Source organism: Streptomyces sp. NPDC003011, from assembly GCF_053591515.1.
This window is the reverse complement of the sequence record NZ_JBSFTY010000024.1, coordinates 57,672-100,911: the sequence shown is the minus strand read 5'-3', so window position 1 is coordinate 100,911 and position 43,240 is coordinate 57,672. Positions and strand designations below refer to the sequence as shown.

35 protein-coding genes (1 of these 35 running past the window's edge) are annotated in these 43,240 nt (G+C 72.9%); 14 read left to right on the top strand and 21 right to left on the bottom strand.

Going from position 1 to position 43,240, the window contains the following annotated elements; all coding sequences use genetic code 11:
* Positions 1–114 precede the first annotated feature (114 nt).
* Positions 115–735: a TetR/AcrR family transcriptional regulator gene (locus ACWD0J_RS14985; protein WP_451496215.1), complete on the bottom strand. Its 621-nt coding sequence runs from the start codon at positions 733–735 to the stop codon at positions 115–117.
* 104 nt (positions 736–839) lie between these two features.
* Here ACWD0J_RS14985 and ACWD0J_RS14980 point away from each other — a divergent pair, with 104 nt between their 5' ends.
* On the top strand, positions 840–1,034 hold the full coding sequence (locus ACWD0J_RS14980) for a DUF6243 family protein (RefSeq protein WP_451496214.1): 195 nt from the start codon (positions 840–842) through the stop codon (positions 1,032–1,034).
* Here the strand turns inward: ACWD0J_RS14980 and ACWD0J_RS14975 are convergent, their stop codons facing one another.
* The 3 genes from ACWD0J_RS14975 to ACWD0J_RS14965 form a co-directional block, all read right to left on the bottom strand.
* Positions 1,035–2,036 (bottom strand): small ribosomal subunit Rsm22 family protein, encoded by a 1,002-nt coding sequence (locus ACWD0J_RS14975; RefSeq protein ID WP_451496213.1) that lies wholly within the window; start codon positions 2,034–2,036, stop codon positions 1,035–1,037. It lies immediately after the preceding gene.
* 352 nt (positions 2,037–2,388) lie between these two features.
* Entirely contained in the window at positions 2,389–3,603 is a 1,215-nt protein-coding gene (locus ACWD0J_RS14970) for a serine hydrolase domain-containing protein (protein ID WP_451496212.1), read from the bottom strand.
* On the bottom strand, positions 3,516–4,949 hold the full coding sequence (locus ACWD0J_RS14965) for a multidrug effflux MFS transporter (RefSeq protein ID WP_451496211.1): 1,434 nt from the start codon (positions 4,947–4,949) through the stop codon (positions 3,516–3,518). The genes ACWD0J_RS14970 and ACWD0J_RS14965 overlap by 88 nt, the downstream gene beginning before the upstream one ends.
* Positions 4,950–5,036: 87 nt before the next feature.
* Between ACWD0J_RS14965 and ACWD0J_RS14960 the strand changes: the two genes are divergently transcribed.
* A complete protein-coding gene (locus ACWD0J_RS14960) occupies positions 5,037–6,071 on the top strand; it encodes a Gfo/Idh/MocA family protein (RefSeq protein ID WP_451496210.1) in 1,035 nt (344 codons plus the stop codon).
* 199 nt (positions 6,072–6,270) lie between these two features.
* Here ACWD0J_RS14960 and ACWD0J_RS14955 read toward each other — a convergent pair whose 3' ends face one another.
* Complete coding sequence (locus tag ACWD0J_RS14955; RefSeq protein ID WP_451496209.1) at positions 6,271–6,597, bottom strand: nuclear transport factor 2 family protein; 327 nt, start codon at positions 6,595–6,597, stop codon at positions 6,271–6,273.
* Positions 6,598–6,765: 168 nt separating this feature from the next.
* On the opposite strand from ACWD0J_RS14955, the gene ACWD0J_RS14950 reads away from it, so the two are divergent.
* The 4 genes from ACWD0J_RS14950 to ACWD0J_RS14935 all read left to right on the top strand — a co-directional run bounded on the left by ACWD0J_RS14950 (position 6,766) and on the right by ACWD0J_RS14935 (position 10,058).
* Positions 6,766–7,323 (top strand): DoxX family protein, encoded by a 558-nt coding sequence (locus tag ACWD0J_RS14950; RefSeq protein WP_451496208.1) that lies wholly within the window; start codon positions 6,766–6,768, stop codon positions 7,321–7,323.
* 44 nt (positions 7,324–7,367) lie between these two features.
* Positions 7,368–7,772, top strand: coding sequence for a MazG-like family protein (locus ACWD0J_RS14945; RefSeq protein ID WP_451496207.1), 405 nt, complete (start codon positions 7,368–7,370; stop codon positions 7,770–7,772).
* A 238-nt stretch (positions 7,773–8,010) separates the two neighbouring features.
* Positions 8,011–8,454: a hypothetical protein gene (locus ACWD0J_RS14940; protein WP_451496206.1), complete on the top strand. Its 444-nt coding sequence runs from the start codon at positions 8,011–8,013 to the stop codon at positions 8,452–8,454.
* A complete protein-coding gene (locus ACWD0J_RS14935) occupies positions 8,451–10,058 on the top strand; it encodes a multicopper oxidase family protein (RefSeq protein ID WP_451496205.1) in 1,608 nt (535 codons plus the stop codon). Before ACWD0J_RS14940 ends, ACWD0J_RS14935 begins: the two co-directional genes overlap by 4 nt.
* 51 nt (positions 10,059–10,109) lie before the next feature.
* On the opposite strand, the gene ACWD0J_RS14930 is transcribed toward ACWD0J_RS14935, so the two are convergent.
* The gene (locus ACWD0J_RS14930; RefSeq protein ID WP_451496204.1) at positions 10,110–10,925 is read right to left on the bottom strand and encodes an AfsR/SARP family transcriptional regulator; all 816 of its coding nucleotides are present in this window, start codon (positions 10,923–10,925) and stop codon (positions 10,110–10,112) included.
* 269 nt (positions 10,926–11,194) lie between these two features.
* Here ACWD0J_RS14930 and ACWD0J_RS14925 point away from each other — a divergent pair, with 269 nt between their 5' ends.
* Positions 11,195–11,803, top strand: a complete 609-nt coding sequence (locus tag ACWD0J_RS14925) for a response regulator (RefSeq protein ID WP_451496203.1) — start codon at positions 11,195–11,197, stop codon at positions 11,801–11,803.
* Between the two features lie 80 nt (positions 11,804–11,883).
* Here the strand turns inward: ACWD0J_RS14925 and ACWD0J_RS14920 are convergent, their stop codons facing one another.
* From ACWD0J_RS14920 to ACWD0J_RS14905, 4 genes are all read right to left on the bottom strand, one after another.
* Positions 11,884–13,065: a sensor histidine kinase gene (locus ACWD0J_RS14920; protein WP_451496202.1), complete on the bottom strand. Its 1,182-nt coding sequence runs from the start codon at positions 13,063–13,065 to the stop codon at positions 11,884–11,886.
* A gap of 120 nt (positions 13,066–13,185) precedes the next feature.
* Positions 13,186–14,724, bottom strand: a complete 1,539-nt coding sequence (locus ACWD0J_RS14915; RefSeq protein WP_451496201.1) for a SagB/ThcOx family dehydrogenase — start codon at positions 14,722–14,724, stop codon at positions 13,186–13,188.
* 29 nt (positions 14,725–14,753) lie between these two features.
* The gene (locus tag ACWD0J_RS14910) at positions 14,754–17,033 is read right to left on the bottom strand and encodes a TOMM precursor leader peptide-binding protein (RefSeq protein ID WP_451496200.1); all 2,280 of its coding nucleotides are present in this window, start codon (positions 17,031–17,033) and stop codon (positions 14,754–14,756) included.
* Complete coding sequence (locus ACWD0J_RS14905) at positions 17,030–17,218, bottom strand: hypothetical protein (RefSeq protein ID WP_451496199.1); 189 nt, start codon at positions 17,216–17,218, stop codon at positions 17,030–17,032. Before ACWD0J_RS14905 ends, ACWD0J_RS14910 begins: the two co-directional genes overlap by 4 nt.
* Before the next feature lie 225 nt (positions 17,219–17,443).
* On the opposite strand from ACWD0J_RS14905, the gene ACWD0J_RS14900 reads away from it, so the two are divergent.
* The 3 genes from ACWD0J_RS14900 to ACWD0J_RS14890 all read left to right on the top strand — a co-directional run bounded on the left by ACWD0J_RS14900 (position 17,444) and on the right by ACWD0J_RS14890 (position 19,956).
* Positions 17,444–17,803, top strand: coding sequence for an SCP2 sterol-binding domain-containing protein (locus ACWD0J_RS14900; RefSeq protein ID WP_451496198.1), 360 nt, complete (start codon positions 17,444–17,446; stop codon positions 17,801–17,803).
* A gap of 74 nt (positions 17,804–17,877) precedes the next feature.
* Positions 17,878–19,431, top strand: a complete 1,554-nt coding sequence (locus tag ACWD0J_RS14895) for an acyl-CoA carboxylase subunit beta (RefSeq protein WP_451496219.1) — start codon at positions 17,878–17,880, stop codon at positions 19,429–19,431.
* A 99-nt stretch (positions 19,432–19,530) separates the two neighbouring features.
* Positions 19,531–19,956: a DUF3291 domain-containing protein gene (locus ACWD0J_RS14890; RefSeq protein ID WP_451496197.1), complete on the top strand. Its 426-nt coding sequence runs from the start codon at positions 19,531–19,533 to the stop codon at positions 19,954–19,956.
* Positions 19,957–20,053: 97 nt separating this feature from the next.
* Here the strand turns inward: ACWD0J_RS14890 and ACWD0J_RS14885 are convergent, their stop codons facing one another.
* The 9 genes from ACWD0J_RS14885 to ACWD0J_RS14845 form a co-directional block, all read right to left on the bottom strand.
* Positions 20,054–20,608 carry a hypothetical protein gene (locus tag ACWD0J_RS14885; RefSeq protein WP_451496196.1) on the bottom strand — a complete coding sequence of 185 codons (555 nt, stop codon included), beginning with the start codon at positions 20,606–20,608 and terminating at the stop codon, positions 20,054–20,056.
* A 3-nt stretch (positions 20,609–20,611) separates the two neighbouring features.
* Positions 20,612–21,358, bottom strand: a complete 747-nt coding sequence (locus tag ACWD0J_RS14880; protein WP_451496195.1) for an SDR family oxidoreductase — start codon at positions 21,356–21,358, stop codon at positions 20,612–20,614.
* A gap of 23 nt (positions 21,359–21,381) precedes the next feature.
* The gene (locus ACWD0J_RS14875; protein ID WP_451496194.1) at positions 21,382–22,269 is read right to left on the bottom strand and encodes a lysophospholipid acyltransferase family protein; all 888 of its coding nucleotides are present in this window, start codon (positions 22,267–22,269) and stop codon (positions 21,382–21,384) included.
* Positions 22,266–23,300, bottom strand: a complete 1,035-nt coding sequence (locus ACWD0J_RS14870) for a hypothetical protein (RefSeq protein WP_451496193.1) — start codon at positions 23,298–23,300, stop codon at positions 22,266–22,268. The genes ACWD0J_RS14875 and ACWD0J_RS14870 overlap by 4 nt, the downstream gene beginning before the upstream one ends.
* Before the next feature lie 138 nt (positions 23,301–23,438).
* Positions 23,439–24,356, bottom strand: a complete 918-nt coding sequence (locus tag ACWD0J_RS14865; RefSeq protein ID WP_451496192.1) for a hypothetical protein — start codon at positions 24,354–24,356, stop codon at positions 23,439–23,441.
* 8 nt (positions 24,357–24,364) lie between these two features.
* On the bottom strand, positions 24,365–27,259 hold the full coding sequence (locus ACWD0J_RS14860) for a beta-ketoacyl synthase N-terminal-like domain-containing protein (protein WP_451496191.1): 2,895 nt from the start codon (positions 27,257–27,259) through the stop codon (positions 24,365–24,367).
* Complete coding sequence (locus ACWD0J_RS14855; RefSeq protein ID WP_451496190.1) at positions 27,246–28,082, bottom strand: 4'-phosphopantetheinyl transferase family protein; 837 nt, start codon at positions 28,080–28,082, stop codon at positions 27,246–27,248. The genes ACWD0J_RS14860 and ACWD0J_RS14855 overlap by 14 nt, the downstream gene beginning before the upstream one ends.
* Positions 28,054–32,994, bottom strand: a complete 4,941-nt coding sequence (locus ACWD0J_RS14850; RefSeq protein ID WP_451496189.1) for an SDR family NAD(P)-dependent oxidoreductase — start codon at positions 32,992–32,994, stop codon at positions 28,054–28,056. The genes ACWD0J_RS14855 and ACWD0J_RS14850 overlap by 29 nt, the downstream gene beginning before the upstream one ends.
* Positions 32,995–33,008: 14 nt before the next feature.
* Complete coding sequence (locus ACWD0J_RS14845; RefSeq protein WP_451496188.1) at positions 33,009–34,199, bottom strand: aminotransferase class I/II-fold pyridoxal phosphate-dependent enzyme; 1,191 nt, start codon at positions 34,197–34,199, stop codon at positions 33,009–33,011.
* Between the two features lie 245 nt (positions 34,200–34,444).
* Here ACWD0J_RS14845 and ACWD0J_RS14840 point away from each other — a divergent pair, with 245 nt between their 5' ends.
* The 4 genes from ACWD0J_RS14840 to ACWD0J_RS14825 all read left to right on the top strand — a co-directional run bounded on the left by ACWD0J_RS14840 (position 34,445) and on the right by ACWD0J_RS14825 (position 38,333).
* Positions 34,445–35,029 (top strand): RNA polymerase sigma factor, encoded by a 585-nt coding sequence (locus ACWD0J_RS14840; RefSeq protein ID WP_451496187.1) that lies wholly within the window; start codon positions 34,445–34,447, stop codon positions 35,027–35,029.
* 11 nt (positions 35,030–35,040) lie between these two features.
* Entirely contained in the window at positions 35,041–36,495 is a 1,455-nt protein-coding gene (locus ACWD0J_RS14835; protein WP_451496186.1) for a DHA2 family efflux MFS transporter permease subunit, read from the top strand.
* Positions 36,496–36,677: 182 nt separating this feature from the next.
* On the top strand, positions 36,678–36,899 hold the full coding sequence (locus tag ACWD0J_RS14830) for an acyl-CoA carboxylase subunit epsilon (protein ID WP_451496185.1): 222 nt from the start codon (positions 36,678–36,680) through the stop codon (positions 36,897–36,899).
* 81 nt (positions 36,900–36,980) lie between these two features.
* Positions 36,981–38,333, top strand: a complete 1,353-nt coding sequence (locus tag ACWD0J_RS14825; protein WP_451496184.1) for a diacylglycerol/lipid kinase family protein — start codon at positions 36,981–36,983, stop codon at positions 38,331–38,333.
* Between the two features lie 148 nt (positions 38,334–38,481).
* Here ACWD0J_RS14825 and ACWD0J_RS14820 read toward each other — a convergent pair whose 3' ends face one another.
* Together ACWD0J_RS14820 and ACWD0J_RS14815 are read right to left on the bottom strand one after the other, a co-directional pair.
* A complete protein-coding gene (locus tag ACWD0J_RS14820) occupies positions 38,482–40,863 on the bottom strand; it encodes a UvrD-helicase domain-containing protein (RefSeq protein ID WP_451496183.1) in 2,382 nt (793 codons plus the stop codon).
* Positions 40,860–43,240: the 3' end of a DEAD/DEAH box helicase gene (locus tag ACWD0J_RS14815; protein ID WP_451496182.1), read on the bottom strand. 4,624 nt of this gene lie beyond the right edge of the window; 2,381 of the gene's 7,005 nt are visible here — the last part of the coding sequence; its start codon lies off the right edge, out of view — the gene reads right to left on this strand; it ends in the stop codon at positions 40,860–40,862. Before ACWD0J_RS14815 ends, ACWD0J_RS14820 begins: the two co-directional genes overlap by 4 nt.

Sequence of the window (43,240 nt, the reverse complement as noted above, 5' to 3'; positions counted from 1 at the left end):
GTGTCCGGCACGGTGTCCGACGAAGCGTCCCGGCGCGGCGCCCGGCACAGCGCTGAGCGGGGCGCCCGGCACGGCGCCCGATCCGGCGCTCAGCGCGGCGTCCGGCGACGGCGCTCAGCGGGGAGCGATTCCGTGGAGGGCGTAGTCGACGAGGGTGTCGGTGTACTCGTAGGAGATCGGGCCCGTGTACTGGAGCCAGCGCTGGGCGAGGGGGGAGACCCACAGTTCGAGGGCGATGCGCGGGTCGACGTCCCGGCGGACCTGGCCGGCCTCCTGCGCGGCGCGCACCCGGTCGGCGTACAGCTGGAGCGACGGTTCGAGAAGCTTGGCCATGAAGACCCGGCCGAGCTGCTCGTCGACCACGCCCTCGGCGGCCAGGGCACGGGACGGGGCTTCGAAGCGGGGGTCCTTGAGCTGGTCGACGGTCAGCCGCAGCACGGCCTTCAGGTCGGCGGCGAGGTCACCGGTGTCGGGGATGACGTACGTGTCGTCCCCGCCCGCCTCCCGGCCCGCCTGTTCGCTCAGGTCGAGGAACGCCTCCAGCAGGACGTCCGCCTTCGACGACCACCAGCGGTAGATCGTCTGCTTGCCGACGCCGGCGCGGGCGGCGATGCCCTCGATGGTGGTCCTCGGGTAACCGACCTCGGCGACGAGCGCGAGGGCGGCGTCGTAGATCGCGCGGCGGGACCTCTCGCTGCGGCGGGTGGTGTCGGGGGCGGTCTTCTGGTCGGTCATGGTTCGAATTTACCAGGTTGACAAGACGCTCCGTCTCGCCGACAGTGGAGGAGTCTGAACGAGACGATACGTCTCGTCAGCTTGCCGAAGAGCGAGGAGACCTCATGTCCCGAGGTGGAGCAGGAAACATGCTGGGCGTCGGCGGCACCCGGAAGAAGCTGGGCCGCAACGCCCTGCGCGGGGGTGAACGCGGCGGCCGGATCGGCGGCGGGCTGGATTCCCAGGCCCAGAAGCGGGAACTGCTGCGCAGGCTCCAGGAGAAACGGCGGGAGGAGGTCACCGGCACCGAACCGTCGTGATCAGGGCCGGTCCTGTCGGTCCGCCGGGGGCCAGGGGTCGCCCCAGTCCGCGTCGCGGGCCGCCTTGTAGAGGTCGCCGTGGCGTTTGGTGACCGTGCGGCGGCTCAGCTTCTCGTCGGGCTCGCACAGGTCGAGCAGCACCTGGCCCTTGCGGATCTGCGGGCGCCGGACCACCCGGGAGGGGGCCGGCGCCACGGGCAGGCGGGCGGCCGCGACGTAGGCGAACTTCTCGTCCTCGTAGGCGAGGGAGCCGCCCTTGACCTGGCGGTGCAGGGAGGAGCGGCTGACCCGGGCGGAGAAGTGGCACCAGTCCTCGCCGGGGACGATGGGGCAGGCGGCGCTGTGCGGGCAGGGAGCGGCGACGTGGAAGCCGGCGGCGATCAGCCGGTCGCGGGCCTCGATCACCCGGGCGTAACCGTCGGGGGTGCCGGGTTCGACGATCGCGACGGCCTGGGCGGCGGCCGCGGCGGCGTCGACGAGGGTGGCGCGGTCGGGGGCGGTGAGCTCGTTGAGGACGTACGACACGGTGACGAGATCGGTGCTCTCGATGGTGAGCGCCGCTCCGATCCGGGAGCGCTGCCACCGGGCGCCGCGCAGGGCCGGGTTGGCGGCGGCGATCTCCCGGCCGAGGGTCAGGGCGGGTTCGGCCCAGTCGAGCACGGTGACCGGGCGTTCGCCGCCCCAGGTCGCGCTGACCGCCCAGGTCGCGGCGCCGGTGCCGCCGCCGACGTCGACGTGGCCGGCGGGGGTCCAGTCCGGTACGGCCTGCGCGAACGCCTCCAGCGCCGAGCGCACCGCCTCGAAGGTCGCGGGCATGCGGTAGGCGGCGTACGCGGCGACGTCGGCGCGGTCGCGGAGGATGGGAGTGTCGGTCGGAGTGGCACCCCGGTAGCTGGCGATCAGCCGGTCCACCGCCTGCGCGGCCTGCCTGGGCGGAAGCCCGTCGAGCAGGGTGGCGAGGGCGGCGCGCAGGGTCTCAGCCGGGGGTACGGGGGCGTTCACCCGGCGATTCTACGGGCGCCGCGCCCCGGGGCGGGCTCGCCGGGGCAGCCCTCAGCAGGGCGGGCTCGCCGGGACGGCCCCCACCAAGCAGGCACGCCGGGACGGTCCCACCAGGGCACGCACACCACGACCACCCCCACCAAGGCACGCTCGCCAGGATGGCCTTCGCCAGGGGGCTCCGCCCCCGGACCCCCGGTTCATGGCGGTCCGCGCCCGTCTCGGCCGGGCAAGAGGTGACCTTGCACCCGGCTCGGCAGGCGGAGAGGCAGCTCGTGCCGGCTCGGTGCGCCGAGCGTGACCGTCGCCGCGGCTCCCGCTCCGTCCCCGCATCCCCCGCCCCGTATCCCCCGCTCTACATGCCCCGCACCGCCCGCGCCATCCGCGTCCCCGCCGCCGCCCGGGGTCTGCTGTCCGGGGGCCGTCTTCGGGGGTGGACGGTGTTGGCCAGGAGGACCAGGAACGTGTCCGTCGCCTGGTCCAGGACCAGGGAGGTGCCCGTGAAGCCCGTGTGGCCCGCCGCTCCCCGGCCCGCCAGTGCTCCCATGAACCAGGGCTGGTCCAGGGCGAAGCCCAGTCCCGGCGGGGTCAGCAGGAGTTCGACGAAGTCGGGGCCGAGGATGCGGGCCGGACCGTACGCGCCGCCCGCGAGCAGGGCGCGGCAGAAGACCGCGAGATCCCGGCCGGTCGAGAACAGGCCCGCGTGACCGGCCACGCCGCCCAGCGCCCAGGCGTTCTCGTCGTGGACCTCGCCCCGCAGCATGCCCCGGTCGGCCTTGGCCCAGGGCCGCCGCTGGTCCTCCGTGGCCGCCGCGCCGGGGCACGGGCCGAAGCGGGTCGCCGTCATGCCCAGCGGGCGGGTGATGCCGTCGTGGACGAGGACGTCGAGGGTGCGGCCGGTGAGGCGTTCCAGGACGTGCTGGAGGAGGATCGGGTTGAGGTCGGAGTAGGTGTAGGTGCCGGGCACGCCGACCGGGGGCTCCGCGCGGAGCAGGTGCAGGCGTTCCTCGGCGTCGGCGCAGTCGTACAGCGGGAGTTCGGGCCGCAGCCCGGAGGTGTGGGTGAGAAGTTCCCCCACGGTGATGCCGTGCTCGGCGGCCGCCCGGAAGTCCGGCAGATACGCGCCGACCCGCGCGTCGATGCCCAGCGTGCCCCGCTCGATCTGCTGCACGGCGGCGACCGCGGTGAACAGTTTGGTGAGGGAGGCCAGGTCGAAGGGGGTGTCGACGGTCGCGGGGACCCGGGCGTCGGGCGGCAGTTCCACGCCCGTGTCCGTCTCGGGGTCGTAGGAGGCGTACCTCACGGCCCAGCCCGCCGCCTCCTCGACGGCGATCACCGGGCCGCGCCCGGCCACCACCACGGCGCCAGCCGCCCAGGGGCGTTCGCCGACGGTGAGGTCGTGGATCTCCCGGACCAGGTGCCGCAGCTCCTTCCCGTCGAGTCCGGCTCGTTCCGGTGTGTCGTGGCGCAGTCTCGGTGCGCTCAGTTCCCCTCCCCCAGGCTCCCGGCGTCGCGCGGGCGGGAAGGAGCCCCGCCCTCCGCGGTCGCACGCGCGTTCCAGGGACGGCACATTCCCACGAAGCAGGCACCCGCCACCAGTACGGCGCCCAGTTGGACGAGCGCCATCGGTACGGCGGTGTCCTCGCCGGCGATCCCGACCAGGGGCGCGGCGACGGCGCCGACCAGGAAGGACGAGGTGCCCAGCAGCGCGGAGGCGGCGCCCGCGGAGTGGTCGACGCGCATCAGGGCGAGCGCCTGGGCGTTGGGCATCGTCAGGGCGATCGCGGACATCACCACGAACAGCCCGGCCGAGACCGGTACGAGCCCCACCTCGCCGAAGACGCCCGCCGACATCAACAGCAGCGCGGTCGCGGCGAGCCCGAGGACGACGAGGCCGACGGCGAGCACCTTGTCCAGGCTGACCCGGCCGACCAGCAGCTTGCCGTTGATCTGCCCCATGATCACCAGCCCGACGGAGTTGGCGCCGAACAGCAGGCTGAAGGTCTGCGGGGAGGCTCCGTAGATCTCCTGGATGACGAACGGGGACGCCGAGATGTAGGCGAAGACCACGACGAAGGCGAAGCTGCCGGTGAGGACGTATCCGGTGAAGACGCGGTCGGCGAGCAGGCTCCGCATGGAGCGCAGGGCCTCGCCGACGCCGCCGCCGTGCCGGTCGGCCGGTGCCAGGGTCTCGGGCAGCCGGGTCCACACCAGGACGGTGAGCGCGATCCCGACCACCGTCAGGACGACGAACACGCCCCGCCAGTCCGTCACCCGCAGGACCTGCCCGCCGACGAGCGGCGCGACGATCGGGGCGACCCCGGAGACCAGCATGAGCTGGGAGAAGAAGCGGGCCATGGCCACGCCCTCGTACAGGTCGCGTACGACGGCCCGCGCGATCACTATCCCGGCCGCGCCCGCGAGGCCCTGCACCAGCCGGAACGCGACGAGGAGTTCGACGGTGGGCGCGAGGGCGCACACGGCGGTGGCGGCGACGTAGACCATGAGGCCGACGAGCAGGGGGCGCCGGCGGCCCCACCTGTCGCTCATCGGGCCGACCACGATCTGGCCGAGCGCCATGCCGACCAGGCAGGCGGTGAGCGTGAGCTGCACGGTCGCGGCGGGCGCGGAGAGGGACCTGGTGACCGCCGGGAGGGCGGGGAGGTACATGTCCATGGCCAGCGGGGGCGTCGCGGTGAGGCCGCCGAGGACGAGGGTGACGAGGAAACCGGTGCGGCGCAGGCCGGGGGGCGGGCCGGCGTGGGATTTGGCGGTCGGGAGTTCGGCAGTCGGGGGTTCGGCGGTCGGGGGTTCGGCGGTCGGGGGTTCGGCGGTCGGTTCCGTCGGCGGCTCCGTGGCCTTGTGCGACACGGCCTGTCGCGGCTCGTGCGGTGTCGGCGCCCCGCGCTCGGGCATGTGCCCCTCCCTTTCCGAGTGATCCGCCACCTATGCTCTCAGCTCGTACGGAGTGCCGAGGGTCATGTGAGCGAGGGTGGGGCCGGGATGACGGAGCAGAGGGTGCGCTGGGGGATCCTGGCGACGGGCGGGATCGCGGCGGCGTTCACCGCGGACCTGGTGGACCTGCCGGACGCCGAGGTGGTGGCGGTGGCCTCGCGGACCGAGGAGTCGGCGAAGGCGTTCGCGGACCGGTTCGGGATACCCCGGGCGTACGGCGACTGGGAGTCGCTCGCGCACGACGCGGACGTCGACGTCGTGTATGTCGCCACCCCGCACGCGGCGCACCGCGCGGCGGCCGGCCTGTGTCTGGCGGCCGGGCGGAACGTGCTGTGCGAGAAGGCGTTCACGCTGAACGCGCGGGAGGCCGGGGAACTGGTCGCGCTGGCGCGGGAGCGCGGACGCTTCCTGATGGAGGCCATGTGGATGTACTGCAACCCGCTGATCCTGCGGCTGGCCGGGCTGGTGCGGGACGGCGCGATCGGCGAGGTGCGCAGTGTGCACGCCGACTTCGGGCTGGCGGGGCCCTTCCCGCCCTCGCACCGGCTGCGTGATCCGGCGCAGGGCGGGGGCGCGCTGCTGGATCTCGGCGTGTATCCGGTGTCGTTCGCGCAGCTGCTGCTCGGGGAGCCCTCGGACATCGCGGCGAGAGCGGTGCTCTCCGACGAGGGCGTCGACCTCCAGACCGGAGCACTGCTCTCCTGGGACAGCGGTGCTCTCGCTTCGGTGCACTGCTCCATCATCGGCGGCACCGCCACCACCGCCTCCGTCACCGGCTCGCAGGGCCGCATCGACCTCCCGTACGGCTTCTTCCACACCGACCGCTTCGTGCTGCACCGCGACGGCCGCGACCCGCAGGAGTTCACGGCCGGCCCGGAGGACGGGACCCGGGCCGGTCTCCAGCACGAGGCACTTGAGGTGATGCGGGCCCTGCGGGCCGGCGAGACCGAGTCGCCGCTCGTCCCGCTCGACGGCACCCTCGCCGTGATGCGGACGCTCGACGCGATCCGGGACCGCGTCGGCGTCCGCTACCCGGGAGAGGCCCCGGACCAGGACCCCTCGGCCGCGCTCACGCCGGCGTGAGCCCGGCCGCGCCGCCCGTCGTAGAAACCCTCAGGTACCGGCGACGGCGATGCCGTCACGTGGGGCGCGGCTGAGCCGGGGCGGCAGCGTCGGAAACCGTCGTCGAAGCCATGCCCGGACACGCCGGGGGCTGGAGTGCGCGCGAAGGCAAGGCCCGGCGCGGTCGTCGGGCACGCTCCGCGGGGTGACGGGGTGGGGTTCAGGCCTGGCCGGTCTCGAAGCGGGAGATCCTGCCGTCCTCGCCGATCGTGAAGCTCCAGCGGGTGCGCATCTCGCCCCAGGTGTCGTTGCGGTAGCGGGCGAGGAGGGCCCGGCCGCCCCGGGACTCGTTGTCGACCTCGATGTGACCGTGGGTGAAGAAGATCTCCCGGTCGATCCAGTCGTCGAGGTCGCGGTCGGCACCGTCGTCCGCCATGGTCGCGCCGGGGGCGAGGAGCGCCAGGAAGGCCTCGCGGTCATGGGCGTTGACGGCGCTGACGAAGGCCCGGACGGCCGGGTCGCTCAGCTTGGCTGTCTGAATCGTCATGCCCGTCAGACTCACACCGCTCCCGGGGGCCCGCCACCCGAACGGCGCCCCGGACGGGACCGCGAAGCGCGGGGAGTGCGACGGTGGCACCGCGGAGGGGCTGTACCTCTCGCTGTTCCTCTCGCTGTCCCTGTCGTCCCTTCGTCCTCTTCGTTCCGGGAGACCCTCGTGACCTCTTACGACCGACGTGATCTGGGCCTGCTGCTGCTCCGGCTGGGCACTGGCGGGGTACTGGCCGCGCACGGCGCGCAGAAGCTGTTCGGGTGGTTCGGCGGACACGGGCTGGAGGGCACCGGCCAGTTCTTCGAGTCCGTCGGGTACGCGCCCGGCAGGGAGAGCGCCGCGGCGGCGGGGCTGGCCGAGGCCGGCGGCGGCACGCTGCTCGCGCTCGGCCTGGCGACCCCGGCGGCCGGTGCCGCGGCGGCCGGGGCGATGGCGGGCGCGGCGGCGGTGCACACGCCCAACGGCTTCTTCAACCAGGGCGGCGGTTACGAGTACGCGGCGAGCCTGGGCCTGACGGCCGCCGGTCTCGCCGTCACCGGGCCCGGCCGGCTCTCCCTGGACCACGCGCTCGGCCACGCGGTCGACCGGAACTGGATGGTCCCGGCGGCGTTCGCGGCGACCGGGCTGGTGACGGCGCTGGTCGTGGGCGCGCGCAACCGGCGGCTGCGGAAGGCGGAGGAGACCGAGCAGGAAGCCCTGTTCGAGGAGACGTTCGACGAGTAGGGGCACGGTGTCCGGCGGGCGGGGCGGCGTGGCAAGCTGCCCGCATGACTGATCAGGCCACCTCCCGCGAGCCGGCCGAGGACCGTCCCGGATCGGCCGAGGACCTTGCCAGGCCGGCCGAGGACCTTGCCGGGCCGGTCCCGGATCTCTGGAGCACCATCGACGAGCTGTGGGCCTGGCTGGAGGCCAGCCGGCCGGTCGGGGGCGACCAGGCCCGGCTGTTGCAGATGCTGAAGCTGTCGGAGGAGGTCGGCGAGGTCGCCGAGGCGGTGATCGGGGCGACCGGCCAGAACCCGCGCAAGGGCCACTCGCACACCTGGGAGGACGTCCAGGACGAGCTGTGCGACGTGGTGATCACGGCTCTGGTGGCTCTGCGCACCCTCACCCCAGACACCCGCGAGGTCTTCGCCCGGCACCTGGCCCGGGTGAGGGAACGCTCGCTCGGCTGACCGGGCCCGGCTGACGGGGCGTTCGGCCCGGCCGGCCGGGGTGTCAGCCGCGGGACCGTGCCCTCGCCGTCGGCCGGCGGCGGCAGGGAGCCGTCCCGGTCGGCGGCGAGGCCGTGTTCCCCGCCGTGTCGGCCTGATCGTCGCGTCTCGGTGCGGTCGAGCCGGGGTCCAGCGGGTGTCGTCAGACTCGGGGCGGCGCGGCGGCTGCGGATGCCGTCGGCGATCCGGAGTGATGCAGATGTTCCCGTCACCGGACGCGGACACCGAAGCCGCGGCGCCGACGAGGATGACGCGCCGCTGGCCGCTCACCGCACTGCGGGGATGCACCTGCGTGCTGCTGCTGTTGACGCTCGCGCAGCCCGTGCTGGCCGGGATGTTCGTCACCGGCGACACCGACCTGCTGGACCTGCACGCCCTCAACGCCACCCTCGTCTCCGTCATGAGCTGGCTGACCGTCGCCGCCGCCGTCACGCTGTGGCGCCCGGGCGGCGGTCCGGTGTGGCCGGCCGGGCTGACGCTGGTGATCGCCGGCCTCGTCGAGGCGCAGAGCGGGTTCGGCTACGCCCGTCAGCTGGCCCTGCACATACCGCTGGGCGTCGCGCTCGTCGCCGGGCTGACCGCGCAGACGTACTGGGTGTTCGCGCACCGGGCGGATCGCCCGGCGGAGAACGGGAGTCGATGACCATGCGGCCGAGCCGACGGGCCCTGCTGAAGGCGGCCACCGCCACCGGGCTCGCCGCGGCGGGCCTCGGGGCCGCCGGGTGCGGGGCGCTGACCCGGGAGGTCTCGGGCGAGCAGCTCACCAGCCGGGCGCGGCTGCCCGCCCCGTTCGGGGTACCGCTGCCGGTGCCCGTGACGGCGACCGCCGCCCGGGGCCGGGACGGCGCGGACCACTACGAACTCGTCCAGCGGGCCGCCCGCCTGGAGATCCTGCCCGGTCTGCGGACCGAGGTGTGGGGCTACGACGGCCGGTTCCCGGGGACCACCCTGGTGGGCCGGTCGGGGCGCACCACGACGGTACGGGTGCGCAACGAGCTCCCCGTGCCGACCTCCACGCATCTGCACGGCGGGGTCCAGACTCCCGGGTCGGACGGCTCGCCTCTGGACCTCGTCGTCCCGCCGGGGTACGAGGGCCCTGGCTCGCCCGCCGGGCACTCGCAGCCGGGCCACGGGGCGCACGCCGGGCACATGCGGACGCGGCCGGGCGACTGGACGTTCTCGCCGGGCGCCAAGACGTACACGTATCCGCTGGGCCAGCCCGCCGCGACGCTCTGGTACCACGACCACCGGATGGACTTCAGCGCACCGCAGGTGTGGCGCGGGCTGGCCGGGATGTTCCTGGTGCGCGACGACGTGGAGGACGCGCTGCCGCTCCCCCGGGGCGAGAAGGACATCCCGCTGATGATCTGCGACCGGGCCTTCGAGGAGGACGGCGCGCTGCGCTACCCCTCCCTGGATCCCTCGCTCACCGGCCGGCCGGGCGTCGAGGACGCGTACATGGAGGGCGTGACCGGGGACGTGGTGCTCGTGAACGGGGCGCCCTGGCCGGAGTTGGAGGTCTCCGCCACCCGTCACCGGTTCCGGATCCTCAACGCGTCCAACGCGCGCCGCTACCGGCTGGAGCTGGAGCCGGGCCCGCGCGAGGGCGCCGGGTTCGTCCAAGTGGGCAGCGACGCGGGGCTGTTGGAGCGTCCGGTCCGGCACGACGCGCTGCCGGTGGCGCCGGGGGAACGGTTCGACGTGGTCGTCGACTTCGGCGCGTATCCGGTCGGCTCGACCGTCACCCTGGTCAACACCCTGGGGACGGGAGGCACCCGGTCGGTGCTGCGGTTCCGGATCGTCCGGCGGGAGCGGGAGACCAGCCGGGTTCCGGAGCGGCTCGCCGGCGTGGAGCCGGCGGTGACCGGGCGGCCGGTGGCCGAGCGGCGGTTCGACTTCCGGCTGACGTCCGGGGGCGGCGGGGAGCTGTGGACGATCAACGGGCGGCCCTTCGACAGCGCCCGGATCCTGGCCAGGCCGCGTCTCGGCACCGTCGAACGGTGGCGGTTCAGCAGCGACTTCCACCATCCCGTCCATCTCCACCTCGCGCACTTCCTGGTGGTCGCCCGGGGCGGGCGGGCACCGCTGCCCAGTGACGCGGGCTGGAAGGACACGGTGGACGTGCGGCCGTACGAAGTGGTGGACGTGCTGGTGCGGTTCCGCGGGCACCGGGGGCGGTACATGGTCCACTGCCACAACCTGGAGCACGAGGACATGGCGATGATGGCGAACTTCGAGGTCGTGTGAGGCCCTCGGCCGTCGGAGTCCGGGTGGGGCCGGACTTCCCACGGCCGTGATTCACGCGGCGAACATGTCCAGCACCCGGCGGCCCGGTCCGCGCTGCGGGTGTTCGAGCAGCAGGTCCCCGCCGAGGATGGCCCGCTGGAGCCGCTGGAGCCGGGGTGAGGGGTCCAGGCCCAGGTCCTCCACCAGGCGGTGGCGGAGCTTGGTGAAGGCCGCCAGCGCCTCGGAGGGCCGGCCGGAGCGGTAGAGCGCGATCATGTGCTGGGCGTGCAGGCCCTCGTGCAGGGGCTGACGGGCCGTCAGGACAATCAGTTCCGTGAGGAGTTCGGCGTGCCGGCCGAGGTACAGCTCAGCGTCGATACGGCGTTCCAGCACACCGAGCCGGCTCTCCTCCAGGCGTACCCGCTCGATCTCCAGCACGGCGCCGCAGCGGATGTCGGCCAGCGCCGGGCCGCGCCACAGGTCGAGCGCCTCGCCGTACACCTTCACCGCGGCCTCGTCCTCACCGCTGTCGAAGAGACGCTGGCCCTCCTTGGCGAGGCGGTCGTACTCCAGGACGTCCACGCAGCCCGTGGGCATGTTGAGGCAGTAGCCGCCGTGCCGGTAGACGAGGATCTCCTTGGCGTTGCAGCGGCCGCGCACGGAGGCGTCGATCAGGCGGCGCAGCCGCAGGATGTAGGTCTGCAGGGTGGTGGACCCGGTGCGCGGAGGGTCGTAGCCCCAGAGCTCCTCCATGAGCGTCGACACGGGGACCACTCGGTTGGCGTGCAGGGCCAGCAGCGCCAGGATCTGGCGCATCTTGGCCGCGGACGGCAGGACCGGGGCGCCGTCCTTGTCCGCGTTGAGCGGCCCCAGCAGGGTGATGTCCATCTTGGTCCCCAGGTGGCTAGGAAGGGACGTACGAGGCGTTCGGTCCCCCGTACTGTGCGAAGTACATCGACGGTCCCATGGGCGGGACCCCGGCCGACAGTGCAAGGGTCCCCGGTCGGCGGTGACCGGGTCAGGGGGCGCGGTATGAAGGATTCACGGCTCGTTCGGCCGGGAGGGCGGGCGAGTCGGCCCGGATGCGGTGACCGTTCGAATACCATGCGTGCGGGTGCGTGCGCGCCATGACGGCCGTACGACGGGGGAGGTCTGGCTTGATCCGCATCGTTATCGCCGAGGACATGCACATGGTGCGCGGTGCCCTGGTGGCACTGCTGGAGATGGAACCCGATCTGAAGGTGGTCGCCCAGTTCGATTCCGGGGACCGGCTGGTGCCGACCGCGCTCGAACTGCGGCCGGACGTCGCGATCGTGGACATCGACCTGCCCGGGCTCGACGGACTCAGCGCGGCCGACCAGTTGCGTACGGCGGTGCCGGCCTGCCGGGTGCTGATCCTGACCAGCCTCGGCCGGCCGGGGACGTTCCGGCGGGCCATGGCGGCGAAGGTCTCCGGGTTCCTGCTGAAGGACGCCCCGCCGGACCAACTGGCCGACGCGGTACGGAAGGTGGCGGCGGGGGGACGGGTGATCGACCCCCAACTGGCGCTCGCCGCCTGGGAGGTGGAGGAGAACCCGCTGACCCGGCGCGAGGTCGAGGTGATGAGACTGGCCGCCGACGGAGCGGAGGCGATGGAGATCGCGACCCGCCTCTTCCTCTCCATCGGCACCGTGCGCAACTACCTCACCAGCGCGGTCACCAAGCTCAACGCCCGCAACCGGGTGGACGCGATCCGGATCGCCCAGGACAACGGGTGGCTGACGTGAGGCGGTCGGGCGGGACCGGCGACGGCTGACCGACGCCGACGTGACGCGCGTCGACGTGACGCGCGTCGACCTCGCGCCGGTCAGGACACCGGCTGGCTCACCTGGGCCGCCGGCGTGCGGGGGACCTCCGCCACCAGGCGGAACCAGCCCTCGGCGTCGACGCCCGCGGTGAGCCGGCCGCCTATCTCCTCGACGCGGGTGCGCAGGTTGCCCAGTCCGCTGCCGCCGTCCTGGGAGCCGGTGCGGCGGGTCTCGTCGGCGCCGTCGTTGGCCAGGACCAGGCGGACCAGGGCGCCGTCGGGGCCACTGGCCGCGCGGGCGTCGATGACGCACTGCTGGGCCTTGCTGTGCCGCAGCACGTTGGTGACGCCCTCGCGGATCACCGTGGCCAGCACCGTTCCCGCCCGCGCGGACACCGGGCCGCAGTCGAGGTCGATCCGGGCCTCGATCTCGGCCGCGCCCAGCACGTCCTCCGCGGAGGCGGCCTCGGCGTCCAGGGACATCTCGCGGTAGCCGCGGGCCACCGAGCGCACGTCGGCGAGAGCCTGCCGGGAGATCTGCAGGATGGCCACCAGTTCCTCGCGGGCCCGCTCCGGCCGGGTCGCCACCAGGCGGAACGTCAGCTCGCTCTTGAGCGTGATCGCGGACAGCCCGAAGCCCAGCAGGTCGTGCAGGTCCCGGGCGAACCGCAGCCGCTCCCGGGCCACCGCCATCTCCGCCAGCTCCTCGCGTGCCCGGTGCACTTCGGCCACCAGGTTGGACAGCCGGGTGAGGCCGTAGACGATGAGGCCGGTGAGCACGGTGGACACCACGAGGTAGGAGGAGTCGACCCAGCCGATGCCCTCCAGGACCGCGGCCGCCCCGGTCACCGCCACGACCGCGCCGAACGCCGCCCAGCAGGCCGGCGCCGTGATGATCAGCAGGCACGATCCCGCGAGGAATCCGCCCATGCCGCCCCAGGTCACCCCGAAGAACACCATGGGGACGTACGTCAGCACGGCCTGGCCGAGCAGCGTCCACAGGCCGTACCGCTCCCGGAACCGCTCGGTGCCCGGATGGCTGTGCACGGTCTGGATGGCGAACAGCGCGACGCTGGAGACGATGCAGCCCACCAGCAGCCAGGGCCCCGGATCACTGCCGATCACGTTGAGCACGGCGATGAGAACGAACCCGCACAGCACCATCAGGACGATGGCGAAGGCCAGTTGTGGAGGGAGAGTGTCGCGCTGCTGTCTACCGGAATGCAGGAATCGGCGCGGCATCCACACACTCCCCCGTTGATGCTCACATTCGTGCCGTCATAGTAGACGGCCCGGGGCCGCGGTGGTGCTGAAGGTACGGTCCTTCTGCGGGAGTTCGGCAGCGGCTCACCGTGCGGCGGCTCACCGTGCGGCCGAACGCTCCGGCCAGTCGGGGCCGTTGACCGGCCGCCGGTCCCCGAGGTGGTGCGCACCGCAGCGCTCCCGCCCGGCGGGCGGCGGACCGAGGACGAAGGAGCCCACCGGGGACTCGCTGCGCCAGTCCAGCCCGAGCGCCCCGGCGCCCACGGCGATGTCCTCGCTGCACACCGCGCACCCGGCCAGCCCCATCGCCGACCCCACCAGGTAGAACGTCTGGATCAGCGCCCCCACGTGCTTGAGCACCAGCGCGTACGCCAGCCCGCTGTACTTCCACGACAGCCGCTGGAACCGTGAGGTCAGGGTGATCAGCACGGGCGGCGGGCCGGACAGCGCGGCGGCCGCCATGGCACCCGCGGACAGTTCGTCCGCCGCCGCGGGATCCTCGTTGACCAGCACCAGGCAGTGGTCCTGGGGGTCGTAGTGGTGGATGCCGGCGGGCAGTCCCGGGCAGTCCCGGACGGTGAGGTAGATCTCCAGGTCGTAGGCGGCGCCGCCGCTCGGGTACGGGCGGTCGCTGGCCGGGTAGGCGGTCTCGCCCTCGCCGGCCGTGCCGATCGAGCGGACCCGGGCCGTCCGGTAGAGGAACTCGCCGAGGGTGCGCAGACTCAGGCCGGACGCGTCGTACTCGCGCACCGATCGCCGTCCCTCCAGCACGCTGGTGAACGGCGGATCCCGGTCGAGCACTTCGTCCAGTTCGGGCCGCGGCAGCCGGACGACCGGGCCGCGCCGCGGGTGCCTGACGGCGGGCTGCGGCGTGAGCTGCGCGGCGTGCGCGAAGGTCGCGCCGTAGTCGCCGTCGTCGCGGCCCATGACGGAACGGGTGTGGAAGAGCATGTCGTGGGCGGACCAGGTGCGCAGCGCGGGATCCTGGTCCTCCTCGAAGTCCCCGTCGGAGTTCTGCGCCACCAGCACCATGCCGGTGCCGATGAGGTACCCGAGGATCTCCCGCACCACCGCCCCGGCCAGCGGGACGCCGTCGCCCGCCTTGGCCGCGGAGACGGGGCGGCCGAGGGCCGCGACCACCCACTGGGCCTCGGGCCGGTGCAGCAGCACCCGGTGCAGCGACAGCGGCGACTCCAGCTGGAACAGGTCCCCGTCGCGGCGCAGCACCGCGAACCGGGACAGCTTCAACGGGATGTTCTCCGGCGGCGGTTCGGGGGCGAAGCGGGCGGCGTGCGAGAGCGGGACGGCGGACAGCAGCACCTGCCCGCTGTCCGCGAACGCCAGCGACCGCACGACCAGGTCCTGGAGCCGCAGCAGCGCGCGCTGCCAGGACCCGCGGGTGCCGTCGCCGCCGCCCGGGGTGACGTTGTCCAGGCTGACCGGTCCGAGGCTCATCCGGCGCAGGGTCTCCACGAGGCCCGGTTCCGGATGGCGTACCCGCAGGTCGGACCAGCGGCCGTGGAGCTCGACCGCGTCGCCGTCCTCGGCCGTTTCGACACGGACGTCCTCCCGCAGGGACCACAGCGTCGTGATCGTCTCCGGATGGCCGTGGTCGTCGATGCGGGCTGGCTGCAACACGGTCGGCTCCAGGGGATGAGGGGGGAGGGTCACACGAACAGCGGCACGGGGTTCAGGTCGGCGCGGGCGAGGGGGTGCGGCAGCCGGCCCAGGGCGACGGGGACGTCGTAGAGCCTGCCGGGGGCGAACCGGGTCCAGAACGAGCGCAGTCCGGGGACCAGGACCTTGACGACGGGCAGGCCGACGTCGGGGCGGGTCTGGTCGAGGACGAGCAGGTCCAGTCCGCGTGCGCGTACCGCCTCGGTCACGGTGGTGAGGTCGTCCCGCAGATCGGCGCCCGTGGGGAAGGCGAAGTCGGCGAGGGTGCTCGGGGCCTGCGGGGAGGGCCGCAGGTAGGGCTGGTTGCGGGTGGTCGCGCCCCGCCACCAGTGCAGCAGTTCGGGGTCGGTCAGGGTGTAGCCGCTGCCGTCGTCCCGGGCGTCGACCGCCGCCGGGAGCAGCTGGTTGAGCTCGGTCAGCGCGCGGCGCAGGGCGATCCTCGCGTCGAAGTGCGCGCCGAAGCCGAAGACGATGTCCTCGGCCTCCTTGTCGGTACGGCGGGACAGCGCGGCGAAGACCGGGATGCCGAAGTCGGAGGTGAGGTCGAGCGCCCACACCTCGCGGCGCATCCCCCGGTGCACCTCGATCAGCTCCTCGGTCCACAGGTCGGCCGCCGTGTGGAGGTCGAGTGCGGGCCGGGGGGTGCGGTTGTACCACCACAGGGCGACGGCGTCGCGCTCGACGAGTTCCAGGAACCCTTGCAGGACGGCGTCCTCCAGGCTGCTGCCGGCGGCGTTGCCGTTGGAGTCGGCGTGCGCGAACCGGCGGCCGGCGACGGGGGCCCGCTGCTCGGCGGCGGTGGCGAAGTACAGCAGGGCGGTGGGCAGCAGCCGGTGGCGCCGTCCGGTGAGCGACCAGATGGGGGTCCAGTCGACCTCGGCGTCCTCGTCGAAGCGTTCGGGGACGTGGTGGAACCCGGAGTGGGCGGCGTTCCACGCCTCGCGGCCGGCGTACTGCTCCTCGGCGTACAGCTGGCAGGTGTCCGGGTGCACGGCGAGGCCGTGGAGGTCGCGGTAGCGGGCCCGGATCCGGTATTCGTCGCCGTGCAGACAGCCGGAGTAGCGTTCGACGGCCTCACACAGCGCGCTGACCTCGGCGTCCAGGGCGGTGACGCCCTTGCCGCCGTTGACCTGGCGCAGTCCGCCCAGCAGTCCGGCGAGGCCGGCGGCGCCGGAGACCGGGTTCGGGCCGGAGCTGAAGCTGTTGAGGAACGCCGGGCCGCTCTCGACCCGGGTGATGTCGGCGACGACACCGGTGACCGGGCTGACGAGGTGGCCGTAGGTGTCCAGCATCTGCTGCGCCGAACGGGAGCGGTGGCCTCCGCCGCCGCCCGGTGCCTTGGGCCGGGACCGCGGGACGACGGGCACCAGGGCGCGTTCGGCGCTGCGGCCGGGGTCGCCGCAGTCGGGGCACTGCGGGCGGCGGCGCACCGTGTGGTGCCGGGAGCCCAGGGTCAGGGTGTCGAAGGTGAGCACCCGGTCCTGGCCGAAGTGGTGGCCGGCCAGCCATTTGGCGGCCTCGATCGCCGCGAGGTGCAGGCCGGCGCCCAGGGTGCACGGGATGCCGGCGGCGGGGCCGGGCACCGGGCCGGTGCGGCCGAGGGCGGCGCCGACCTGGGACTCGACGCCGCGGTGCAGGCCGACCGGATGGGCCAGGCAGGACCAGCAGGCGCCGGTGCCCGGCCGGAAGACGGGGCCGACCCAGATGGTGGCGCCGCTGGGCTTGGCCAGCAGCCACGGGCGGCCGCTCGCCCGGTGTTCGGCGTCGATCGCGGCGAGTTCGGGTGCGAGGTAGTCGTCGCAGACGACGACGGTGAGGGCGGTGCCGGGCGTGGCCTCCGTCGTGACGGTGAGCCCGGAGGCGCTGAGCGCGCGGACGGCGTGGGCGGCGTCGAAGTCACCGACGGTGCGCAGGTGCACGCCGGTGGACGCGGTCCTCAGCCGGGTCCGGCGCCCTTCGAGGCCGGCGAGTTCCCAGTAGGCCTCGGCGCTGTGGTCGGCCGGCTCGGAGCAGTGGTGCTCCCGGTACTCGATGAAGCCGGCGTCGGCGAGCTGGGCGAGAAGGGCGGTGAGCCGTTCGGCGGGCAGTGGTTCCGGGCTGTCCCGCAGCAGTGCGGGCAGGTCACGGCTGCCGTCGAGGAGCGGGACGACCGCTTCCAGATGGGGTGCCCTGAGGGCGGTGATTCCGTGTTCGGAAATCAGGTAGGTCGCGTCGTCCGGCACCACCTCCGCGCGGAGGTGGCGCCGGAACCCGATCAACGCTCTGTTCATGAGGCGGAGTTGCTCGCATAGCAGAGGGTGAAGAGGGCGGGCCTGGTGTTCGGTGCCGTCAGCACCTCGATGACCAGGTCCATGGACTCGTCCTGCGCGCTGTACGCCAGGAACGTCTCCTGATGCTGCTGCGGGGTGCTCGTGGAGCGGCTTTCCTGCGTGACGACCTGACTGATGTGCGTCATGGGGAAGCTCCTGCTTCGAAGGGATGGTGCCCGGTGCGGACGAGACTCAGCATGCGGGGCGCACCGCACCCGGGCACAGTGCCGGCCTCACCGGCCCCCTGTGAGGAATTCACACGTCCTGTCGACCGGTGTCCGGTCCACCGACGGTCCACCCGCCTGCCAGGCACTTTCGGCATGGTCGGGCCAAAAGTTCCAGCAACCAGGACAGCGAAGGAGGGAACACCCATGGTGGCCGCGGATCTGAGACACGAGGCTGAGCGGTCTCTCGACCAGCTCTTCGAGTGGTGCTGCGCGGGCGCACGGGCCCGGCCGCCCGGCCGGCCCGGCCTGTTCCGGTTCGACGTGCGGACCCCGACCGGTACCCGGACCCGCTATGTGACCTGCACGGACGAGGGCACCGCGGTCGTCCGGGCGGTCCCGTTCCCGCCCAACTCCACCGTGACGGTGAGCCAGGACGACCTGACCCTGCTCGCGCTCGGGGAACTGCCCGGCGCGCTCGCCTTCGCCACGGACCGGCTGCGCATCGAGGGGGACGTCTTCCTCGCGATGACCTGGATCGACCAGTTGAGGAAGGGACCCCAGTGACCGTCCTGTCCCAGGAGAGTGTCCCGGGCACGGGCCAGCCGGGGGCGGCCGGCGTCCCCGTGGAGCCCGGCCAGTTGACCGACGGCAGCGGACGGCTGGCCGAGCTGCGGGACGTGAAGCAGCGGGCGCTGGCCGGTCCCGATCCCCGGGCGACCGAACGGCAGCACGCCCGCGGCAAGCTGACCGCCCGCGAGCGCATCCAACTGCTGCTGGACGAGGGCTCGTTCACCGAGATCGAGGGCCTGCGCCGGCACCGCGCCACCGGCTTCGGCCTGGAGGCCAAGCGGCCGTACTCGGACGGTGTGATCACCGGCTGGGGCACGGTCCACGGCCGTACCGTCTTCGTCTACGCCCATGACTTCCGCATCTTCGGCGGCGCGCTCGGCGAGGCGCACGCCCAGAAGATCCACAAGGTGATGGACCTCGCCGCCTCCGCCGGCGCCCCGCTGGTCAGCCTCAACGACGGGGCGGGCGCCCGGATCCAGGAGGGGGTGACGGCGCTGGCCGGGTACGGCGGCATCTTCAGCCGCAACACCCGCTCCTCCGGGGTCATCCCGCAGATCAGCGTGATGCTCGGCCCGTGCGCGGGCGGGGCGGCCTACTCCCCCGCCCTGACGGACTACGTGTTCATGGTCCGGGAGACCTCGCAGATGTTCATCACCGGCCCGGACGTGGTCCGCGCGGTGACCGGCGAGGAGATCACCCAGAACGGGCTGGGCGGGGCCGACACCCACGCGTCGATCTCCGGCGTGGCGCACTTCGTCTACGACGACGAACCCTCGTGTCTCGAAGAGGTGCGCTACCTGCTGTCGCTGCTGCCGCAGAACAACCGCGAGCTGCCGCCGCTGGAACCCGGCGACGACCCCGACGACCGGGTCTGCGAGGCGCTGCTCGACCTGGTCCCCGAGGACCCCGCGCGTCCGTACGACATCCGGAAGGTGATCGAGGAGATCACCGACCACGGCGAGCACTTCGAGGTGCAGGCCGCGTGGGCCGGCAGTGTGGTGTGCACGCTGGCCCGGCTCGGCGGGCAGGTCGTCGGCATCGTCGGCAACCAGCCGCAGGCGCAGGCGGGGGTGCTGGACATCCACTCCTCGGAGAAGGCCGCGCGGTTCGTGCAGACCTGCGACGCCTTCAACATCCCGCTGGTGACGCTGCTGGACGTGCCGGGTTTCCTGCCCGGGGTCGACCAGGAGCACGGCGGGATCATCCGGCACGGCGCCAAGCTGCTGTACGCGTACTGCAACGCCACGGTGCCGCGGATCCAGGTGATCCTGCGCAAGGCGTACGGCGGGGCCTACATCGTGATGGACTCCCGGTCGATCGGCTCGGACCTGTCGTTCGCGTGGCCCACCAACGAGATCGCGGTGATGGGCGCGGAGGGCGCCGCGAACGTCGTCTTCCGGCGGGAGATAGCCGCCGCGGACGATCCGGAGGCGGAGCGGGCCCGGCTGATCGCGTCCTACAAGGACGAGCTGATGCACCCGTACTACGCGGCCGAACGCGGCCTGGTGGACGACGTGATCGATCCCCGGGACACCCGGCGGCTGCTGATCACCTCGCTGCGGATGCTCCGCGCGAAGCACGCCGAGGTTCCGGCCCGTAAGCACGGAAACCCGCCGATGTAGGGGCGGGTCGGGTGGGCGGCGCACCGGATGGGTAGGTCCGGTGCGCTGTCCGTTCGGCCCGTTCCGCCGTAGCACCACCCCACTCAACGAGGAGTTCCGATGAGCCACACCCTCCCCTGGTCCGACGGGCCGGCGGCCGGGGCCGGAGGCGGTCAAGTCGTCGTCATGGCATCCCGGTTGAAGCTGAAGTCGCTGCTGCGTGTGCCGCGCTTCTTCCTCCTGTCCGGGGGCGTGTACAAGCAGGCCCAGCGCTCCCCCGGCAACGTGGGGGTGTCGCTGCGGGCCGACCCGTGGCGCAAGACGTTCTGGACGCTGTCCTCCTGGGAGAGCCGCGAGGCGCTCCAGACGTACATCCGCACCGATCCGCACATGGCGGTGATGTCGAAGCTGAAACCGGCCATGCGCGAGTCGCTGTTCACCTCCTGGAAGCAGGACGCGACGCTGCCGCCGAGCTGGGACGAGGCGGACAAGCGGCTGACCGCGCAGGACCAGGCGCGTCCGAGCGCCGATCCGCAGCGCGGCTGACGCGGCGCACGCGCGCGCACGACGCATCGGGTACGACGGCGGGGTCACCGCCCTCGTACCCGATGCGTCGTGTTCCTCACCCGTGTCCCTGGCCGGGTCACACGTACTGCGGCCGGGACGCCGGCGCGAACAGGTGGCTCACGGCCTCCGCCAGCCGGCCCGCGCCGATGCCGTGCCGCTGGGTGCGCAGGGCGAACCGCAGGTGCGGCCGGGCCGGGTCGGACTCGTCGGTCAGCAGCGGGGGCAGCAGCGCGGCCGGGGTCCTGCGCGCCGACTCGGCACCGGCGCGCAGGAATTCGGTGCCGGCGTGGCGCAGTGGTGCGGGCAGCCAGTCGAGGACCGGGATACGGACGTCGACGGGCTCGTCGGGGTACGGGGCGGGGCCGGGCACCAGCCGGCGTACGGAGGCGGGTGCCGCGGCGAGTTCCTCGGCGAGCAGGCTGACGGTGTCGGTCCCGTCGAGGACGACCAGGACGTTGCGCCGGGCGGCGAGGCGGGCGGCGAGCGCCGCGGCCTCGTCGGCGCCGGGCCAGATGCCCACCGGACGCCAGCGGCCGGGCTCGGGCCTGCTCCACAGCAGGCGGCGGCTGCCCTCGAAGACGACCAGGGCGGAGCCGTGGCGTTCGGTGGCGAGGACGGGCGCGGGCGTCATGGCTCACACCGACTTCGCGACGAGGGCGAGCGGCAGATGGCGCATGACCGCGCCGGCCGGGGCCCACGGCCAGGCCGGCACGAACGCCTTGGCCGGTTCGCGTTCCATGGCACGGACGAGGAGTTCGCAGCCCTTGTCGGTGTCCATGATGAACGGGGTCTTCTCCATGCCTTCGTTCATCTCGGTGCGGATGTAGCCGGGGAACAGCGCGGTGACCTTCAGCTGGGTGCCGTGGACGTCGGCGCGGATGCCGTCGGCGAGGGTGGCGAGGCCGGCCTTCGAGGCGGCGTACGCCGTCAGGTGCCGGGGCAGGCCGCGGGCCGCGCTGACCGAGGACACCACCACGAGGTGGCCGGCGCCCTGGTCGCGGAAGGTCTCCATGGCGGCCTCGCACTGGGCCAGCCCGGCGAGGAAGTTGGTCTCGGCGGTGGCCCGGTTGACCTCGAACTGCCCGGTGCCGACGGAGGCGCCCGCGCCGAGTCCGGCGTTGACGACGATCCGGTCCAGGCTGCCGAACTCCCGCCGCACCGAGCGGAAGGCGGCGGCGGTGGCCTCGTAGTCGCGGACGTCGAGCTGCCGGACGGTGACCCGGATGCCCGGGTGGGCGCGGACGAGTTCCTCGCGCACCTCCTCCAGTCTGTCCGCGCGGCGGGCACACAGGGCCAGGTTCCGTCCCCGGGCGGCGAGTTGGCGGGCCATGCCGCGGCCGAGACCCGAACTGGCCCCGGTGATCAGGATGTTCTTGCGCATGTCTCCTCGTTCCTCGGGCCGGATCAGCCCGTCGCTCGGGCGGGGGCGGGTGCGGGGGCGGGTGCGGGGGCGGTGACGTCGGCGGCCGGCTCGGGCCGCGGGGTGGCCGTGGCCCGGGCGAGGCTGTGCAGGACGGCGATCCGGCGCCGATCGACGCGGTCGAGGCCCTGCCCGCGGACGCAGGCCGCGACGGCGATCTCGTCGGCCCGGCGCCGGATGAGGCGGGCGCTGTCCTCGTCGGGGCGGCCGTAGGTACGGCGGGCCCGCTCGCCGAGCAGTTCCATCCGGGAGCGGGCCCGGCCGCGCAGGTCGGCGATCCGGGCGCTGCGGGTGCGGCCGCCGGGCGCGTTGGTCAGCCGGGCGCCGAACACCAGGCGAGCGGTGGCGCGGCGGGGCACCACCTCGCCCTTGGGCAGGATCCGGTCGGCGCCGTGGATCATCACCGGGACGACGGGGACGCCGGTGCGGACGGCGAAGTAGAAGGGGCCGTCGTGGAACGGGGCCAGGCCGCCGCCGGTCCAGCGGGTGCCCTCCGGGTACATGCACAGCACGTCGCCGCCGTCGAGGACCTCCGCCATGGCGGCCAGGGCGTTGCGGTCGGGCCTGTCGCTGTCGAGCGGGATGCAGCCCACGCTGAGCCGGACCAGCCGCTTGAGGGGGTGGTGGAAGTTCGCGGCCTTGGCCGGGAAGTAGACGTGTTCGCCGCGGGCGGCGTGCAGGACGGTCTCCAGCAGGTAGTGGTCGAAGAAGCTCAGATGGTTGGAGACCACGATGAACGGCCCCTCGGCGGGGATGTGGCCGAGACCCTCCACCGCGTCCACGTGATTCCTGGCGACCCAGTGCCGGAACGACGTGGACAGTGTGTCGTTGATCTTGAAACTTCCCTTGTGCGGATCCATACGACGGGTCATCCCTTCCCTCGGGCCCCGGGGGCGACGCTGCGGCCCGGGGCTTGTTCCTGGTGCAGGGCGCGGCTCAGCCGGATCGCGGACTGGCGGCGCCGCTGGGTGCGCGGGTGGTCGGCGGGGGCCTCGATGACGCGTTCCAGGGCGGACAGCGCGGCGGTGGGCCGGTCGGCGGCCAGCAGGGCCTCGGCGTGACCGAGGACGTAGCGGGTGTCGCCCCGGCCGAGCCGGTCGGCGGCCTCCAGGTGGGCGACGGCGAGGTCGCGGCGGCCGCCCAGCAGGCCGGGCGCGGACAGGTGCCAGCGGCCCAGCAGGTAGTTGGCCATGAGGTGGTCGGGTTGCCGGCGCAGCGCCTCCTCGGCGCCGGCCCGCAGCCGCCACAGCGCGGCGGCCTTGACGGGCAGCGGACGGCTCTCGTTGCGCAGCGCGGTCAGCCGCAGCCGTCCGACCCGCAGGTCGATGTTGTGCGGGTCGCCGAGCCGCCCGAGGCCGAGCAGCAGCGCGGCCTGCGCGTACAGGGTGCTGTCGGGCAGCGGGTCGGTGCGGCTGAGCAGTGCCTCGAAGACCCGGTCGAGGTGGCCGGCGGCGGCGCGCGCCGAGCAGGGTCCGGCGGACCACTCGGGGTTCCTGGCCCGCTCCACGAGGGTGGTGAGGGCCGCGTGCCCGGCCCGGACGCGGTCCCGGGCGGAGTACTCGACGGTGTCCTGGGGCAGCACGGGCCCGACCGCGATCCGGGTGCGGCGGCCGTCCGGCCACAGCGCGACGGGCAGGACGGGCGCCGAGGCCCGGTCCCCCGCCGACACGGCGGCCTCCACCCCCCGGACCAGCACGGCCTGGTCGTGGGCGAGGGCGCGCAGCGCGTCGGGGCCGTCGAGCCGGCGGGCGGGCGTGCCGCGCACCGCGAACAGCACGGTGTCCAGGGGGCGTTGCCCGTCTCCTCCGGCCAGCACCACGAGCGGCCCCCGCGCGGGGACGTGCTCCAGGCCCTCGACGGCCGCCGGTAAGCCTCGTACGGCGTGCCTGTTCTGCTTGAGCATGGCCGACCTCCCTGGTCCGTGCGGTCCTACGGTCATCAAGCGGTGCGGGCGTACTGGCGTGCTGGCGTACTGGCGTACTGGTGTGCAGGTGGGTGCGTCGGCCGCCGGGGCCTGCTCCGGGCCCCGGCGGCCGGGTCGTCAGGCGCGTGCGGGCTCCTCCTCACGCGCCTTCCGCTCCGCCTCAAGCGCCTCCGGCAGCGCCATGTAGCGGCCCGTGAGACCGGCCACCAGCAGGCCGATCAGCACGACGATGTAGACCCAGGTGAGGGTGTTGCCCCAGCGGACGTCGTCGGCGTACAGGCCGAGCGCGGCCAGCGACAGGACGCTGAGCGTGACGTCGGTGAGGAAGCCGGCCCGCATGCGGTGCAGGTCGTGCTCCCACAGGGCCTGCCAGGCGCCGGCGCCGAAGGCGAAGAACCAGGCGCCGAGCATCCGGGCGTCCAGCGGCTCCAGCTGCCAGGCCCAGGCGTCGCCGACCGCCTCCGGGGCGATCCACAGGGCGAAGGCGAGCCCCCACAGCACGGCGCCCATGATGGCCGTCGGGATGGAGACGTCGGCCCGCATCGGGGCGGGGCCGCGCGGGTCGGCGACCTTGGGGCCGGTGTTGTGGACCTTGTAGACGAGGAAGCAGGTGACCTGGAACACCGCCAGGGACGCCAGCCACAGCCAGGCGAAGGCACGGGCCGGGGCCGGCCCCTCGGTGAAGTGGAACTGGTCGGCGTGGACCCCGGCGAGGATCAGCGCGGACAGCAGCAGCGTGATCGGGGCGAAGACGGTGCCACGGGCGCTCGTCCAGTCCTTCTCCCGCAGGGTCAGCAGGAACATCGTGCAGGCCCCGGCGTAGCCGGCGCCCAGCGCTGCGGCGCTCAGCGAGGAGCCGGTCTCCCAGGCGAAGAAGTCGCCGGTGCGGGAGCTGAGGAAGTACAGCGGGACGAAGCTGAGCGCGCAGTGGATCAGCACCGGCCAGAAGAACAGGCCGCGCAGCCAGGGGTGGACGGGCCGGGCGATGCGCTCCCCGGAGTCCTCGGAGCGGATCGGTTCGACGGTGGTCGCCATGGGATAAGTCACCTCGTGACGGTGGGGTGGGTGGACGGGGCGGCGGAGCTGTCGGGACGGAGCAGACGCAGGGTCAGCTGGGCCTTGCGCGCGAGGTCGACCCACGACGCGTAGCTGAACCCGAGCCGGTATCCGCCCGGGGTGGCCGGGGAGTCGATGCGGTCGAGCGGGACCAGCTCGCCGCGCGCCAACTGCTCCAGCTGGGCGAGCAGTTGCTCGTAGGTGGCGGCGGTGAGGAAGCCGGTGCCGGGGTCGTCGGGCGAGGCGACGGCGGGCTGCGGCGGCTGCTCCCGCGCTCCGGGGACGGCGGGTTCGTCGTCGTCCACGACGGAGTCGTCCCGGCGGACGCGCAGCGAGTAGCCCCAGCCGCTCTCGATCTGCGGGAGCTTGACGCGGACCAGGTCAAGCCGGGCGGCCTGCTCGCTCTCCCGCTCGGCGCGCATCCGGGCGATCACCTCGACGCAGCGGATCGCGCCGTCGGCGCCGTAGAAGAACGGGACGCCGGGCCGGGCCACCGGGATGTCGGCGTCGGCGCAGCCCACCCCGTCGATCACGGCGAGGATCCTCTCGTCCTCGGTGACCTTGTCGAGCGGCTTGACCACCATGAAGGCGGCGCCCTCGGCGGGCGTCAGGCCGTCGACGCCGTGACCGGCCTCCTTCAGCCGGCGCTCGAACAGGTGGGTGAACTCGGGGGTGAGGTTGGCGTGCACGCCGCCGACGAGGGCGACGTCGCACTCCCCCTGTTCCAGGTTGCGCTTGGCGAGCCCGAGGGCGGTACCGAAGGAGCACAGGTCGTCGTCGATGACGACGCCGGGCCCGCGCAGGTCGAAGATGTTCTGGATGCGGCCCGCGGTGATGTTGTCCATGTAGCCGGGCAGCGCGTTCTCCCGGGTGAGCGGGACGTAGCGGTGCACCTCGCGGGTGTAGCTCTCCACCAGCGCCTCGCGGGTGTCCTCGTCGAGCGCCCGGTACTCGGGTACGTCCTCCAGGGCCCGCTCGAACTCCACCAGCCGGATGCGGAAGTTGCGGGTCAGACCCGATTCCAGACCGCAGGTCGCGCCGACGAACACGCCCGCGTTGACCCGGTCGGCCATGGCCGCCCCGTACTCCTCCAGGGCCTGTCCGGCCGCCATCACCGACAGCAGCTGCGCCCGGTCGAGGTCCTCCAGGACGCTGGGCGGGATGCGGTACGTCTTCCAGGGGAAGTCGAGGTCGGTGACGACCCCGCCGCGCCAGGTGCCCTCGGGGTCGTAGATCTCGGCGGCGTCCGGATGCCAGCGGCCCTCGGGGAAGCCGGTCACCCCGGCGTCCGGCGCCCGGTCGGCGACCAGGCCCGCGGTGTCCCGGGAGAACGGGGCCACGCAGCCGATGCCGAGCACCGCGAGCGGGGCGTTGGCCGTGCTGCGGCTGCTGTCGGTGTGGCCCTGCTGTTCCAGGGCGGCGTCCGCGTGGTGCACGGGGTCGTACTGCTCCACGATGACGCTGGTGTTGACGCCGCCGAACCCGAACGCGTTGGTCAGCGCCCGGCGCGGCCGGCACTCCTCGGGCGCCTGCCACGGCTCGGCGGCGACCGGCACCCGGAACGGCGAACCGTCCAGCCGCATCGCCTCCGGAGCGCGGGTGAAGGCGTGGGTGGGCGGCACGGTCTCGTGCTGGAAGGAGAGCAGGATCTTCAGCAGGTTGGCCATGCCGGCGGCCGAGAAGGTGTGCCCGATCTGGGCCTTGACCGAGCCGAGCCGGATGGAGCCGGGCGCCGCCCCGCTGCCCTCGTACAGCTGCTGGAGGGAGCTGACCTCGACCAGGTCGCCGGTGGAGGTGGCGGTGGCGTGGGTCTCGATGTAGTCGAGCTCCCCCGGCCCCGCGTCGGCGAGTTCGAGGGCGCGGCGCATCGCGGCGACCTGCCCGCGTGAGGACGGCGCGTAGATCGCCTTGCCCTTGCCGTCGCAGCGGGTGGCGACGCCGCGGATCACGCCGGCGATGGTGTCACCGTCGCGCACCGCGTCGCTGAGCCGCTTCAGCAGCACGGTGCCGGAGCCCTCGCCGTTGATCAGGCCGCTGGCGCCCTCGTCGAGCGGGGTGGAGCGGGTCGCGGACAGGCCGCCGATCTTGGCGAAGCAGACGTTGCCGGTGATGTTCATGTTGCCCTGCACACCGGTCGCCAGGACCATGTCGTGGCTGCCGTCCTGGAGGTACTTGACGGCGGTGTCGATCACGGTCAGACCGGAGGCGCAGGCCGCGTCGCCGATCGCCGCCGGGCCGGGCAGCCCGATCACCCGGGCGACTGCCTTGGCGACGCTGACCTGGAAGACGTGGGCGGCGGGCCCGGAGTCGGCGTCGTAGAGCCGGTTCTTCACGGCGGCCGGGAAGCCGCTCTCCAGGGCCGCCCGCTGCCCGGGCTCCAGGTCCTGGAACGCCTCGCTGTTGCGCAGGTGGTGCAGGACCTCGGTGGCCCGGAAGCTCAGCGAGGACTCCATCACCTGTTCGTCGCCGAGCATGTTGCCGACGAACAGCGCGGTGTCGGTGGTGGACAGCCGGCTCGGGCTGTACCCGGACATCCGCAGGGTCTGCAGGACGGTGTCCAGCACCATCAGCTGGGTGCGGTTCAGCTCGGACACGGCCTCCTGGCCGATCCGGGTGAGCTGTTCCAGGCCGGTGGGCCCGGCGTAGTCGTCGAGGAAGCCGCCCCAGCGGCAGTACGTCTTGTCGACGACGCCCTTGTCCTCGTCGTGGTAGTTCCGCCAGTCCCAGCGGTGTTCGGGCGGTGAGCCGATGCCGATACGGCCGCCCAGGATGTTCCGCCAGAACGTGCCGGCGTCGTACGAGTCGGGTGGGAAGACGCAGCCGTATCCCACGACGGCGATCGGGTCGAACCCTTCGAAGCCCTCTGTCTCAGTCCCAGGCACGGAGCTGCCCTTTCTGCTGGTGGCCGTCCGGCGGCCGGGAGGCCACGGAGGCGATGGCGAAGACGTGGTCGGTGACCCGGCCGTAGCGGACGGCGACCCGGTGCCCCGGATCGGCCCCCGCGGGGAGGGTGATGTCGAACACTCCGGCGGCGGTGCCGGCCGCGCGCAGCCGGGCGGTTCCCCAGCCGTACGCGAAGCCGATGCCGTACGCCTTGAGCAGTGCTTCCTTGACCACCCACAGCGCGGTGCCGCGGTGGCCGGAGTCGAAGGCCTGGAACGCGGTCTCCGCGAGGTCGACCTCGGCGTCGGTGAAGACGGTGCGCCGCAGCGCGGGGCTGAAGCTGCGCAGCGGCTCCACGTCGACGCCGACCCGGCCGCCGTGGGCCAGGGCGCACACCGCGAACCGGAGGGTGTGCGCGAGCGAGATGTCGGTGACGTGCCGGCCGACGGAGCCGGCCAGCCCGGGGACGCGGGAGGACAGTTCGGGCTTGCCCGCCCGGCCGCCCGGCTTGTTGCCGAGGACGGCGAGTTCGCTGGGGGTGACGGGCAGTCCGGCCCGTTCCAGGGCCAGGCACACCAGGCGCTTGGCCGCGACCCGTCCGGCCAGCCACTCCATCCGCCGTTTCGGTACGGTGATGCGGGTGAGGACCGGGAGTTCGGCCGGGGCCAGGTAGTGCGCCCGGTAGGCCGCGGGGGCCGCCGCGTAGTCCCCGCGGACCTGGTCGATGGGGAGCCACTCGATGGTCACGGCGCCGCCCCCGGGCAGCGGGGCTCCGCTGCCCGGCAGGGCGCTCTCAGTCCAGGAGACGTGTATCGCCCTCATCACGCCCCACCTGTGTCACGACGAGATCCTGGATCTCGCAGAGGGTGATGCCCGCGGTGTCGGCGATCCTGGTGCTGATCCGCAGGTCTCCGGGTTTTCCTCCCTGGTCCGGTCCGACGGGTACGACGGTCGAGTCGGTGTGTACGGTCTCGCCCGGCAGCGGGACGCGGTGGAAGCGCATCGCCGCGATGGACACCGGCACGACATGGCTGCCGAGTTGGTGGTACGCCCACAGCAGGGTGGAGCGCCAGGCGTTGTCGATGACGATGGGCAGGGTCCGCAGCCGCGGTGTCGCGGTGGTGGAGAACAGGCCGCGGCCGGCGTCGACCACGATCTCGCTCACCATCCGGCCCTCCTCGATGTCCCCGACGAACCCGATGCGCCGGACCTGGCGGAACCGGGGGCCGAAGGTGATCTGCCGGGCGGCCCGCTCGTAGAACCGGTCGATGTCCAGCTCGGTGGACTTGGCGACGAGTTCGGCGAGTTCCGGGTCGGGGGCGGGCGGGTTTCCGGGCCGGCGGGCGAAGACGTACGTGCCGCGCGAGTGCACCCGGTCGGCCTCCAGGACCCGGCCGTCGGCGGTGACCAGGTCGGAGCGGATCTCCGCGCGGACGCGGCGTGTCCCGTCGTCGTGCTCCTCGTCGGCCTCGGCCTCGAAGCGCAGGTCGAGCGGGAAGTTCGGCAGGTGCTTGACGAACTTCAGGAACTCGACGTGCTCCGCCGCGACGACCGTGTGTCCCGGCACGAGCAGCCCGGACGCCTGCACCTGGCCCTCGATGTGCAGCACTCCGGGGAAGGTGCCCGCGCCCTTGACCCGGTGGTCGTCGAGGTAGCGGTCGGTGCGCGGATCGAGCCGTTTGACGGCCCGCACCCGGGTGCCGGTGACCTCCAGGACCCGGTCCAGCAGGGGCAGCGCGATCCGGTCCCTTACGGCGCCGTCGGGGCCGACGGGGACGGCGACACCGGTGCGCGTGTCGTTCATCGACGCGTCCTGGCCGCCGTAGCTGTTCGTGCCGATCTCGCCGAAGACCAGCACCTCGGGGTCGTCGCCGCCCTGGAAGACCTCCCGGGCGAAGTGCTGCACGCCTTCCTCGACGCCCAGGTAGCGCAGCCCGCGCACCTCCTCCTGGATCCGCCGCACGGCCTCGGTGGCGGCCATGCCGACGTCGGCCCAGCCGGTCCAGCACAGGGTGAAGACACGGGTGCCGGGGTTTCTGCGGGCCAGCAGCGCGGACAGCTTGGAGACGAGGTCGGCGCCGGCGGTGTAGTCGACCTGGCCGTCCATGCCGAAGCGGCCGAGGAAGGAGCCGAAGAAGCCGAAGAACTTCAGGTCGTCGTGCTTGACGGCGTGCCACAGGTGGTGGGAGCCGTCGGCCTTCACCCGGACCACGTGCCGGGCGTGGTCCAGGGACTTCTTCGGCACGGTGGCGACCGACTCCAGGCCGGCGGCGTGCACGACACCGTCGATCCGCCCGTACCGCCGGCGTACGGCGTCGACGGCCGCGCTGACCTGGCCGCCGTCGGAGACGTCACAGACCTCGTAGACGGACAGCGGGTTGACGGCCCGCAGTTCCTCGATGTTCCGGTACAGCTCGCGGGAGTGGGCGAGGGCCGCGAACTGCTTCTTGGCCTCGACCGGGGTGATGGCCGGGTTCTCCTTCTTGGCCTGCGGGAACCAGCCCTTGCCGAGCGCGGCGAAGGCCTCGTCGTCCAGCGCCATCCAGTCCTCGGTGCCCTGGGCCGGGCGGGTGCGGCCGAGGATGACGACCCGCACGCCCTCCAGCCGCGCGAGCTCCTTGGCGCACTCGTACGTGATGCCGCGCGAGCCTCCGGAGAAGACGACGACGCTGCCCGGGTCGAGCGTCAGCGGCTGCTGCCGTTCGTCCGCGGTGATCTCGTGCGGGACCACCTGGACGGTCTTGCGCAGCCCGCGCAGGTAGCCGACCTCGACGGTGCGTTCCGCGTGGGTGGTGATCTCCGCGAGGAGGGCGTCGGCCGCGCCGGCCGCGCCGCCCTCGGTGAAGTCGACGACCTTGACGCGGGTGTCCGCCAGTTCGAGGTCGAGGCTCTTGGCGAAGCCCGCGGTGAGGCCGCCCAGCGGGTCCAGCGCGCCGTCGGACTCCAGGCCGAACACCCCGCCGACCGCGGTGGCCGCGAAGTAGCCGCCGTCCCGGCCGGCCCGGGTGAGGTCGGCGAAGTACGCCTTGGCGGCGAGCAGGTTGACCGTGAAGTGCTGGTCGGACGCGGCGCTCCAGTCGGCGGCCGGCCGGTCGAAGGAGGTGGTCGCGGCGACCGGGTCGGGGCCGCTGCCGTAGGGATGGAGATTAACGACGACCTGGACCTCCCCGTCGGCGCGGGCGGTTGCCAGCGCACGGGCCAGGGAGTCGGGGTCGGTGAAGTCGGCGCGGGCCGTGGGCCAGTCGTCCGGGACGGCCGCCTGGCCCGGTGCGACGACGTAGGGCCGGGCGCCGCGCTCGGTGAGGCGCGGGAGCACCTCACGGGCGAGGGCCGTGTCCTGTCCGGTGATCACCACGACCGCCTTGCCGTCCAGGGAGAACGGCCGCGCGCCGGGGTGGTCGAGAGGGCTCTCGACCGCGAGGGGGACGTACCGTCCGGCGATGCGGTCGAGCGTGCGCTCCAGGACAGGCGGCAGCACCGGCCGGGCGGGTGCCGCCTCGCGTGGGTGACTGTCGTCGGAGCCGTCGCCACCACCGGTGTCCGAGGGGCCGCCGCCGCGCGGACCGCGCCCGGTGGCCGCCTGCAGGCCGGCGACGAACTCCGCTATCCGGCTGAGGGTGTTCAGGGACGCCGAGTCGATGTCCTCCACCACCGGCAGCCCCAGCACCTCCCGCACCTCACCGAGAATCTCCGCCTGCTTCACCGAGTCGATCCCCAGATCCGCCTCCAGATCCAGATCCGCCTCCAACAGATCCGCGGGATACCCCGTCTTGGCCTCCGCCACCTCCCACACCACCCGCTCCGCCTCGGCCCGCTCCGCCGCCGTGGCCTCGACGGGCCCCTGCGCGGTGGTCGCGTCGGAGGCGGACGTGTCGGAGGCAGACATGTCGGAGGCGGATGCGTCGGAGGCGGACACGTCGGGGGCGGACACGTCGGGGGCGGATGCCTCCGGTACGGCGTTCCGCGGCGCGGGCCGGGACGACGCCCGCAGGTCCGCCACGAACTCCGCTATCCGGCTGAGGGTGTTCAGGGACGCCGAGTCGATGTCCTCCACCACCGGCAGCCCCAGCACCTCCCGCACCTCACCGAGAATCTCCGCCTGCTTGACCGAGTCGATCCCCAGATCCGCCTCCAGATCCAGATCCGCCTCCAACAGATCCGCGGGATACCCCGTCTTGGCCTCCGCCACCTCCCACACCACCCGCTCCGCCTCGGCCCGCTCCGCCGCCGTGGCCTCGACGGGCTCCGCGGACACCGGGACCGCGGCGGGCTCGGGACCCGCGGCGGTCTCCCGTGCCGTCGCGGCGGGGGCGGCCGTGCCGCGGGCGGCGTCGACGAGCTGGTCGAGCAGGTGGCCGAGCGGCGCGTCCGACGCGGTGGAGACGGTGGTGTCCGCGAGGCCCAGGTGCGCGGCGAGCGCGGTCGCCAGCTCTTCACGGACCCGGGTGCTCAGCCCGAGGCCCGCGCCCATCAGCTGGGCCGGGTCGAGGAGCCGTACCGGATAACCGGTGTAGCGGGCGGCGGCCTTGAGGAGGTCCTCGCGCAGCTGGGCGCTGGTCGGCGCGGCGCTCTCCCCGGCCGGTTCCCGCGAGGCGCTCGGCTGCTCCGGCTCGCCGCGGGGCAGGCCGTGCACCTCCGCGAAGGCGGTGAAGCGGCGCATGCTCTCCACCGCGCCCAGCGACTGGATGTTGGTCGGGGTGACCAGCGCCTCCTGGTCGGAGTCGGCGAGGATCCGCTCGGTGAGCCCGGACAGGATCGACTTGGGGCCGACCTCGACGAAACTGTTCACGCCGTCCGCGCGCATCCGGCCGATCAGCTGCTGGAAGCTGAACGGCGTGACCAGCTGGCGGGCGAGCAGCAGGGGCAGGTCCGCCACGTCCTGCTCGGTGTAGTAGTCGCCGATCACCGTGGAGAGCACGGGGATCCTGGGGGCGTGCCAGTCGAGCGCGGCGAGCGTGCGCTCCAGGTGCGGGACGGCCTCCTCCAGCAGGTCGGAGTGGAAGCCGTGGGAGACCCTGAGCCGGGTGGCCTTGATCCCGCGCTCGCGGCACAGGCCGGCGGCCTTGTCGATGGCGTCCGAGTCGCCGGACAGGACCGTCTGGTCGGGCGAGTTGACGAGGCTCCGCACGAGGTAGCCGTTGCCGCCCCCGCGCAGCAACAGCAGCAGCCGGGACAGCTGTTCGCGGCTGCGGTCACTGTCCGTCTGCAGGCTCAGCATGCCGCCGCGGCGGGCCTCGGGAATGACCTTCACGGCCACGCCCCGCCCGTACACCGCGCGCACGCCGTCCTCCAGGGAGAGTGCCCCGGCCGCGACGAGGGCGCTGATCTCGCCCAGGCTGTGCCCGATGTGCGTCTCGGCGGTGATGCCCTGGCTCTCCAGCAGCCGGTGCACGACCATGCTGCCGGCGAAGATCGCGGGCTGCATGACCACCGGGTCCTGGAGCGCCTTGACCGGATCGCTGCCGCCGGAGCTGAACATGCGGCTGGTCAGGGTGTGCCCGGCCAGCTCGCGGTAGGTCGCATCGATCCGCTCGAACGTCTCGGCGGCCACCGGGTTCTCGGCGGCGAGGTCGGCGAACATGTCCGGGTACTGCGCCCCGTGGCCGGGGAACAGGAAGGCGCTGCGCAGCGCGACGCCGGTGGTGCCGAGGTAGACGCCCTGGGCCTGAAGGGCTCGCCGGCTGGCGGCGGCGATCTTCTCCCCGCTGCGGACTTCGGTCTGTGTGATGGTCACTTCTGTATGTCCCCTCAGGCCAGTACGTTGTGCCGCCGGGCGGCGTCCGCCAGGAGTTCGACGGCGCGGTCCACGTCCTCGGTGGTCATGGCGGCGGTGACGGTCGCCCGGAAGCGGGCGCGCCCCTTGGGCACGGCCGGGAAAATGGCGCCGGAGATGTAGAGGCCGTCGTCCACCAGTTCCCTGGACATGCGCAGCGCGGTCTCGTCGTCGCCGATGAGGATCGGGATGACGGGCGTGACACTGCCCAGCACCTCGAAGCCGGCGCGGATGAGTCCGGAGCGGAAGCGCATGGTGTTCTCCCAGAGCCTCTCGGTGCGCCACGGCTCGCGGCGCATCAGCTCCAGGGCCTTGATGACGCCGGCCACGGTCGGCGCGGGCAGGCTCGCGTTGAACATGTAGGCGTGCGCGGAGTGGCGCAGGAACTCGACGATGTCGTGGCTCGCGGTGACGAATCCGCCCACGCCGCCGAGGGTCTTGCTGAAGGTGCCCATGGTGATGTCGGGGACGATGCCGAAGTGCTCGCCGGCGCCCCGGCCGTTGTCGCCGAGGAACCCGGTGCCGTGGGCCTCGTCGACCATGAGCATCGCGCCGTACTGCTCGGTGAGGCGGTGGATGTCGGTCAGCGGGGCGATCTCGCCGTCCATCGAGTAGACGCCGTCCACGACGACGAACTTCTTCTTGGCGTCGGCGTTGCGCTGGAGGACGTACTCCAGCTTCTCCATGTCGTTGTGCGAGAAGATCTTGACGCTGCCCTCGGCCAGCCGGCAGCCGTCGAGGATGCTCATGTGGTTGATCTGGTCGGTGATCACGATCGTGTCGCTGTCGCAGAGCGCGGAGATCGTGCCGAGGTTGGCCATGTAGCCCGAGCTGTACGTGATGGCCGCCTCGGTGCCCATCCACTCGGCGAGCTTCTCCTCCAGCTCCAGGTGGAGCACGGTGGTGCCGTTGTTCAGGCGGGCCCCGCAGGCACCCGAGCCATAGGTGTCCAGGGCGTCCTTGACCGCCTTGTTGATCTCCGGGTGTCCGGCCAGACCGAGGTAGTTGCCGCTGGTCAGCATGATGACCTCGCGGTGGTCGATCTCCGACCGGCCGCCGGGAGCGGCGGTGAAGGGCATTTCGAAGGTGTAGAAGCCGCTGTCCTTGAGGTCCCGGATCCGGTCGTTGACGGACGCGAGGGTCCGGGCGTACTCATCCGTGATCATTCGTGATTCCCCTCTCGGTGCGTCGCGCACCACCTCCGGCGAGCCGGACGGGCGGGGCGACCGTCACCCGACAGAGGCCCCGGACCGGCGTGCGGATACCGGCCATACGCGCCGTTTCGCTCCCACCCGCCCGGCCGCTACCCCCGGTGCACTTCCGGGCGACCGCAGGTCCAGTGGCCTGCGACCCGGCCATGGGACAAGGGAGTTCAACAGGTCCCCGCGGGGAGTCCGAAGGAGGAATCGACGTGGCCGGTACGACCGTCCGGGCCCAGAGGACGGCCCACGTGGCCGAACCGCCCGCCCAATTGGTGGACGCGTGCCGCGCGGGCGACCAGGCGGCCTGGGGACGCCTCATCAAGAGGTACCGACCGGTCGTCTGGACGGTGGCCCGCTCGCACGGGCTCCGGCCCGCCGACTGCGAGGACGTCTGCCAGGTCACCTGGCTGCGCGTCATCGAGAACATCGGCGCGCTGAACGACCCGGCCAGGCTCGGCGCCTGGATCGTCACCACGGCCCGCCGTGAGGCGCTCAAGGTGTCGGGCAACGGCGTCAAGTACCACCTCGTCGACGACCTTTCGGAGTTCACCCACGAGACCGGGCACCAGGCCACCCCGGAAGAGACCGTCCTGAACAGGGCGGAGGGCGATCTCGCCCGGCTGGCCTTCCGGCACCTGCCGGCACAGCACCAGGCTCTGCTGGGGTTGCTGCTCCGCGATCCCCCCATGAGCTACGACGCGATCAGCGCGGCTCTCGCCATGCCGCGCGGCTCCATCGGCCCCACCCGTAACCGCATTCTCCGGCAAGCCAGGGATTTCCTGCGCGACATGTGAGAGGACGAACCATGAGTGCCCAGACACAGGGCCACCCCGTCCGTACGTTCGTCATCGCCGCCGTGGCGATGTTCATCACCTCCCTCGACAACCTCGTCGTCACGACCGCGCTGCCCGCGATCCGTGACGACCTGAACGCCGGGCTCGACGAACTGGAGTGGACGGTCAACGCGTTCACCCTCACGTTCGCCGTCTTCCTGATGACGGGCTCCGCACTGGGCGACCGCTTCGGCCGGCGCCGACTGTTCATGATCGGTACGGCGATCTTCACCCTGGCCTCGGCCGGGGCCGCCATGTCCGAGACCGCCGACCAGCTGATCCTCGCGCGTGCCGTCCAGGGCATCGGCGGCGCGATCGTCGTCCCGCTGACGCTGACCCTGCTCTCGGCCGCCGTACCGCCCGCCAAGCGCGGCGCGGCCCTGGGCGCCTGGGGCGCGGTCGCCGGCCTGGCCATCGCGCTCGGCCCGGTGGTCGGCGGCGCGATCGTCGAGGGCGCGTCCTGGCAGTGGATCTTCTGGATCAACGTCCCGCTGGGCCTGGTCCTGATCCCCCTGTCCAAGATCTGGCTGGCCGAAAGCCGGGGCGCCGGCACCAAGCTCGACCTGACCGGCACCGCCCTGCTCAGCCTCGGCCTGTTCGGCGTGGTCCTCGGTCTCGTCCGGGGCGGCGCGACCGGCTGGACGTCGGGCGAGGTGCTGGCCGGCTTCGTCGTGGGCGGCGGGCTGATCCTCGCCTTCCTGGCCTGGGAGAACCGCGTCGAGCACCCGATGATGCCGCTGGGCCTGTTCCGCGGCCGGGCGTTCTCGATGACCAACCTGGCCTCGGTGCTGATGTACTTCGGCATGTTCGGCGCGATCTTCCTGGTCGCGCAGTTCCTCCAGACGGCCCAGGGTTACTCGCCGCTGGAAGCGGGCCTGCGGACCCTCCCCTGGACGGCGATGCCCATGCTCGTCGCCCCGGTCGCGGGCATCCTGTCCGACCGCCTCGGCGGCCGCAACATCCTCGCGATCGGCTTCGTCCTGCAGTCGATCGGCCTCGGCTGGTTCGCCCTGGTCGCCACCCCGACGGTCGGCTACGGGTCGCTCGTGGCCCCGTTCGCCTTCCTCGGCGTCGGCATGTCCCTGTTCTACGCCCCGGTCGTGAACATGGTCTTCTCCTCGGTCCGCCGCGACCAGGAGGGCATCGCGTCCGGCGTGAACAACGCGGGCCGCGAACTCGGCGGCGTGCTGGGTGTCGCCGTGCTGGCGGCGGTCTTCGCGGCCCAGGGCGGCTACGAGACCCCGCAGCACTTCGTCGACGGCATGATCCCGGCGGTGTGGGTCGGCGCGGCCGTGGTCCTGGCGGCGGCGGTGGCCTCGATGCTGATCCCGAGCGGGCTGCGGCCGGTGGGGGCGGCGGCGGAGGCGGCCGAGGCGGCGCAGGCGCACGACTCCGCGGTGGCGTCGAAGGTGACGGTGGCGTCCTGAGCCGCGCGCGTCGGGGCCCGGCGGCTCCCTGAGCTTTCGGGCCCACCCGAACCGGGCGGCCGGTCCACATCCCCCGGGGCCGGCCGCCCCCGCACGTCCTACCGGCCCTACAGGCCCTACCGGCCCTACCGGCCCTAAAGATCCGCGCCCAGCCTCACGTTCGAGATCGACAGGAGACCCCGATGTCACACCCGATGTCCGTCGAAGAGACCCTGTGGAAAGTCGTCTCAGGCTCACCGACCCCGGAGGAACTCGCGGCGGTGACCGTCGTCCTCTCCCTCCTCTTCCGCAAGGCCGAGGTGGACTCCGCCCCGGCGCCCGTCATCCCGCTCGCCCACTGGAGGCACGCCACCGCCCCGCGCACGGGGGGTTCCTGGCGGGCGCCGGAGCGGATCGCGTCGTAGCGGTGCCGCGTCGGCCGGCCGCTCGATTACTGCGGCACGGGCTCGGGTCCCTACGATGTCCGCCGACAGGCGGAGGGGATCATGGCGGTGGACACGTTCGGCGGGGACCACCGCGGACAGCAGTGGGCGGCGAGGGCCGCCCTGGCCGCGGCGGCCCTCGCCGTACTGCTGCCGCCGGCCTACGGCGGTGTGGACGGCGTCCTGCTGCTGACGGCCGCGGTCGCGGGCGCGGCGCTCACGGCGGCGGCGGTGTGGTGGACGCTGACCCTCCGGGGCGTCGTCCGCTGGGCGGCGGCGCTGCTCGCGGTGGCCGCCCCCGTGGCCCTCGTCGTCCTGCTCACGGCGACCCTCCTGTGGGTCCTGCCGGTGTCGCTGCTGCTGTGGGGCGTGGCCCTGTGGTCCGGCCGGTACGCCCTGCGCAGCACCGGACAGCGCACCCGCCGCATGCGGGAACACCGGACGCCCCCGCCCCGGCGCCCGTTCCTTCTGATGAACCCGCGCTCCGGCGGCGGCAAGGTGGCCGCGTTCGGCTTGAGGGAGAAGGCCGAGCAACTGGGCGCGTACGTCGTCCTGTTGCCCCCGGAAGGGCACCAGGACGTCACCGCGCTGGCCCGGGCGGCCGTCGCGGACGGCGCGGATCTGCTGGGCGTCGCGGGCGGCGACGGCACCCAGGCGCTCGTCGCGGCGGTCGCCGCCGAACACGACCTGCCGTTCCTCGTCATCAGCGCCGGCACCCGCAACCACTTCGCCATGGACCTGGGCCTGGACCGCGACGATCCCGCCGCCTGCCTCGACGCGCTCACCGACGGCGTGGAACTCCACGTCGACCTCGGCTTCGCCGGTGAGCACCCCTTCGTCAACAACGCCTCCTTCGGCGCGTACGCGGCGGTCGTCCAGGATCCCCACTACCGCGGCGACAAGATCGGCACCACCTGGGACCTCCTGCCCGACCTGCTCACCCGCCGGCGCGGCCCGGAACTGACCGCCCGCGCCGGGGACACGACGCTCACCGCCCCGCAGGCCGTGCTGGTGAGCAACAACCCCTACGGCACGGCCGACCCGACCGGCTTCGGCCGCCGCGCCCGCCTCGACACCGGCCTGCTCGGCGTCCTGGGCCTCAGGGTGGACAGCGCGGCCGAGGCGGCGGGCCTGCTCCTGGACCCCGACCCGGCGGGCCTGGCGGTCCTGACCGCCCCCGAGGTGGTCGTGGACGCCGACGCCCCGCAGATCGAGGCAGGCCTCGACGGCGAGGCCACGACCCTCACCACCCCGGTGCACTGCCGCATCGCCCCCGCCGCCCTACGCGTCCGAGTCCCCCGCACCCGCCCCGGCGTCCCGGAACCCCAACCTCCGTTCAACTGGCGCCAGCTGCGCAAACTGGCGGCATCGGTGGGGAGGACGGCGGGGGTGCGGGGGGAGAGGGAAAGGGTCTGAAGGCCGGGCTTGGGCCGTCGGCATGCTCCGCGCAATCCACTCCGTCCTGCCTCCCAACGCGACGGCGCGCACCCAGCAGCTTCAACACGGCGGCATGGCGAGTGCTCAGCCGATGACCACGACCCTGCACAGTCCTTCTCATCTGTGATCACGCCGCGGCGGATCCCGATGAACCGGAAGCTGATCCGTCCTTCCTGAGCAGGTCCGTTGCACGGAACGCCGTGTCGTCCGCGTCCGGTGGGAGGAAGCGGCTGGCCCTGCCACTCCAGGTGACGACGAGTTCGTCACGTGCGCGGGTGGCGGCGACGAACACCAGAGAGCGGGCTCGTTGCTCTTCCTGGCGGTAGCGGTCCGGGTTCGCGACCCGGTACCGCTCGATGCGCTGGTGCGGCACCTGGCCCTCGCCGACGGACGTCAGGAACACACGCTGGAATTCCAGACCCTTGAAGCGGTACATGGTGCCGATGCGCACCGCGTCCGTGCCGGACCGCACCCCGTCCTTGCCGAGCTCCACGGCCGGCAGGCGGAACTCCTTGACCAGGACGTTGGCGAACTCCTGGGCGGAGGCGCCGTCCGGAACACTGACGGCCATCGCGGAGTACGGCGTGCCGTACTCGTCGTGGCGTTCCTTGATGAGCGTGGCGACGGCACGCATCTCGGTCCGCCGGTCGGGCGCGCGCCAGAATTGAGGGGCCAGTCCGGTCAGCACCGACCGGTAACCGTCGAGGGTGTCCGTTCCGGTGTCGAGGTCGTCGAAGGGCGCCCCCTCGATCAGACGGTTCGCGCTGCCCAAGATCTGACGGGTGGTCCGGTAGTTGAGGGTCAGGCGGCGGGAGGCGCGGCCTCGGATCTCGATGCCCTGGTGGCTGAGGACGACTCGGCTGCCGTAGATGCGCTGGTGGGCGTCTCCGGCGAGGAAGATGTCGTTCGGCCCCTTGCGGACCATGGCGCGCAGCAGGCGCCAGTGCGAGGCGGACAGGTCCTGCGCCTCGTCGACGACGATGTGCTGGTAGCGGGGCTTGAGCCACATTCCGCTGCCCGCCTCCCGGTGGATGAGGTCGCGGCCGCCCTGCTCCTCCTTGTAGCGGGCCTGTTCCTCGACGCGGGCCATCCGGTGCTGTTCGAGGGATGCGGCCTGCTCGGCGATGAGCGCGTACGTCGTCTGTCGCGGCGGCGCCTCCAGGTGAGCCTTGTACGCCTGCACGAGCTGCCACACCTCGTGCCGCTGTGCGGTGGTGATCCGCGCGCGTCCCGAGCGGCTGACGCGCCGGTAGGCTTCCCAGGTACCGCACCGGCCTGCCAGGATCACGTGCTTGAACTCGGCGTCCAGGAAGTCGGCGTCGTGGTCCAGCAGGCCTGTCTCGTTGCGTACGGTGTGCCACACATTCATCGCCGCCTCGTCGTCCAGCGGCCGGCCCAGTTCTGTGCGGGACTCCTGGACGATCTCACGGGCGAGCGCGTCGATGGACTTCACGTCGACACGGCGCAGCAGTTCGTCGCCGCCCAGTTGCCCCAGCCGCTCTTTGAGGTCGAGGGCGAGGTTGGCGTTGTAGGTGGTGAGCAGCACGGGGCGGGAGTGGCCGGGAGGCAGGCGGTCGACGAGATGGCGGACCCGGTGCAGCGCGACGACCGTCTTGCCGGTGCCGGGGCCTCCGGTCACCTTCGCCGATCCCTTGAAGTCGCCGACGGCGAGGCGCTGTTGCTCCGGGTGGAGGAAGAGCCGCCAGGCGTCGAAGCTCCTGCCGAGGGCGCCCAGGACAGCGTCGTCGTCGGTTTCCGCCTGGGAGACGGCGCGCTGTGCCGCCCGTGCCCAGTCACTGGTGTTGACGTCTTCGTCGGCACGCCACTTGTCCGTGATGTGCTGCCGTACGTCCGCCGGGTCCACGCGGTCGCGCAGGGCGAGGAGGACGTCGCGGGTGAGTTCCGGAAGGTTGTGGGTGAGGAGTTTCTTGAACTGCTCGTCCGTGCTGACCTTGCGCAAAGCGGGCAGCAGGGAGGGGACCACGCCGAGGTCGACGAGCAGGTGGTCGTCGTACTGGGCGAAGAGGGGAGCGCGCAAGCTGCTGGTGAGGGCCGGGTTTGCGGTCTCGGGCGTGGGCTCGCCGGGCGGGGTGGGCGCGGGCGCCGGTTCGGTGCGGTCGGCGAGGGCGACGACGTTGGCGCTGACCTCGCTCTGGTCCACGACCTCGACGGCACCGGAGACCGGGTTGATCTCCACGGTGAGCCGGGTGAGTTCGTCGCGGGCCCGCGCCCCGTCACGGACCGCGAGGACCCGCATCTCGTCTCCGCCGTCCGTCGACAGGAGCAGCACCATGCAGTGGGTGTCGGCGCGGGCGAGGTACAGGTCTCCGTTGTCTCCCGCATGGCGCAGGAACTGCAGTCGCAGGGCCCGGTTGGTGCGGTCGGCGCGGAGCCGCTGGACGAAGTCCGCGACCGCGTCCGCGACGGCCGCGCCCCGGGGCTCCACGTCGCCGTGTGCCTGCCGGCCCACCTGTACCCGCGTCCTGGCCCGTCCCGCCCCGTGGTTCATCCCCCGACCCCCTCCTCGCCCAGCAGGAGGGCGAGTTCCTCGACGTCCCAGGCGCCCGGGGCGCGTACCTGCCAGCCGGCTGCCGCGCACTGCGCCATGTACTCGGTGTCCTCGGCGTCTTCGGCCAGGACGATTCCGATCTTAGGCCCGGGCCAGGCGAGTTCGACCGTGCGTGACACACCGTCGACGTCCCAGCTGGGCTTGCCTGCGGGGAGATCTCCGCGCTCCGCGAGCCGCTTGGCGAGTGCCGCGACCTCCGGGTCGCCCCATTTCGCCAGTTCGCCCACGACCAGCTCCCACGCGGTGCGCTCCACGGGGGTCAGGCCGTCGGCCGGTGCGGAGGGCTTGGCGGCGGTCGGCTCCTCGACCTCGGGCTGTTCGTCGGGCAGGGCGAGTCCGGTTCCCCTGACGTCCTCGCGCAGTGCGGGCAGCAGTCCGCTGACCGGGCCCGCCGTTGCGGCGAGCAGGGCGGCGTCGAAGGTGTCGAGGGTGGTCCTGGCGAGTGCCAGACCGTCGGCCTGACCGCCACCCGTCGGGTCCAGGAACTGGATGATGTTGCCCCAGCACAGCCATGCCTTCCACCGTCGCCGGTGCTCGGCCCGGTCGCCCTCGACGGCCTCCGGCCGGTCGTCGAGCACGGCCAGGGCGCTCCACCGCAGCGGCTTGCCCTCGGCGCGGCGGGCACCGACGGCGACGAGCGGCAGCCCCGAGTCGTCCTGGAAGGACAGCAGTTTGAGTCCTTGCCCCGAGACGGCCGACGCGGGTTCACCGCGCACGGCGGCGTCGATCCAGCCGACCGCCGTGACCGGATCGGCGTCGACGAGCTCCCGCCGGCGCAGGGCCGCCGGGACGCTGACGGCGAGCTGGGCGAGCTGCTGCCACTTGTTGAGCCGGGGATCGCGCAGGAACCCGAGCAGGGAGAGGATGGCTCCGCCGAACAGGAGCGTGTCCACGTCCGAGGGATCGCGTCGCGCCTTGCGCCACTGTTCGCGCATCAGCGCGCCGGGGCTGCCGACCGACGTCACGTCGTACGGCGGCCAGGCCGCGTCGGCGTCCGAGCCGGCGATGACGGCGGCCAGCGGGTCGAGTGGCGCGTCCGGGTCCGCCGCCGGTTCACCCTTCAGGGCACGGTCCCAGGCCGCGACGTCGTCCCAGGTGATCTGCCAGACGAGGATGCCGTCGGCGCGCAGCCGGGCACGCTTGGCCGCGTCGGCGGCGATGCGGTTGGTGCGGGCGGAGGCGTGCCAACGGTAACCGTCGAGGTAGACGGCGATCGGCAGCGGTGGCGCCCCGTCGGTGGTCGTCTCTCCCGCGACCGGCCGGAACAGCAGGTCCGGGCGGGTGCGGTAGCCGTGCAGGTCCTTCTGCGCGACGACCTCCCAGTGGACGTGGCTGCCGTCCGGCCGGGCGAGGGTGAACTGTTTTCCGTGCCTGCCGGTGGGCGTCGAGGCGTGGTCCGCCGACACCGCGTTGCCGGGGACTTCGAGCCATCGGTCGAGGCACTCGATGAAACGACGTTCCAGATCGCTCTCCGCCTGGTCGGCGAAGCGGAGTTCGGCGTCGGCGGAGTCCTTGCGGACGTCCCATCCGCTGCTGCCGTCGGTGCCCAGCAGGCTGTCCAGCAGCCACAGGGCTTCCTGCCGGTCGACGTACTTGTACTCCCGCTCCGGGGCGTAGCCGAGCAGACAGCGGTGGCAGGCGCGCCGCGGGGTGTCCTTGCACGGGCACTCCCTCAGCTCCCGCTGGGCGGCGGCGAGCACGGCCCGGAACTCCTCGCCGTCACGGTCCACGAGGCGTTGCAGATAGCCGGTGCCGCCGGGCAGGGCGTCGTAGAGAACGAGGTAGTTGCGGGTGAGGTCGGTCTCGCGGTCGGGTTCGGTGGCGGGCGTGGAGCGGATGTGCGCGGGGTCGCCGCCGTAGCGCTGGGCCAGACCGAGGTGGAGGGCGGCGGAGAAGGAGGCGAGGCGCTCGGGCACGTTCAGCGTGGCAGCGGGCAACAGGATGCGCAGGGCCTCCGTGCGGTGCTCGGTGGCGGTGATCACCGGCACGTCCTCCGGCGCCGCCTGCTTGTCGCGACGCCGGGTCGGGCACCACGCCCGGTGATGCGCCAGTTCGGCCCGGCCGAGCAAGGACTGGCTGAGCGTGTCCTGAGTGGGGCCGTGACCGGGCTCGCGGTCCGTGGCGCCCCCGCACCGCGGGCACACGGTGAACCCGGTGATGGCCACCTCTGCTCCGGCGAAGTAGGTGTCGTTGCGCCTTCCGTGCCGGCTCTTGCCCAGGTTGAAGCGACGGATGACCGCCTCGCGGACATGGTCCACGCCGAAGGTGGTCTTCTGGTGCCGCCAGGTCTGCCTGATGTCGCCCGGATCGATGTCGA

Coding starts and splice junctions, on each gene's coding strand:
- ACWD0J_RS14905 (WP_451496199.1), bottom strand. CDS start 17,218: ATGACGCACATCAGTCAGGTCGTCACGCAGGAAAGCCGCTCCACGAGC.
- ACWD0J_RS14955 (WP_451496209.1), bottom strand. CDS start 6,597: ATGACGATTCAGACAGCCAAGCTGAGCGACCCGGCCGTCCGGGCCTTC.
- ACWD0J_RS14845 (WP_451496188.1), bottom strand. CDS start 34,199: ATGATCACGGATGAGTACGCCCGGACCCTCGCGTCCGTCAACGACCGG.
- ACWD0J_RS14820 (WP_451496183.1), bottom strand. CDS start 40,863: ATGAACCACGGGGCGGGACGGGCCAGGACGCGGGTACAGGTGGGCCGG.
- ACWD0J_RS14835 (WP_451496186.1), top strand. CDS start 35,041: ATGAGTGCCCAGACACAGGGCCACCCCGTCCGTACGTTCGTCATCGCC.
- ACWD0J_RS14980 (WP_451496214.1), top strand. CDS start 840: ATGTCCCGAGGTGGAGCAGGAAACATGCTGGGCGTCGGCGGCACCCGG.
- ACWD0J_RS14855 (WP_451496190.1), bottom strand. CDS start 28,082: ATGAGGGCGATACACGTCTCCTGGACTGAGAGCGCCCTGCCGGGCAGC.
- ACWD0J_RS14875 (WP_451496194.1), bottom strand. CDS start 22,269: ATGACCCGTCGTATGGATCCGCACAAGGGAAGTTTCAAGATCAACGAC.
- ACWD0J_RS14825 (WP_451496184.1), top strand. CDS start 36,981: ATGGCGGTGGACACGTTCGGCGGGGACCACCGCGGACAGCAGTGGGCG.
- ACWD0J_RS14965 (WP_451496211.1), bottom strand. CDS start 4,949: ATGCCCGAGCGCGGGGCGCCGACACCGCACGAGCCGCGACAGGCCGTG.
- ACWD0J_RS14900 (WP_451496198.1), top strand. CDS start 17,444: ATGGTGGCCGCGGATCTGAGACACGAGGCTGAGCGGTCTCTCGACCAG.
- ACWD0J_RS14830 (WP_451496185.1), top strand. CDS start 36,678: ATGTCACACCCGATGTCCGTCGAAGAGACCCTGTGGAAAGTCGTCTCA.
- ACWD0J_RS14910 (WP_451496200.1), bottom strand. CDS start 17,033: ATGAACAGAGCGTTGATCGGGTTCCGGCGCCACCTCCGCGCGGAGGTG.
- ACWD0J_RS14960 (WP_451496210.1), top strand. CDS start 5,037: ATGACGGAGCAGAGGGTGCGCTGGGGGATCCTGGCGACGGGCGGGATC.
- ACWD0J_RS14880 (WP_451496195.1), bottom strand. CDS start 21,358: ATGCGCAAGAACATCCTGATCACCGGGGCCAGTTCGGGTCTCGGCCGC.
- ACWD0J_RS14940 (WP_451496206.1), top strand. CDS start 8,011: ATGTTCCCGTCACCGGACGCGGACACCGAAGCCGCGGCGCCGACGAGG.
- ACWD0J_RS14935 (WP_451496205.1), top strand. CDS start 8,451: ATGACCATGCGGCCGAGCCGACGGGCCCTGCTGAAGGCGGCCACCGCC.
- ACWD0J_RS14985 (WP_451496215.1), bottom strand. CDS start 735: ATGACCGACCAGAAGACCGCCCCCGACACCACCCGCCGCAGCGAGAGG.
- ACWD0J_RS14920 (WP_451496202.1), bottom strand. CDS start 13,065: ATGCCGCGCCGATTCCTGCATTCCGGTAGACAGCAGCGCGACACTCTC.
- ACWD0J_RS14870 (WP_451496193.1), bottom strand. CDS start 23,300: ATGCTCAAGCAGAACAGGCACGCCGTACGAGGCTTACCGGCGGCCGTC.
- ACWD0J_RS14930 (WP_451496204.1), bottom strand. CDS start 10,925: ATGGACATCACCCTGCTGGGGCCGCTCAACGCGGACAAGGACGGCGCC.
- ACWD0J_RS14865 (WP_451496192.1), bottom strand. CDS start 24,356: ATGGCGACCACCGTCGAACCGATCCGCTCCGAGGACTCCGGGGAGCGC.
- ACWD0J_RS14945 (WP_451496207.1), top strand. CDS start 7,368: ATGACTGATCAGGCCACCTCCCGCGAGCCGGCCGAGGACCGTCCCGGA.
- ACWD0J_RS14885 (WP_451496196.1), bottom strand. CDS start 20,608: ATGACGCCCGCGCCCGTCCTCGCCACCGAACGCCACGGCTCCGCCCTG.
- ACWD0J_RS14890 (WP_451496197.1), top strand. CDS start 19,531: ATGAGCCACACCCTCCCCTGGTCCGACGGGCCGGCGGCCGGGGCCGGA.